The sequence below is a fragment of the Streptomyces sp. PTY087I2 genome (assembly GCF_001687325.1).
Classification (GTDB): Bacteria; Actinomycetota; Actinomycetes; order Streptomycetales; family Streptomycetaceae; genus Streptomyces.
Genome location: NZ_LZRD01000003.1, coordinates 1 through 55,776, shown reverse-complemented (window position 1 = coordinate 55,776; position 55,776 = coordinate 1). Strand labels below are relative to the sequence as shown.

Annotated in this window: 54 protein-coding genes and 2 pseudogenes (1 of these 56 only partly in view); 39 read left to right on the top strand and 17 right to left on the bottom strand. The window is 71.8% G+C overall.

The features are described 5' to 3' along the window. From pucL to A3Q37_RS03740, 5 genes are all read left to right on the top strand, one after another. Positions 1-574, top strand: the 3' portion of a protein-coding gene (gene pucL / locus A3Q37_RS03760; protein ID WP_065477464.1) for a factor-independent urate hydroxylase. Its footprint begins 350 nt before the window's first position; the window shows 574 of its 924 coding nt (coding positions 351-924); its start codon lies beyond the left edge, outside the window; the stop codon is at positions 572-574. A gap of 68 nt (positions 575-642) precedes the next feature. After that, positions 643-2,046, top strand: coding sequence for a nucleobase:cation symporter-2 family protein (locus tag A3Q37_RS03755; RefSeq protein WP_065477463.1), 1,404 nt, complete (start codon positions 643-645; stop codon positions 2,044-2,046). A 45-nt stretch (positions 2,047-2,091) separates the two neighbouring features. After that, complete coding sequence (locus tag A3Q37_RS03750) at positions 2,092-3,480, top strand: 8-oxoguanine deaminase (RefSeq protein ID WP_065477460.1); 1,389 nt, start codon at positions 2,092-2,094, stop codon at positions 3,478-3,480. Positions 3,481-3,789: 309 nt separating this feature from the next. Then, positions 3,790-5,247: a nucleobase:cation symporter-2 family protein gene (locus tag A3Q37_RS03745; protein ID WP_065477456.1), complete on the top strand. Its 1,458-nt coding sequence runs from the start codon at positions 3,790-3,792 to the stop codon at positions 5,245-5,247. Between the two features lie 57 nt (positions 5,248-5,304). After that, a complete protein-coding gene (locus A3Q37_RS03740; protein ID WP_065477455.1) occupies positions 5,305-5,988 on the top strand; it encodes an alpha/beta fold hydrolase in 684 nt (227 codons plus the stop codon). A gap of 78 nt (positions 5,989-6,066) precedes the next feature. On the opposite strand, the gene A3Q37_RS03735 is transcribed toward A3Q37_RS03740, so the two are convergent. Then, on the bottom strand, positions 6,067-6,756 hold the full coding sequence (locus tag A3Q37_RS03735; RefSeq protein ID WP_255311724.1) for a TIGR03086 family metal-binding protein: 690 nt from the start codon (positions 6,754-6,756) through the stop codon (positions 6,067-6,069). A 160-nt stretch (positions 6,757-6,916) separates the two neighbouring features. Between A3Q37_RS03735 and A3Q37_RS03730 the strand changes: the two genes are divergently transcribed. The 3 genes and pseudogenes from A3Q37_RS03730 to A3Q37_RS38280 all read left to right on the top strand — a co-directional run bounded on the left by A3Q37_RS03730 (position 6,917) and on the right by A3Q37_RS38280 (position 8,527). Continuing rightward, entirely contained in the window at positions 6,917-7,909 is a 993-nt protein-coding gene (locus tag A3Q37_RS03730) for a fibronectin type III domain-containing protein (RefSeq protein ID WP_065477451.1), read from the top strand. A gap of 124 nt (positions 7,910-8,033) precedes the next feature. After that, positions 8,034-8,225, top strand: a pseudogene (locus A3Q37_RS35340) (hypothetical protein); the annotation flags it as partial. A 41-nt stretch (positions 8,226-8,266) separates the two neighbouring features. Further along, positions 8,267-8,527: a hypothetical protein gene (locus A3Q37_RS38280; RefSeq protein ID WP_369691440.1), complete on the top strand. Its 261-nt coding sequence runs from the start codon at positions 8,267-8,269 to the stop codon at positions 8,525-8,527. Here the strand turns inward: A3Q37_RS38280 and A3Q37_RS03720 are convergent. From A3Q37_RS03720 to A3Q37_RS03710, 4 genes are all read right to left on the bottom strand, one after another. Next, positions 8,413-10,329, bottom strand: coding sequence for a DUF2075 domain-containing protein (locus A3Q37_RS03720; protein ID WP_065477447.1), 1,917 nt, complete (start codon positions 10,327-10,329; stop codon positions 8,413-8,415). The genes A3Q37_RS38280 and A3Q37_RS03720 overlap by 115 nt on opposite strands. A gap of 172 nt (positions 10,330-10,501) precedes the next feature. Next, entirely contained in the window at positions 10,502-10,678 is a 177-nt protein-coding gene (locus A3Q37_RS37105; protein ID WP_176711337.1) for a hypothetical protein, read from the bottom strand. A gap of 433 nt (positions 10,679-11,111) precedes the next feature. Next, positions 11,112-12,731, bottom strand: coding sequence for a malate synthase A (aceB, locus tag A3Q37_RS03715; RefSeq protein WP_065477445.1), 1,620 nt, complete (start codon positions 12,729-12,731; stop codon positions 11,112-11,114). 296 nt (positions 12,732-13,027) lie between these two features. Continuing rightward, complete coding sequence (locus A3Q37_RS03710) at positions 13,028-13,645, bottom strand: NTP transferase domain-containing protein (protein WP_255311723.1); 618 nt, start codon at positions 13,643-13,645, stop codon at positions 13,028-13,030. Positions 13,646-13,859: 214 nt separating this feature from the next. On the opposite strand from A3Q37_RS03710, the gene A3Q37_RS03705 reads away from it, so the two are divergent. Continuing rightward, complete coding sequence (locus tag A3Q37_RS03705; RefSeq protein WP_010072627.1) at positions 13,860-14,162, top strand: DUF5955 family protein; 303 nt, start codon at positions 13,860-13,862, stop codon at positions 14,160-14,162. Between the two features lie 30 nt (positions 14,163-14,192). Here A3Q37_RS03705 and A3Q37_RS03700 read toward each other — a convergent pair whose 3' ends face one another. Together A3Q37_RS03700 and A3Q37_RS03695 are read right to left on the bottom strand one after the other, a co-directional pair. After that, the gene (locus tag A3Q37_RS03700; RefSeq protein ID WP_065477442.1) at positions 14,193-14,846 is read right to left on the bottom strand and encodes a response regulator transcription factor; all 654 of its coding nucleotides are present in this window, start codon (positions 14,844-14,846) and stop codon (positions 14,193-14,195) included. Continuing rightward, on the bottom strand, positions 14,843-16,153 hold the full coding sequence (locus A3Q37_RS03695; RefSeq protein ID WP_065477440.1) for a sensor histidine kinase: 1,311 nt from the start codon (positions 16,151-16,153) through the stop codon (positions 14,843-14,845). Before A3Q37_RS03695 ends, A3Q37_RS03700 begins: the two co-directional genes overlap by 4 nt. A 110-nt stretch (positions 16,154-16,263) precedes the next feature. On the opposite strand from A3Q37_RS03695, the gene A3Q37_RS03690 reads away from it, so the two are divergent. Together A3Q37_RS03690 and A3Q37_RS03685 are read left to right on the top strand one after the other, a co-directional pair. Next, positions 16,264-17,343, top strand: coding sequence for an ABC transporter permease (locus A3Q37_RS03690; protein ID WP_065477437.1), 1,080 nt, complete (start codon positions 16,264-16,266; stop codon positions 17,341-17,343). Continuing rightward, complete coding sequence (locus A3Q37_RS03685) at positions 17,340-18,020, top strand: ABC transporter ATP-binding protein (protein WP_065477435.1); 681 nt, start codon at positions 17,340-17,342, stop codon at positions 18,018-18,020. The genes A3Q37_RS03690 and A3Q37_RS03685 overlap by 4 nt, the downstream gene beginning before the upstream one ends. 27 nt (positions 18,021-18,047) lie before the next feature. On the opposite strand, the gene A3Q37_RS03680 is transcribed toward A3Q37_RS03685, so the two are convergent. Continuing rightward, positions 18,048-18,851 carry an IclR family transcriptional regulator gene (locus A3Q37_RS03680; protein WP_065477433.1) on the bottom strand — a complete coding sequence of 268 codons (804 nt, stop codon included), beginning with the start codon at positions 18,849-18,851 and terminating at the stop codon, positions 18,048-18,050. Between the two features lie 350 nt (positions 18,852-19,201). Here A3Q37_RS03680 and allB point away from each other — a divergent pair, with 350 nt between their 5' ends. Then, complete coding sequence (gene allB / locus A3Q37_RS03675; protein ID WP_065477431.1) at positions 19,202-20,545, top strand: allantoinase AllB; 1,344 nt, start codon at positions 19,202-19,204, stop codon at positions 20,543-20,545. A 151-nt stretch (positions 20,546-20,696) separates the two neighbouring features. Beyond that, positions 20,697-21,818, top strand: coding sequence for an allantoicase (gene alc, locus A3Q37_RS03670; RefSeq protein ID WP_065477428.1), 1,122 nt, complete (start codon positions 20,697-20,699; stop codon positions 21,816-21,818). Positions 21,819-21,926: 108 nt separating this feature from the next. Here the strand turns inward: alc and A3Q37_RS03665 are convergent, their stop codons facing one another. Together A3Q37_RS03665 and A3Q37_RS03660 are read right to left on the bottom strand one after the other, a co-directional pair. Next, positions 21,927-22,757, bottom strand: a complete 831-nt coding sequence (locus A3Q37_RS03665) for an aldo/keto reductase (protein WP_065477425.1) — start codon at positions 22,755-22,757, stop codon at positions 21,927-21,929. Between the two features lie 86 nt (positions 22,758-22,843). Then, positions 22,844-23,488 (bottom strand): TetR/AcrR family transcriptional regulator, encoded by a 645-nt coding sequence (locus A3Q37_RS03660; protein WP_065477423.1) that lies wholly within the window; start codon positions 23,486-23,488, stop codon positions 22,844-22,846. Positions 23,489-23,673: 185 nt separating this feature from the next. On the opposite strand from A3Q37_RS03660, the gene A3Q37_RS03655 reads away from it, so the two are divergent. Beyond that, positions 23,674-24,600: a DMT family transporter gene (locus A3Q37_RS03655; RefSeq protein ID WP_065477420.1), complete on the top strand. Its 927-nt coding sequence runs from the start codon at positions 23,674-23,676 to the stop codon at positions 24,598-24,600. Here the strand turns inward: A3Q37_RS03655 and A3Q37_RS03650 are convergent. Then, complete coding sequence (locus tag A3Q37_RS03650) at positions 24,590-24,793, bottom strand: hypothetical protein (RefSeq protein WP_065477418.1); 204 nt, start codon at positions 24,791-24,793, stop codon at positions 24,590-24,592. The genes A3Q37_RS03655 and A3Q37_RS03650 overlap by 11 nt on opposite strands. A gap of 145 nt (positions 24,794-24,938) precedes the next feature. Between A3Q37_RS03650 and A3Q37_RS03645 the strand changes: the two genes are divergently transcribed. From A3Q37_RS03645 to A3Q37_RS03630, 4 genes are all read left to right on the top strand, one after another. Beyond that, the gene (locus A3Q37_RS03645; RefSeq protein ID WP_065477415.1) at positions 24,939-26,159 is read left to right on the top strand and encodes a sensor histidine kinase; all 1,221 of its coding nucleotides are present in this window, start codon (positions 24,939-24,941) and stop codon (positions 26,157-26,159) included. A gap of 115 nt (positions 26,160-26,274) precedes the next feature. Further along, complete coding sequence (locus A3Q37_RS03640) at positions 26,275-27,021, top strand: response regulator transcription factor (RefSeq protein ID WP_065477413.1); 747 nt, start codon at positions 26,275-26,277, stop codon at positions 27,019-27,021. A gap of 48 nt (positions 27,022-27,069) precedes the next feature. Continuing rightward, entirely contained in the window at positions 27,070-28,242 is a 1,173-nt protein-coding gene (locus A3Q37_RS03635) for a cytochrome P450 (protein ID WP_065477410.1), read from the top strand. Between the two features lie 61 nt (positions 28,243-28,303). Continuing rightward, on the top strand, positions 28,304-29,500 hold the full coding sequence (locus A3Q37_RS03630; protein ID WP_065477408.1) for a cytochrome P450: 1,197 nt from the start codon (positions 28,304-28,306) through the stop codon (positions 29,498-29,500). Between the two features lie 18 nt (positions 29,501-29,518). Here A3Q37_RS03630 and A3Q37_RS03625 read toward each other — a convergent pair whose 3' ends face one another. Then, the gene (locus tag A3Q37_RS03625; RefSeq protein WP_065477405.1) at positions 29,519-30,538 is read right to left on the bottom strand and encodes a Gfo/Idh/MocA family oxidoreductase; all 1,020 of its coding nucleotides are present in this window, start codon (positions 30,536-30,538) and stop codon (positions 29,519-29,521) included. A gap of 98 nt (positions 30,539-30,636) precedes the next feature. Here A3Q37_RS03625 and A3Q37_RS03620 point away from each other — a divergent pair, with 98 nt between their 5' ends. From A3Q37_RS03620 to A3Q37_RS03575, 10 genes are all read left to right on the top strand, one after another. Next, positions 30,637-31,395, top strand: a complete 759-nt coding sequence (locus A3Q37_RS03620; RefSeq protein WP_107471489.1) for a GntR family transcriptional regulator — start codon at positions 30,637-30,639, stop codon at positions 31,393-31,395. 574 nt (positions 31,396-31,969) lie between these two features. Beyond that, positions 31,970-32,944 carry a sugar ABC transporter substrate-binding protein gene (locus tag A3Q37_RS03615; protein ID WP_065477951.1) on the top strand — a complete coding sequence of 325 codons (975 nt, stop codon included), beginning with the start codon at positions 31,970-31,972 and terminating at the stop codon, positions 32,942-32,944. Further along, a complete protein-coding gene (locus tag A3Q37_RS03610; protein ID WP_065477401.1) occupies positions 32,941-33,996 on the top strand; it encodes an ABC transporter permease in 1,056 nt (351 codons plus the stop codon). Before A3Q37_RS03615 ends, A3Q37_RS03610 begins: the two co-directional genes overlap by 4 nt. Beyond that, the gene (locus A3Q37_RS03605) at positions 33,993-34,838 is read left to right on the top strand and encodes an ATP-binding cassette domain-containing protein (protein WP_065477399.1); all 846 of its coding nucleotides are present in this window, start codon (positions 33,993-33,995) and stop codon (positions 34,836-34,838) included. Before A3Q37_RS03610 ends, A3Q37_RS03605 begins: the two co-directional genes overlap by 4 nt. Before the next feature lie 136 nt (positions 34,839-34,974). Continuing rightward, a complete protein-coding gene (locus A3Q37_RS03600) occupies positions 34,975-36,141 on the top strand; it encodes an ROK family glucokinase (RefSeq protein ID WP_006128622.1) in 1,167 nt (388 codons plus the stop codon). 77 nt (positions 36,142-36,218) lie between these two features. Next, positions 36,219-36,815, top strand: coding sequence for a hypothetical protein (locus A3Q37_RS03595; protein ID WP_065477397.1), 597 nt, complete (start codon positions 36,219-36,221; stop codon positions 36,813-36,815). 585 nt (positions 36,816-37,400) lie between these two features. Then, on the top strand, positions 37,401-38,717 hold the full coding sequence (locus tag A3Q37_RS03590; RefSeq protein ID WP_065477395.1) for an alpha/beta fold hydrolase: 1,317 nt from the start codon (positions 37,401-37,403) through the stop codon (positions 38,715-38,717). A gap of 13 nt (positions 38,718-38,730) precedes the next feature. After that, a complete protein-coding gene (locus tag A3Q37_RS03585) occupies positions 38,731-39,384 on the top strand; it encodes an MBL fold metallo-hydrolase (protein WP_065477393.1) in 654 nt (217 codons plus the stop codon). Positions 39,385-39,426: 42 nt separating this feature from the next. Then, positions 39,427-40,206 (top strand): exodeoxyribonuclease III, encoded by a 780-nt coding sequence (locus A3Q37_RS03580; RefSeq protein WP_065477391.1) that lies wholly within the window; start codon positions 39,427-39,429, stop codon positions 40,204-40,206. A 75-nt stretch (positions 40,207-40,281) separates the two neighbouring features. Further along, positions 40,282-41,028 carry a Clp protease N-terminal domain-containing protein gene (locus A3Q37_RS03575; RefSeq protein WP_065477389.1) on the top strand — a complete coding sequence of 249 codons (747 nt, stop codon included), beginning with the start codon at positions 40,282-40,284 and terminating at the stop codon, positions 41,026-41,028. A 36-nt stretch (positions 41,029-41,064) separates the two neighbouring features. On the opposite strand, the gene A3Q37_RS03570 is transcribed toward A3Q37_RS03575, so the two are convergent. After that, positions 41,065-41,844, bottom strand: coding sequence for an SDR family NAD(P)-dependent oxidoreductase (locus tag A3Q37_RS03570; RefSeq protein WP_065477387.1), 780 nt, complete (start codon positions 41,842-41,844; stop codon positions 41,065-41,067). Between the two features lie 109 nt (positions 41,845-41,953). On the opposite strand from A3Q37_RS03570, the gene A3Q37_RS03565 reads away from it, so the two are divergent. The 5 genes from A3Q37_RS03565 (at position 41,954) to A3Q37_RS03545 (ending at position 45,780) form a co-directional block, all read left to right on the top strand. Further along, positions 41,954-42,394 carry a DUF6278 family protein gene (locus tag A3Q37_RS03565; protein WP_065477385.1) on the top strand — a complete coding sequence of 147 codons (441 nt, stop codon included), beginning with the start codon at positions 41,954-41,956 and terminating at the stop codon, positions 42,392-42,394. A 147-nt stretch (positions 42,395-42,541) separates the two neighbouring features. Continuing rightward, the gene (locus A3Q37_RS03560) at positions 42,542-43,285 is read left to right on the top strand and encodes an amino acid ABC transporter ATP-binding protein (RefSeq protein ID WP_065477383.1); all 744 of its coding nucleotides are present in this window, start codon (positions 42,542-42,544) and stop codon (positions 43,283-43,285) included. A gap of 11 nt (positions 43,286-43,296) precedes the next feature. Further along, positions 43,297-44,226: a glutamate ABC transporter substrate-binding protein gene (locus tag A3Q37_RS03555; protein ID WP_065477381.1), complete on the top strand. Its 930-nt coding sequence runs from the start codon at positions 43,297-43,299 to the stop codon at positions 44,224-44,226. A gap of 16 nt (positions 44,227-44,242) precedes the next feature. Then, on the top strand, positions 44,243-44,887 hold the full coding sequence (locus tag A3Q37_RS03550) for an amino acid ABC transporter permease (protein ID WP_065477378.1): 645 nt from the start codon (positions 44,243-44,245) through the stop codon (positions 44,885-44,887). After that, positions 44,884-45,780 (top strand): amino acid ABC transporter permease, encoded by an 897-nt coding sequence (locus A3Q37_RS03545; protein ID WP_065477373.1) that lies wholly within the window; start codon positions 44,884-44,886, stop codon positions 45,778-45,780. The genes A3Q37_RS03550 and A3Q37_RS03545 overlap by 4 nt, the downstream gene beginning before the upstream one ends. A 32-nt stretch (positions 45,781-45,812) precedes the next feature. Here the strand turns inward: A3Q37_RS03545 and A3Q37_RS35335 are convergent. Together A3Q37_RS35335 and A3Q37_RS03540 are read right to left on the bottom strand one after the other, a co-directional pair. Then, a pseudogene (locus A3Q37_RS35335) lies at positions 45,813-46,010 on the bottom strand (CocE/NonD family hydrolase C-terminal non-catalytic domain-containing protein); the annotation flags it as partial. 56 nt (positions 46,011-46,066) lie between these two features. After that, positions 46,067-47,275 carry an Ig-like domain-containing protein gene (locus tag A3Q37_RS03540; RefSeq protein ID WP_065477372.1) on the bottom strand — a complete coding sequence of 403 codons (1,209 nt, stop codon included), beginning with the start codon at positions 47,273-47,275 and terminating at the stop codon, positions 46,067-46,069. A gap of 142 nt (positions 47,276-47,417) precedes the next feature. Between A3Q37_RS03540 and murJ the strand changes: the two genes are divergently transcribed. Then, positions 47,418-49,067, top strand: coding sequence for a murein biosynthesis integral membrane protein MurJ (gene murJ, locus A3Q37_RS03535; RefSeq protein WP_065477370.1), 1,650 nt, complete (start codon positions 47,418-47,420; stop codon positions 49,065-49,067). A gap of 11 nt (positions 49,068-49,078) precedes the next feature. Here the strand turns inward: murJ and A3Q37_RS03530 are convergent, their stop codons facing one another. Further along, positions 49,079-49,822, bottom strand: coding sequence for a hypothetical protein (locus A3Q37_RS03530; RefSeq protein ID WP_065477368.1), 744 nt, complete (start codon positions 49,820-49,822; stop codon positions 49,079-49,081). Between the two features lie 105 nt (positions 49,823-49,927). Here A3Q37_RS03530 and ggt point away from each other — a divergent pair, with 105 nt between their 5' ends. Together ggt and A3Q37_RS03520 are read left to right on the top strand one after the other, a co-directional pair. Beyond that, positions 49,928-51,751 carry a gamma-glutamyltransferase gene (ggt, locus tag A3Q37_RS03525; protein ID WP_065477366.1) on the top strand — a complete coding sequence of 608 codons (1,824 nt, stop codon included), beginning with the start codon at positions 49,928-49,930 and terminating at the stop codon, positions 51,749-51,751. Between the two features lie 78 nt (positions 51,752-51,829). Then, entirely contained in the window at positions 51,830-52,549 is a 720-nt protein-coding gene (locus A3Q37_RS03520) for a glycoside hydrolase family 75 protein (protein WP_065477364.1), read from the top strand. Between the two features lie 30 nt (positions 52,550-52,579). On the opposite strand, the gene map is transcribed toward A3Q37_RS03520, so the two are convergent. Next, positions 52,580-53,347, bottom strand: a complete 768-nt coding sequence (gene map, locus A3Q37_RS03515; protein WP_065477948.1) for a type I methionyl aminopeptidase — start codon at positions 53,345-53,347, stop codon at positions 52,580-52,582. A gap of 73 nt (positions 53,348-53,420) precedes the next feature. Here map and A3Q37_RS03510 point away from each other — a divergent pair, with 73 nt between their 5' ends. From A3Q37_RS03510 to A3Q37_RS37605, 3 genes are all read left to right on the top strand, one after another. Beyond that, complete coding sequence (locus A3Q37_RS03510; RefSeq protein ID WP_065477362.1) at positions 53,421-53,726, top strand: helix-turn-helix domain-containing protein; 306 nt, start codon at positions 53,421-53,423, stop codon at positions 53,724-53,726. A gap of 41 nt (positions 53,727-53,767) precedes the next feature. Next, entirely contained in the window at positions 53,768-54,148 is a 381-nt protein-coding gene (locus A3Q37_RS03505; protein WP_065477360.1) for a PPOX class F420-dependent oxidoreductase, read from the top strand. A gap of 172 nt (positions 54,149-54,320) precedes the next feature. Then, positions 54,321-55,776 (top strand): hypothetical protein (locus A3Q37_RS37605; RefSeq protein ID WP_065477358.1); only part of this gene is annotated, 1,456 nt, incomplete at its 3' end.

The window sequence follows — 55,776 nt, the reverse complement described above, 5'->3', positions numbered from 1 at the left end:
GTTCATCGGCGCCGACGAGGTCAAGCACTCCTTCGCCCGCAAGGGCCAGGAGACCCGGGTCACCCAGATCACCTACGACGGGGAGAACTGGGAGGTCATCTCGGGCCTCAAGGACCTCACCGTGATGAACTCGACCAACTCCGAGTTCTGGGGCTACGTCAAGGACAAGTACACGACGCTGAAGGAGGCGTACGACCGCATCCTGGCGACCGACGTCTCCGCCCGCTGGCGGTACAACTGGACCAGCGACGAGCAGCGCATGCCGAACTGGGAGAAGTCCTACGAGCAGGCGCGCAAGCACATGCTTCAGGCCTTCGCCGAGACGTACTCCCTCTCGCTCCAGCAGACCCTGTACCAGATGGGTTCGCGGATCATCAACAGCCGCAGCGAGATCGACGAGATCCGCTTCTCGCTGCCGAACAACCACCACTTCCTGGTGGACCTCGAACCGTTCGGCCTCAAGAACGACAATGAGGTCTACTTCGCGGCGGACCGTCCCTACGGTCTGATCGAGGCCACCGTGCTCCGGGACGGCGTCGAGCCGAAGATCCCGGTCGACATGACCAACCTCTGACGCGGCACTGAACCGGCCGCCGTCCGCCCGCAGACGGGCGGCGGCCGGTCATCCCGGAGGGAACACCCATGGCAAAGCCTGCAACGGGGCCGGCCGAAAGCCCAGGCAAAGACCCCTCGAAAACCCTCGCCGGCCCGGCGGTTCACCCGGTCGACGAAAAGCTTCCCCCCGCGCGGCTCGTCCCCGCCGCGCTCCAGCACATCGCCGCCATGTACGCGGGCGTCGTCACCCCTCCGCTGATCATCGGCCAGGCCGTCGGCCTGGACACCGCCGGTATGACCCGGCTCATCGCGGCGAGCCTCCTGATCGCCGGTCTCGCCACCATCCTCCAGACCATCGGCATCGGCGCGTTCGCCGGAAACCGGCTGCCGTTCGTCAACGCCGCCTCCTCCGCCGGGATCGCGCCGATGCTCGCCATCGCCGAGACCAGCGCCCCTGGCCATCAACTCCCCGCGATCTACGGGGCGGTGCTCGTCGCCGGAGGGTTCTGCCTGGCCGTGGGCCCCTTCTTCGGCCGGCTGCTGCGCTTCTTCCCGCCGCTCGTCACCGGTGTGGTCATCACCCTCATCGGCGTCACTCTCATGCCCGTGCCCGTCGCCTGGGCCCAGGGCGGCGACGCCACCGCCGACGACTTCGGCGCCATGAAGTATCTGGCGCTGGCCGCCTTCACCCTCGTCGTCATCCTGCTCGTCCAACGCTTCGGACGCGGCTTCCTCAAGCAAGTCGCCCTGCTGGTGGGCATGTTCGTCGGCACACTGGCCGCGATCCCGTTCGGACTCGCCGACTTCTCCGCGCTGAGGTCCGCGCCGCTCGCCGCCCTGCCGACCCCCTTCGCCTTCGGCGCCCCGGAGTTCCAGCCCGCCGCGATCCTCTCGCTCTGCATCGTCACGCTCGTCCTGATGACGGAGTCCTCCGCCGGGATGCTCGCCCTCGGCGAGATCTGCGAACGCCGCACCGACGGGCGTACGATCACCCGCGGCCTGCGTACCGACGGCATCGCCACCCTCCTCGGCCCGGTCTTCGGCGGCTTTCCCACCAGCGCCTTCGCCCAGAACGTCGGCGTCGTCTCGCTGACCCGCGTCCGCAGCCGGTACGTCGTCGCGGCGGCCGGCGGGGCCCTGCTGATCCTCGGCGCCTTCCCGGTGCTCGGCGCGGTCGTCTCGCTCGTGCCCATGCCCGTCCTCGGCGGCGCCGGCATCGTCCTCTTCGGCTCCATCGCCGTCAGCGGCATCCGTACGCTCTCCGAAGCGGGCCTGGACGACAGCTCCAACATCATTTTGGTGGCCGTCGCGCTCGGCGCGGGCATCATCCCGCTCGCCGCGCCCACCTTCTACGCCGGATTCCCGGCCTGGGCGCAGACCGTCCTCGGCTCCGGAATCAGCGCGGGAGCACTGGCCGCGGTCGTGCTCAACCTGTTCTTCCACCATCTCGGCACCCACAGCCGCACCGCTGTGGCACTCAAATCCTCCTAGGGTCCTGCCGTGCCCACATCGCCACAGAGAGAAGAAGGAAGCGCCATGGCAGCTTCGGCAGACCCTCAGCGCATCGTCATCGAGAACTGTTCGATCGCCACCGTCGACGCCCACGACACGGAGTACGCCTCCGGGTACATCGTCGTGGCGGACAACCGCATCGAGTCCGTCGGCGCGGGCAAGGCCCCGGAGGGCCTGACCGGCGTCGTCCGGCGCATCGACGCCACCGGGCACCTCGCCACCCCCGGCCTGGTCAACACCCACCACCACTTCTACCAGTGGATCACCCGGGGGCTGGCCACCGATCACAACCTGTTCAACTGGCTGGTCGCCCTCTACCCGACCTGGGCGCGCATCGACGAGCCGATGGCCCGCGCCGCCGCGCAGGGCTCGCTCGCCATGCTGGCCCGCGGCGGCGTCACCACCGCCATGGACCACCACTACGTCTTCCCGCGGGGCTCCGGCGATCTGTCCGGCGCCATCATCGGGGCCGCCCGCGAGATGGGCGTACGGTTCACCCTCGCCCGGGGCTCCATGGACCGCAGTGAGAAGGACGGCGGCCTGCCCCCGGACTTCGCCGTCGAGACCCTGGAAGGTGCGCTCGCCGCCACCGAGGCGACGATCGACACCCACCACGACGCCTCCTTCGACGCGATGACCCAGATCGCCGTCGCCCCCTGCTCGCCGTTCTCGGTCTCCACCGAACTGATGCGCCAGGGCGCCGAATTGGCCCGCCGCAAGGGCGTACGGCTGCACACCCACGGCTCGGAGACCGTCGAGGAGGAGCAGTTCTGCAAGGAGCTGTTCGGGATGGGCCCGACCGAGTACTTCGAGTCGACCGGCTGGCTCGGCAGCGATGTGTGGATGGCCCACTGCGTCCACATGAACGACTCGGACATCGCCGCCTTCGCCCGTACGGGAACCGGCGTCGCCCACTGCCCGTCCTCCAACGCCCGCCTCGCCGCCGGCATCGCCCGGGTCCCCGACATGCTCGCCGCCGGTGTGCCCGTCGGCCTCGGCGTGGACGGCACCGCCTCCAACGAGTCCGGCGAACTCCACACCGAGCTGCGCAACGCGCTCCTCATCAACCGCCTCGGCGCCCACCGCGAGGCCGCCCTGAACGCCCGACAGGCCCTGCGCCTCGGGACCTTCGGCGGGGCCCAGGTGCTGGGCCGCGCCGACCAGATCGGCTCCCTGGAGGTCGGCAAGCTCGCCGACCTCGTCCTGTGGAAGCTGGACACCCTGGCCCACTCCTCGATCGCCGACCCGGTGACCGCGCTCATCTTCGGCGCGGCCGCCCCGGTGACCCTCTCCCTCGTCGACGGCAAGCCGGTCGTCGAGGGCAACCACCTCACCACGGTGGACGAGGACGCCATCGCCCGCGTCACCCGCGACGAGGCCCGCCGCCTCGCGCAGATCGCCGCCGGGGCCTGACCCCGGGCGGTATCCCCGACCGGCCGGTCGAGGGGGACGGCCCGAGACCGGCCGCCGTGGACCCGAGCGGGGCCCACGGCAGCCGGTCCGGCGGACGCGCGCCCCATGGTGCGCGCCCGCCGGACCGGTGATGAACGCTGCCCGCACACACCCCGGTGCGCGCCCCTTTCCGCACCCCCCTCTGTACGACCTGCACCACCTGCATGACCTGCACCACCTGAGAGAGCCGCAAGCACCGCCGCACCACTTACGCATCACCTCCCTGACACCCGCGTCGCCGACGACGCGTAACCGACCGGAGGAACCGCCGTGGCAGCCAAGCCCAGGTTTCGCAAAGACGCAGATGCAGCCGCCCCCGACGCCACGGCCGATACCGCCGTGGACACGGGAGACGACCGGAAACACCCGGTCGACGAAACCCTCCCCCCGCTGAAGATGTTCACCAGCGGCCTCCAGCACGTGGCCGCCATGTACGCGGGCGTGGTGGCCCCGCCGCTCATCGTGGGGCCGGCCGTCGGCCTCACCGCCAAGGAGACCGCCTTCCTGATGGGGGCGAGCCTCTTCACCGCGGGGATCGCCACCCTGCTCCAGACCATCGGCTTCTGGAAGGTCGGCGCCCGGCTGCCCTTCGTCAACGGCGTCTCGTTCGCCGGGGTCGCCCCGATGATCGCGATAGGCAAGGACCGGGGGCACGACGGGATAGCCGTCATCTTCGGCGCGATCATCGTCGCGAGCCTGCTCGGGTTCCTCCTCGCCCCGTACTTCTGCAAACTGGTCCGGTTCTTCCCGCCGGTCGTCACCGGCACCGTCATCACCCTGATCGGCGTCTCGCTCCTCCCGGTCGCCTTCAACTGGTCCCAGGGCGGCAACGCCACGGCCGACGACTACGGTTCGATGACCAACATCACCATGGCCGCCGTGACCCTGGTCGTCGTGCTGGCCCTGCGCAAGCTGCTGCGCGGCTTCCTCCAGCAGATCGCGATCCTGCTCGGCCTGGTCATCGGCACGCTCATCGCCATCCCGGCCGGCATCACCGACTTCGGCGCCATCAAGAACGCGGACGTCGTGGGCTTCCCGACGCCGTTCGCCTTCGGCGCCCCGCAGTTCGAGATCGCGGCCATCGTCTCCATGTGCATCGTGATGCTCGTCTGCATGACCGAGTCCACCGCCGACATGCTGGCCCTCGGGAAGATCGTCGGCCGCCCGGCGGACGAGAAGATCATCGAGGGCGGGCTGCGCGCCGACACCCTCGGCAGCGCCATCAGCCCGATCTTCAACGGCTTCATGTGCAGCGCCTTCGCGCAGAACGTCGGCCTGGTCGCCATGACCAAGATCCGCAGCCGCTTCGTCGTCGCGGCGGGCGGCGTGATCCTGATCGTCCTCGGCCTCGTCCCGGTCGCCGCCTCGGTCATCGCGCTCGTACCGCTGCCGGTGCTCGGCGGCGCGGGCATCGTCCTGTTCGGTACGGTCGCGGCCAGCGGCATCCAGACCCTGGCCACCGCCGCCCTGGAGAAGGGCGAGAACGCCCTGATCGTGGCGGCGGCCGTCGGCATCGGCCTGATCCCGATCGCCGCGCCGGACTTCTATCACGCCTTCCCCGAGGACCTGCTCGTCGTCCTCGACTCGGGCATCTCCACCGGCTGTGTGGTGGCGATCGTGCTGAACCTCGCCTTCAACCACATCGGCCGCAAGCCGGACGCGGCGGGCGAGGAGCCTGCGAACGGCGAACACGTGGTGCCGGCGGCCGCCGGGGTGGGCGTGCACTGACCCCTTGCCCCGACAGCGGGGCGCGGGCGCCCGCCCGTCGGCTGTAGCGTCAGCGGCATGGAAGATCAGTCTGTTGTGGATGTCGGCGATGTGCGCCTCGCGTACCGGGCCTGGGGCGACGCGTTCGGCTCGCCCGTCGTGCTGCTGCACGGCCTCGGCGGTTCGGCCGGGCAGTGGGAGGCGGCCGGCGCCCTGCTGGGCCAGGAGTGGCGGGTGTACGCCCTGGACCTGCGCGGTCACGGCGAGAGCGACTGGCCCGACGGCTACGGCCTGGAGCTGATGGCCGAGGACGTCGTGGGCTTCCTCGACGAACTGGAGCTGGACCGGGTCGGCCTCGTCGGCCACGGCATGGGCGGCGTCGTCGCCCGGCTGGTGGCCCAGGAGCACTCCGACCGGGTGGAGCGGCTGGTGCTGGTGGAGACCCCGGCCCCGTTCCCCGGCGACCCGGGCCCGGCCGGTCGCGCCGATGGCCCGGTGGACTACGACGAGAACGCGGTGCCCGCCGTACGGGACCAGCTCGCCGACCCCGGCCCGGATGCGGCCGATGGCCTCGGCGACATCGTCTCCCCGACGCTGATCATCACCGGGGGCCCGGAGAGCGGGATGGAACAGCACCGCCAGGCGGACGTGGCCTCCCTCGTCCCGGACTGCCGGCTGATCACGGTCCCGGGCGGCCACCGCCCGCACGAGACCCGGGCGGACCTGGTGGCCGCGCACATCACGGAGTTCTTCACCAGCTGACGGGCTCCCGCGCCTGTGCGGTGGCGGCCGCGTCGAACATCTTGTTGCGGGCGGACGGCGAAGGGCTCCCGCCCCCGTCTATCGGTCGCCCGGCCGCCAGTCCGGGCTTCGGCCGCTGAGGGCGATCACCCGGTCCAGCAGCGGGGCGTCGGCCGGCACCGGGACGGGCGGCCCGAAGATGCCCCCGCGGTCCGGGTCGTCCTCGTCCGGGGCGAGCAGCGCCGCGCAGGACCGCAGCTCGGCCTCGCCCGCCGCGTACGGCTGCCCGGTCGAGCGGGCCAGGTCCCAGCCGTGGATCACGAGTTCGTCGAGCGCGACGGCCCCGGCCACCTCGCCGGGCAGCTCGATGCCGCCCGCCCGGGTCATGCCCGTCCAGGCGTCGGGCGCGCGCCAGGCAGCCGCCATCTCCTCAAGCCGCCGGGGCAGCGCCTCGCGCCAGTCGTCGTCGAGGACGGGGAGAGCCGCGTCGGGGGAGGTGGCCGTGCTCGGCCCGAAATCCTTGCGGGCGGCGTCACGGAAGGCGGTGGCGAGCCCGGTGAGATGGCCGAGCAGCTCCCGTACGGCGTAGTCGGGGCAGGGGGTGGGGCCGTCCAGCGCGCTGTCGTCGACCGCCCCGAGCAGCGCGGCGATCCGCCGGGCGGCCGGCTCCAGGTCGGGCAGGGCGTCGGCCGACGAGCCGGTCCCGGGCGTGGCCGACACGGGGGTCTCGTGCGCGGGCGACGCAGGGATCTCGTCCGTAGCCGACGCGGGGCTCTCATGCGTATCCATACAGGGAAGACCCCTCCGCCACCGGAAACTCATCGGTCGACGGGCTCCCCGGACCGGCGGGGCGGCCGGCGCAACCCGGCATATAGCGGAAGGTTCCCGGCCGGACTCTTGTCGGAGGGCACCCCGTCATGTCATACAGGTCTGGACCATTGCTGTCCGGATGGAAGGCACCACCGTGCAACGCCCCCACATATCTGCCGCGTTGGCCTGTTCCGCCCTGCTTCTCGCCCCCCTTCTCTCCGCCTGCGGTGGTTCCGCCGAAGCCGACACCCAGCCGCCCGGCACCCCGGAGAACGTGACCGCCCAGGCCAGCAGTTCCACCTCGGTGCACGTCATGTGGAAGGCCGCAGCCGATGACGAGAAGGTCGCCGGCTACGAGGTCTACCGGGGAAAGAGCAAGGTCAAGAGCGTCCCGGCGACAAAGACCATGATCGACGTCAACGGTCTGACGGCCTCGACGGACTACACCTTCAGCGTCCGGGCCAAGGACGCCGCCGGGAACCTCTCCGCGCCCAGCAAGGCCATCCCCGTCACCACCCAGGCCACCCCGCCGAAGGACGACACACCCCCCACCGCCCCGGCGAAGCTGACGGGTCGCGCCGACGGAAGCCGTGGGGCCACGCTGACCTGGGGCGCGGCCAAGGACGACGTCGGCGTCACCTCGTACGACATCTACCAGGAGGACTCCCGGATCCACAGCGTCCCCGCCTCCGAGACCACGGCGAAGCTCACGGGGCTGCGCCCGGGGACCGTCTACACCTTCACGGTCCGGGCCCGGGACGCCTCCGACAAGTCCTCGGCCGACAGCAACACCCTCGACCTCACCACCGCCTCCGCCCCCGGCGCCCCCGCGAGCACCGCCCCCACCGGGCTGCGGACCGAAGTCGGCAAGGAGGGCGGCCTGTTCACCCTGGACCTGTCCTGGGACCAGCCCGACACGGGCGGCACCATCCCCGCCTACGAGCTCCACATGAACGGCAAGCTGACCACCACCATCGTCTGGGGCGGTACGCCTCCCAAGGGCCGCGCCACCTACCGGCTCGACCTCCCCGACCCGGCGGGCACCCGCTACTCGGTGAAGCTCCGGGCCAAGCTCCCGGACGGCAAGTGGGGCGACTTCTCGGCCCAGCGAACGGTGGTCCTGACGGACTGACACCTTCCGGGGCGCTCCGGGGCCTGGAGGGCTTGGGTGGGCCGGGGTTCCGTACCCTCGCCGAATCCCGGCACAGCGTCGAATTCGGCGGCGCGGCTCCGATGCCCTGCTCACCCTCCTCGAGCCGGACCTGGCCGGCGAACTGTCCGGCAGCGCGGGTGTGTTCTTCTTCGTGCCGGCCATCGGCGCGTTCATCACCGTGGTGGTCGCCACCGGAGTCGTGTCCTCAGCCGCCGACATCTCGCTCGGCGACGGCATCGTGCTGCGCGCGATCATGTGGGTGGTCCTGACGGCGGTGACGATCGCCGACGTCGTCGGTACCTCATCCCCTCCAGCTCCGGCCACGCCCGCCTGGCGATGCCGATCCTGGCCCGGCTCGCCGACTTCGCAGGAGTCTCCCGCGCCGCTGCCGGCCGTGCTGTTCGCCCTGATCTGCAGGTTCGTGGCGCTGGGGCTGCGTGGAGGTGGGGGCCCCTCTTCGTCCGCTGCCGGGGCTCGGCGACTTACACGTCGGTGAGTGTCTCTGAGCGGGAGAACAGAGCTTCCGGTTCCGATGTGAGCTGCCCGCTCGAGACGAGTTCGTGGAGCCTGTTCCTGGTCTCGGCGTCCGTCGAGTAGATCACCGTTCCGATCATTCCGCGGGTCAGCAGCACCTTGTACGTATTGCGAATCAGCAGGTCCACCTCGTGGTCCGGGGTGGACCTCTTGAACACGGGATCCTTCGACTGGGTCCGGTCCGTCTTCCACTCGCCGTCCCGCCAGACCAGGTCCGGTCCGATGATGACGCCGCTCCAGTCGTACTCGAAGCCCTGTGCTGTGTACACGCAGCCGACCTGGCCGAACCCGGCCGGATCCGTCGCCCAGAGGGCGGAGGGCGGCGCACCCGCGACACCGCGGTCGCCGAACACGTTCCATGGCCGCTCCCAGTCGCCGATGACCACATCGTTGGGCAATGCCTCGCCGGGGGGCGTCTTCTTGGTCCACGGCCAGCAGTACCCCGCGGACATGCGCGCCCCGTAGCCGAGTTCGCGCTTGTGGTCGAGGAAGGCCTCCATTTCCGCGGGGCTCTCGGCCACCATGAGCTGCATGCGGTCGTCGGGCCGCCATTCGGTGGGACCACCGGGCTTCAGCCTCAGCAGGCGCAGAACCCAGTTCAGATACGCGTCGCTTCCACCGCAGCGGAACTGACTGTCCAGATGAATGACCGTGCACTCCAGCCCCTTGGCCGCGGCGGCTCGGCGGATCTGCTCCACGTCGCCCATCTCGCCCGGTCGTACTATCTGGTGCTCGTCGAGCAGAAACACCGGCACCCGTGCGGCGTCGATCAGTTCATCGACCTGAGGCCGGTCACTGCGCTGCGCGGCAGGCGTGTAGCGGTTGGCGGACGTCTTCCGCATGCGGTGGGCTTCATCACAGATGATGACGTCGAGGGCGTTGCGCTCAGCGGTCATGAAGCTGTTGAAGTACTTGAAGAGCTCTTGGACCTCTTTCTTGCGCGCGCCTGCGACCTTCCGCATCGTCTTGGTGAACGACTGCGATCCCGTCGCGTGCAGCGCGGAACGGCCCTGCCGGTAGAGCTCGCCGAGCAACGACAGCGCAATGACGCTCTTTCCCGTTCCCGGGCCCCCTTCGACCACGAGCACTTCTTTGCGGTCCGCCTGAGTGGCTCGCCTGACGGCTCCCATCACGGACTCGTAGGCGACGCGTTGTTCGTCGAGCAGCACGAACTGCTCCCGATTACGCACTTCTTCGGCTGCCACGGCCATGAGCTGCTTCGACGGCCCGACCTTACCGGCCAGCAAAGCGTCTGCGGCCGCCGCTCCGTTGACCGGGGCGAGTCGTTCTTTGAGGAAGCGGATGAACTCCCCGCGGGTCTCCTCGCTGAAGATCCGGCCTCTCTCGCTCAGGCCCACCTCGGCCAGACCTGCGATGCCGAACTGCGTAGCGTTGTGCAGGTACGCAGCGCCGGAGACTCGCTCAGGGTGGTCACCCAGCGCCCCGTTGAATGCCACGAGGTAGTCACAGTAGCCACGAACCTGCTCGATCGGATTGAGGACCGGGCGGCCGTACGCGTCGATCCAGCACAGCGAGGGCTCACCCTCCTCCGGCGTCGCCTGGCTCCACTGCTTCAGTTCGACGACTACATAGGACGGCTCACCGGTCCTGGGGTGAACCCCGGCCAGGACGGCATCAGCCCGCTTGCTCGTCAGCGGCAGTCCGTACTCCAGCAGTACGGTGACCTCGTCAAGGCCTGCTTCGACCAGCACGTTCATGAGGGCCGGGAGACTGCGCTCCCAGGATCGGGCCTCGGCCCTGCTCGGCTGGTACCCGTGCTCCTGGACGAACCGCTCGGTGAGCCGCAGGAAGAGGCTGCCGCCCAGGGCCTGTGCGGCGGCCGCGGAGACGGAATCACGAATCAAGGCGGGCTCCCGAGCAGCACGATATGTGGTGTGCGGGTGGGGGCGTGTCCTGATGGGGAAGCCTGGCGGGCCGCGAAGTCGACAGGCAGAACACTATCTCTTTCGGCATGAGCGGACCTTTCGGAATGTGCGCGGGGGAACTGCGTCTTGCCCCTGGAGCGCAGCGACGGACCTACTTACGACGCAGAGAGAAGGCGAAGAGCGCGCGCAGCACAACCGCGTACTGCTTGAGGATTTCGGGCCGATCGGCCGAACTGGTCTTGGCGAACGCTCGTTTGGCGATGCGGCAGGCGGTGACGCAGGCCACGGCGAAGCAGGCCGTGAACGAGATGGACGCCGCGATGGCCACGACGGATCCGACGGACCCTAGGGAGGAAAACAGCACAAAGACATCCTTGAGAGAGAGGGATGCCGGAATACCTCAGGGGAGGAACGTTTCTCCTGATTCCGGTCACAGCGTGTGGGGCTGACTGTGGCTGGTCAGGTGAGGGTGGGGGTGCTGAGTTCCCAGGCGTTCGTCAGGAACGTGTTGGGCGAGAGGTGGAGGGGAGAGCGCGTCCGCATCGGGGCGCGAGGGGCCGAGGCCCGAGGCGCAGTCATGCGCATCCTTACGGTTTGGAGGGCGTGGTCAGAATTCGACAGCCCGGTGGGTTCCGTAAAATAGCTCGCCCATTATAGCGCACAGGGTGAGGCTTTGGCTAGAGGATTGGGCATAGTAATGCCACTGCCCCCGGCGCTGTGCGGTGCCGGGGGCAGTGGGGCGTCCGTCGTGACGGAGTGGGTCAGCGCAGCTGCTCGTACGCGGGCAGGGTCAGGAAGTCCGCGTAGTCCTGGTCCAGGGAGACCTGGAGCAGGAGGTCGTGGGCCTGCTGCCACTTGCCGGCGGCGAAGGTCTCCTCGCCGATCTCCGTGCGGATCGCGGCCAGTTCCTCGGCGGCGACCTTGCGGGCCAGGTCCGCGGTGGCGTGCTCGCCGTTCTCGAAGACCACGTCCGCGTTGATCCACTGCCAGATCTGGGAGCGGGAGATCTCGGCGGTGGCCGCGTCCTCCATCAGGTTGAAGATGGCGACCGCGCCCAGGCCGCGCAGCCAGGCCTCGATGTAGCGGATGCCGACCGCGACGGCGTTGCGCAGACCCTCGTACGTGGGCTTGGCGTCGAGGGTGTCGATGGCGATCAGGTCGCCCGCCGCCACCGAGACGTCCTCGCGCAGCCGGTCCTTCTGGTTGGGCTTCTCGCCGAGGACCGCGTCGAAGGAGGCCAGGGCGATCGGGACCAGGTCGGGGTGGGCGACCCAGGAGCCGTCGAAGCCGTCGTTCGCCTCGCGGTCCTTGTCGGCCTTGACCTTCTCGAAGGCCACCTTGTTGACCTCGGCGTCGCGGCGCGAGGGGATGAACGCCGCCATGCCGCCGATCGCGTGCGCGCCGCGCTTGTGGCAGGTGCGGACCAGGAGTTCGGTGTACGCCCGCATGAACGGGGCGGTCATCGTCACCGCGTTGCGGTCCGGCAGCACGAACTTGGCGCCGCCGTCACGGAAGTTCTTGACGATGGAGAAGAGGTAGTCCCAGCGGCCCGCGTTCAGCCCGGCCGCGTGGTCGCGCAGCTCGTAGAGGATCTCCTCCATCTCGTACGCGGCGGTGATCGTCTCGATCAGGACGGTCGCGCGGACTGTGCCCTGCGGGATGCCGACGTAGTCCTGAGCGAAGACGAAGATGTCGTTCCAGAGGCGGGCCTCCAGGTGCGACTCCGTCTTCGGCAGGTAGAAGTACGGGCCCTTGCCGAGGTCGATCAGGCGCTGCGCGTTGTGGAAGAAGTAGAGGCCGAAGTCGACCAGCGCGCCGGGCACGGAGACGCCGTCCAGCTGGAGGTGGCGCTCCTCCAGGTGCCAGCCGCGCGGGCGCATGACCACCGTGGCCAGCTCGTCGGCGGACTTCAGCGCGTACGCCTTGCCGGACTTCGGGTCGGTGAAGTCGATGCGGCGCTCGTAGGCGTCGGTGAGGTTGAGCTGGCCGAGGACGACGTTCTCCCACGTCGGGGCGGACGCGTCCTCGAAGTCGGCGAGCCAGACCTTCGCGCCCGAGTTCAGGGCGTTGATGGTCATCTTGCGGTCGGTCGGACCGGTGATCTCCACCCGGCGGTCGTTCAGCGCCGCCGGGGCGGGCGCGACCTTCCAGGAGTCGTCCGCGCGGACCGCCGCCGTCTCCGGCAGGAAGTCCAGCGTGGAGGTGCGGGCGATCTCGGCGCGGCGCTCACCGCGCCGGGCGAGCAGCTCATTGCGGCGCGGCGTGAACTGCCGGTGCAGCTCGGCCACGAACGCGAGGGCCGCGTCGGTCAGGACCTCATCCTGCCGGGGCAGGGGCTCGGCATCGACGATGGCCAGCGTGGACGGCGCTGGTGCGGACATGAGCTGTCACTCCTTCAGCGGGCGGCGGCGTCTCGACGGCCGCCGGGTCGCCTGAGACGGGCACGGCGTGCCATGGCTCCGAGATACGGCCGTGGGTGCCGTCTGAGGTTCAGAGGGCTTCTGACCAGTGGATAGTAGTTTCCTCATAGTGGAAGTTCAATGGTTTGTTGATGTCGAGATTCTCCGGGTCGACAGAAACGGGCCGCCGACGGCGCAGCGTGCCAGCGCGGCCACGGACTGTTGACGGGCGGACGGCGGGCCACGCGCCGGGGGCGGCCGCTCCAGGTGCTTTCCGGTCATTCCAGATGCTTGAGGTCCTGCGAGGTGTCGATGTCGTACGCCTCGGCCACATCCGAACACTCCACGAGCGTGATCGCATCGCGGTGCTCCCGCAGATAGCTCCGCGCCCCCTGGTCGCCGACGGCCGCCGCCGCGATGTCCGCCCACCGGTCCGCCCCGAACAGCACCGGATGGCTCCGCTCCCCGCCGTACGAGGCCGCCACCAGGCTCATGCGCGAGCGGTACGCGAACCGCACCCGCGCCACCGCCTCCGCACCGATCCCCGGCTGATCGACCAGGAGGACCAGCGCCGCGTCCGCGTCCGTCGCGCTCAGGGCCGCCAGACCCAGCCGGAGCGAGGAGCCCATGCCCTCCTCCCAGCCCGGGTTCACGCTCACCGCGCACCCCGTGAGATCCGCCCGGGCCCGCACCTCGTCGGCCGCCGCGCCCAGCACCACGTGCAGCGGGCCGCAGCCGCCGTTGCGCAGGGAGCGCACCGCGTGCTCGATCAGCGGGCGGCCCCGGTGCTCCAACAGCGCCTTCGGGCGGCCGCCGAGCCGTCGGCCCCCTCCGGCGGCCAGCAGCACCCCCGCGACCTCGGGGTTCTTCGCCCTGCCCGGCCTGTCCGTCGCCATGTCCTCAACCATGAGGTCTGGATACCACTGAGTCCTTCGCACACGCGACACGCATGTCACCCTCAGGGGTAACCCCGATTTCTTTCCGTGGGCTGGCGCGCACTGCCTGTTATGGCGTTAACTTGCGGGCGAGCCCGGGGACTTGGCCACCACCCCGGATGCGGGGGAGACACCGGCACAAGGACGTGCGAGGGGGAGTGCTGTGTTGCGAAGCGTGGGACAGAAGCGGCTGACCGGCAGCGGCGAGGACCCGAGGGTGGCCGAGCTGCGGATGGCCGTCTCGCGGCTGCGCCGGGAGCTGGCCGGGCTCCGGATCGACTTCCCCGACCGGCCGATCGCCGAGGACGAGCTCGCTGCCCTGGACGCCATGGCCGTCAGCGGTGTCCCCGAGATCCCCCGCATGCGCCGGTCCCTGCTGCTGATCGCGGGGGCGATCGGCTCGGTGAGCGCGGTGGCTGCGGCCCTGCGCGAGGTGCGCAACGCGGTCGACCTCTTCGGAGAGCCCCCGCGCGGGTGAACGCCCCGTGCGGTGCCCGGGCGTGTCGCGTCAGCGGCGGATGAGCCTGCGGGCCGTGGCCGCCGCGACCGCCGCCGTACGGGAGTCGACGCCCAGCTTGGCGTAGATGTGCACCAGATGGGACTTCACCGTGGCCTGGCTCAGGAACAGCCGCTTGCTGATCCGCAGGTTCGACAACCCCTCCCCGAGCAGTTGCAGCACCTCCAGCTCCCGCCGCGTCAGCGCCTCGGCCGGGGTGCGCATCCGGTCCATCAGCCGGTGCGCCACCGAGGGCGCCAGCGCCGAGCGGCCCGCCGCTGCCGTGCGCACCGCGGCCGCCAGCTCCTGCGGCGGCGCGTCCTTCAGCAGATAGCCGCTCGCCCCGGCCTCGACCGCCGCCAGGATGTCCGCGTCGGAGTCGTACGTGGTGAGGATCAGGACCCGGGGGCCGTCCGGCGCGGCGGTGATCGTCGCCGTGGCCTCCGCCCCGTGCATCCCCGCACCGAACTGGAGGTCCATCAGGACCACGTCGAAGCCGCCTCCCGCCGCCAGGGCCACGGCCTCCTCCGCGGTGGCGGCCTCACCGGCGACCCGGAAACCCGGCTCGGTGTCCAGGACCGCACGCAGCCCCGCCCGGACCACCGGATGGTCGTCCGCGAGCAGTAGCCGGATCGCTTCCCCGCCCGGGCCCTCGCCCCCGGTCATGCCGCACGCTCCGCTTCCGCGACGGGCAGCGGCAGCGTGAGGGCCACCGCCGTGCCCTGGCCGGGCGCCGACTCCACGCTCAGCACGCCGCCGAGCGATCCGGCGCGCGCCCGCATCGCCGGCAGCCCGAAGCCGCCGTCGCCGCGGCCGTCATCTCCGCGCCCGCCCCGCTCGTGGGCCGGAGCTCCCGACGGGTCGAAGCCCCGCCCGTCGTCCACGACGTCCAGCGCCACCGAGGTGTCCATGAAGCTCAGGGTGATCTCCGCCCGACGGGCCTCCGCGTGGCGCACGGTGTTGGCCAGCGCCGACTGGGCGGTCCGCAACAGCGCCACCTCGTACGGGGTCGGCAGCTCCACCGGGGTGCCGCTGACCGCGAACCGTACGGTCAGCTCCGGTGCGGTCGTCCGCGCGCAGAGCCGTTCCAGCGCGGCGGCCAGCGACCCGTGCTCCAGGTCCGGCGGGGTCAGCGCCCGTACGAAGGAGCGGGCCTCCGCCAGATTGGCCTGCGCCGCCTCGCGGGCGGCCCGGACGTGCGGGGCGGCCGGGGCGTTCTCGGGCAGCGAGCGTTCGGCGGCGCGCAGCAGCAGCTGGATGCTGGACAGCCCCTGGGCCAGCGTGTCGTGGATCTCCCGGGCCAGGCGCTCGCGCTCGGCGAGCGTCCCGGCGGTACGTTCCGCCTCGGCGAGTTCCGCCCGGGTGGCGACCAGCTCCACGATCAGCTCGCGGCGCCGTTCGCTCTCCCGGAAGAGGGCGTCGTACCCGAGGACCGTGGCGACGGCGACCGCCGCGCCGATCAGCGGCCCGATGAACGCGCCGGGCCCGATCTCCTGCCCGTGCCCGACGAAGCCGGCGATCGCGGCGGCCGCGGTGACCGCGACGGCGGGCAGGGCCCAGCGCATCGGCAGGAAGTGGAGCTGGAGGAAGTAGAGCGGGAACGCGATCCACAGGGCGTCCGGAGACAGCACCAGCAGCACCGCCCACAGCACCCACAACCCGCCCAGCCACCACGCCCCGGCCCGCGTTCCCGGCCGTACGGCGTTCCCCGGCCGCGCCGAGGAGGACTCTCCCGGCCGTACGGCGTCTCCTGGCGGCACGGACGAGGACTCTCCCGGCCGTACGGAGGAGGAGCGCGCCGCCCCCGCCGCGTACAGCGCCGCCATCAGCAGCGTCACCGACACGACCGCCGCCGTGTCCGGCGCTTCCTCGCCCACCGCGCGCACCATCACCAGGGCCAGCAGCCCCGCCAGCAGCGCGTGCAGACAGAGCCGCAGGGCGGCTGTGACGTGGGTGTGCGATCGCGAATCCATGGTCCGTCCAGCGTAGCCGCGGGGTCCTGGGGCCCGGTCAATCGAAAGGTTGATCCCTGGCCCGTCCGCCGCGCGATGTTTTCCCGTCCGCGCCGGACGACGCTGGGGCCATGTTCGTCGCATGGAGAGACCTTCGCTTCGCCAAGGGCCGGTTCGCGCTCATGGGTTCGGTCGTCGTACTGATCACGCTGCTCGTGGGCCTGTTGTCCGGTCTCACCGCCGGGCTGGCCCGGGAGAACACCTCGGCCGTCACCGGGCTCGACGCCGACCATCTGGCCTTCGCCGCGCCCCCGGACGGGCAGTCCGAGTCGTTCGCAGAATCGACCGTCCGGGAGGACGCCTGGCGGGCCTGGGCCGGACGGCCCGGGGTCGCGGCCGCGCAGCCGGTCGGCATCCGCACCCTGAACGCCACCGCAGGTGAGCGGAGCGCCGCCGTGTCGGCCTTCGGCGTCGAACCGGACGGCACGCTCGGGCCGGACGGGATCGGCCCCGGACGCATCGTGCTCTCCGAGCAGGCGGCCGAGGAACTGGGGGCCGCCCCCGGTGACCGGATCGCGCTCGGCCGGGCCGAACGCGAGGTCGCCGCCGTCGCCACCGACGCCTCGTACAGTCACACCCCCGTCGTCTGGACCAGCCTCGACGACTGGCAGGAGATCGGCCACGACGGCGCCGGGCCCGCCGAACAGGCGACCGTGATCGCCCTGACCACCACCGGCGGTGTGGACCTCGCGGCGGGGGACGAGGCGGCGGGCACCAGCACGCTCACCCTCGACGACTCCCTCACCGCGATCGGCTCCTACCGGGCGGAGAACGGCTCGCTGCAACTGATGCGCGGCTTCCTCTTCGCCATCTCCGCGCTCGTCATCGGGGCGTTCTTCACCGTCTGGACGATCCAGCGCAGCGGCGACGTCGCCGTACTGAAGGCGCTCGGCGCGTCGACCCCGTACCTCCTGCGCGACGCGCTGGGGCAGGCCGTGGTGCTGCTCGTCCTCGGTACGGGACTGGGCGCCGCCCTCGCCGCCGGGGCCGGGGCCCTGATCGGCGGGGGAGCCGTGCCGTTCGTCCTGGACCCGGCGACCGTCCTCGTCCCGGCCGCCGTGATGATCGCCCTCGGCGCGCTCGGGGCCGCCCTGTCCGTCCGGCGGATCACCGCCGTCGACCCGCTCACCGCACTCGGGAGTGCCCGATGACGCTCACCCTGACCGATGTCACCCTCACCTACCCGGACGGCGAGGGGCGGCTCACCGCCCTGGACCGGGTCTCGCTGGACGTCCCTCCGGGCGCGCTGACCGCCGTCGTCGGGCCGTCCGGCTCGGGCAAGTCGAGCCTGCTCGCGGCCGCCGCCACCCTGGTAACCCCGGACTCCGGCGAGGTCGTGGTGGCCGGGACGCCGACCGCCGGGCTGAGCCGCGCGGGGCGGGCGGTCCTGCGCCGGGACCGCATCGGCATCGTCTTCCAGCAGCCCAGCCTGCTGCCCTCGCTGACCGCCGCCGAACAGCTCCAGGCCATGCGCCACCTGTCCGGGGGATCCGCCCGTGGTGCCCGGCGCCGGGCGCTGGAACTGCTCGACGCCGTCGGGCTCGCCGACCGTGCCGACCGGCGGCCGCACCAGCTCTCGGGCGGTCAGCGCCAGCGCGTCAACATCGCCCGGGCCCTGATGAACGAACCGGCGGTCCTGCTCGTCGACGAGCCGACCAGCGCGCTCGACCACGAACGCGGCGCGGCCGTGCTCGACCTGCTGGTCGCCCTGACCCGGGAGCGCGCCACCGCCACGGTGCTGGTCACGCACGACCTGGCGCACCTGGACCGGGCGGACCGCACGGTGACGATGGACGACGGCCGGCTGACGGCCCCGGCCGGGGTCTGAAACGCCGGAGTGTCAGCCGCCAGGGTGTCAGGCCCCGTTCGTCCCGCTGCTCGCCAGCGCCTCAGACAGCTCGCCCGCGACCTGCTGGAGGATCGGCACGATCCGTTCCGTGGCCGCCTCGGTCACCCGGCCCGCCGGGCCCGAGATGGAGATCGCGGCCGAGGTGGGGGAGTTCGGTACGGAGACCGCGAGGCACCGCACCCCGATCTCCTGCTCGTTGTCGTCCACCGCGTATCCGGCGCGGCGCACCTGCTCCAGGGCGTCGAGGAACCCCTCCGGCGTGGTGATCGTCTTCTCGGTGGCGGCGGGCATGCCCGTACGGGCCAGGAGCGCCCGGACCTCGTCGGCGGGGGTGTGCGCGAGGAGCGCCTTGCCCACGCCGGTGGAGTGGGGCAGCACGCGCCGGCCGACCTCGGTGAACATCCGCATCGAGTGCTTGGACGGCACCTGGGCGACGTACACGATCTCGTCCCCGTCCAGCAGCGCCATGTTCGCCGTCTCACCGGTCTCCTCGACCAGCCGGCTGAGGTAGGGCCTCGCCCAGGTGCCCAGCAGCCGGGACGCGGACTCGCCGAGCCGGATCAGCCGGGGGCCCAGCGCGTACCGGCGGTTGGGCTGCTGGCGTACGTAACCGCAGACGACCAGGGTGCGCATCAGCCGGTGGATGGTCGGCAGGGGCAGACCGCTGCTCGCGGACAGCTCGCTCAGCCCGACCTCGCCCCCGGCGTCGGCCATCCGCTCCAGCAGATCGAAGGCGCGCTCAAGGGACTGCACCCCACCGCTGGAACCGGAGGGCTTGGAGTCGGCTGTGCTGGCGTGGGACGGCGGCACGTCAACGGTCCTTTCGAAGCGGAAGGCAAGGCAGCAGCCTACCGGGCGGTTCCGGAACGGCCCACAGCTCCCCGGTCGGCGTCCGTGCCGGTCAGGGGCTGTTTTGTCCGGGTGCCGCCGGTCGGTGCGGACGGCTCGGCGCCGCCCCTCCTGGCCCATGCTACGTTCCGCAGTTCGAAATCGGACTTTTACTTTGTGGAAATCTCCAGTAGGGGCGACAGGGCTGGCCCGTCGGCCCTCCGTGCCGGAAGGTAGGTCTTGACGAGGGCGTTTCCCGAGTGAAGACTCCATCGAAGCTTCAACAGTTCGTTGAATTCCTGTTGTGATCATCCTGGAGTGAAGGAGCACGGGTGTCCGGATCGGACGTGAACCTGGTACTGCGCTCGACGCGCGTCGTGACCCCCGAGGGCACCCGCCCGGCGGCGGTCGCCGTCGCGGGCGGCACGATCGACGCGGTCCTGCCGTACGACGCCGATGTGCCCGCGGGCGCCCGCCTGGAGGACTTCGGCGACGACGTCCTGCTGCCCGGCCTGGTCGACACCCACGTCCATGTGAACGACCCCGGCCGCACCGAGTGGGAGGGCTTCTGGACCGCCACCCGCGCGGCCGCCGCCGGCGGCATCACCACGCTCCTGGACATGCCGCTCAACTCCCTCCCGCCGACCACCAACGTCGACCATCTGCGGACCAAGCAGCAGGTCGCCGCCCACAAGGCGCATGTGGACACGGGCTTCTGGGGCGGGGCGATCCCCTCCAACGTCAAGGATCTGCGCCCGCTGTACGAGGCCGGGGTCTTCGGTTTCAAGTGCTTCCTGTCGCCCTCCGGGGTCGAGGAGTTCCCGGAGCTGGACCAGGAGCAACTGGCCCGCTCCATGGCGGAGATCGCCGGATTCGGCGGACTGCTCATCGTCCACGCCGAGGACCCGCACCACCTGGCCGACGCCCCGCAGCGCCCCGGCCCCGCCTACGCCGACTTCCTGGCCTCCCGCCCGCGCGACGCCGAGAACACCGCGATCGAAGGGCTCATCGCCCACGCCAAGCGGCTGAACGCCCGCGTCCACGTCCTGCACCTCTCCTCCAGCGACGCCCTGCCGCTGATCGCCGCAGCGAAGCGTGAGGGCGTCCGCGTCACCGTCGAGTCCTGCCCGCACTTCCTCACCCTCACCGCCGAGGAAGTCCCCGACGGGGCCACCGAGTTCAAGTGCTGCCCGCCGATCCGCGAGGCCGCCAACCAGGACGCCCTGTGGGTCGGGCTCGCCGACGGCACCATCGACTGCATCGTCAGCGACCACTCCCCGTGCACCACGGACCTCAAGACCCCGGACTTCGCCTCCGCCTGGGGCGGCATCTCCTCCCTCCAGCTCGGCCTGCCCGCCATCTGGACCGAGGCCCGCCGTCGCGGCCACTCCCTCGACGACGTGGCCCGCTGGATGTCCGCCGCCCCCGCCGAGCTCGCGGGCCTCAGCAAGAAGGGCGCCATCGAGGCCGGCCGCGACGCCGACTTCGCGGTCCTCGCCCCCGAAGCGACCTTCACCGTCGACCCCGCCGAGCTCTTCCACCGCAACCAGGTCACCGCCTACGCCGGGAAGACCCTGCACGGCGTGGTCCGCTCCAGCTGGCTGCGCGGCGTCCGCATCGCCTCCGACGGCGTCCTCGCCGAGCCCACCGGCCGCCTCCTGGAACGGGACCGCTGAACCGGCCCCCTCTGCCGCCTCCTCGAACGGGACCGCCGACCGAGCCGCACCGGCCCCTCCGGCCGCCTCCCCGACCGGGACTGCCGACAGCGCCCCACCGGCCCCTCCGCGAACGCGACCCCCGACCGTGCCCGAAAGGACCTCCCCGACCATGACGGACGCCTCGATACCCCGCTTCACCGGCGACGCCAGCCCCTACGCGGGCGGCGACCCGTACGCCGACCACCGCACCGCCGACTTCCCCTTCACCCACCTCGTCGACCTCGCCGACCGCCGCCTCGGCGCGGGCGTCATCGCGGCCAACGACGAGTTCTTCGCCGAGCGCGAGAACCTCCTCAAGCCCGAGCCCGCCGTCTTCGACCCGGAGCACTTCGGCCACAAGGGCAAGATCATGGACGGCTGGGAGACCCGCCGTCGCCGGGGCGTCAGCGCCGCCGAACCCCACCCCACCGCCGACGACCACGACTGGGCCCTCGTCCGGCTCGGCGCGCCCGGCGTCATCCGGGGCATCGTCCTGGACACCGCCCACTTCCGCGGCAACTACCCGCAGGCGGTTTCCGTCGAGGCCGTCGCCCTGCCCGGCTCCCCGTCCCCCGAGGACCTCCTCGCCCCCGACGTGAAGTGGACGACGCTCGTCCCCCGTACGGCGGTCGGCGGCCACGCGGCCAACGGGTTCGCCGTCGACGCCGAGCAGCGCTTCACCCATCTGCGGGTCAACCAGCACCCGGACGGCGGGATCGCCCGGCTGCGCGTGTACGGAGAGGTCGCCCCGGACCCCGCGTGGCTCGCCGCCCTCGGTACGTTCGACCTCGCGGCCCTGGAGAACGGCGGCCAGGTCGAGGACGCCTCCGACCGCTTCTACTCCCCGGCCACCAACACCATCCAGCCCGGCCGCTCCCGCAAGATGGACGACGGCTGGGAGACCCGCCGCCGACGCGACCAGGGCAACGACTGGATCAGCTACCGGCTCGCCGCGCAGTCCGGGATCCGGGCCGTCGAGATCGACACCGCCTACCTCAAGGGCAACTCGGCGGGCTGGGCGAGCCTTTCGGTACGGGACGGCGAGGCCGGCGACTGGACGGAGATCCTGCCCCGGACCCGGCTCCAGCCCGACACCAACCACCGCTTCGTGCTCGACGGGACCGTCCGGGCCACCCACGTACGGATCGACATCTTCCCGGACGGCGGCATCTCCCGCCTCCGGCTGTACGGATCGCTCACCGACGAGGGCGCGACCGCCCTGGCGGCCCGTCACCGGGAGCTCGGCGGCTAGAGGGTGTCTGACCCCGAACGGCGGACACGGCCCGGGCGCACCGCGATCGCAGGGGGATCGCGGAGCGCCCGGGCCGTTCGTCGCGCGAGGACGGGTTTCGTAGCCCGCTCAGAACTCCTCGTGGGACTCCGGGTCGCCGCCGAACCGCCGCTGCCGCCCGGACGCGATGGTCGTCAACTCCTGCGCGGTCAGCTCGAACCCGAACAGATCGAGGTTCTCGCGCTGCCGTCCCGGGTCCGCCGACTTCGGGATCGGCACCGCGCCCAGCTGGGTGTGCCAGCGCAGCACCACCTGGCCGGGCGTCACCCCGTGGTCGTCCGCGATCGCCACGATCGAGGGGTCCTCCAGCACCTCCCGGCCCCGGGCCAGCGGGCTCCAGCTCTCCGTGACGACGCCCTTCGCCGCGTGCACCGCCCGCAACTCCTCCTGCGGCAGCAGCGGATGCATCTCGATCTGGTTCACCGAGGGCAGCACCCCCGTCTCCCGCTCCAGCCGCTCCAGATGCGCGGCGGTGAAGTTGGAGACGCCGATGGAGCGGACGAGACCGTCCTCGCGGAGCCGGATCATCGCCTTCCAGGTGTCCACGTACCTGTCGACGCGGGGGAGCGGCCAGTGGATCAGATACAGGTCGACGTACTCGACGCCCAGGCGGGCCCGTGACTCCTCGAACGAGGCGAGCGTCTCCTCGTACCCGTGGTGGCGGCCGGGCACCTTCGTGGTGACGACGACCTCCTCGCGGGGGACGCCGCTGCGGGCGATGCCCCGTCCCGTACCGGTCTCGTTGCCGTAGTTGAGGGCCGTGTCGACCAGCCGGTAGCCCAGCTCCAGGGCCCCGGCGACGGCCTCCTCGGCCGCCGCGTCGTCCAGCGGATAGGTGCCGAGCCCCACCGCGGGGAGCCGTGTGCCGTCGTTGAGCGTCTGAACCGGTGTGCCGGACATGTGCTGGGTCCCGTCCTTCCCGTCGCTGCGCCGTCCCGGCCAGCGTAGGGGCGCGGCCGGGCCGGAGCAGCCGGGGGACACGGCGCTCACCGTAAGGGCGGCAGCGGCCCCGGATCCGTCGCCGCCGACCGCAGCCGGGCCAGGATGGCGCGGGCGGCCTTGTCGTAGCCGAGGTTGTTGTTCTGGAGCACCGACTCGGCGTTGGCCAGCTCCAGCAGGGCGATCACCTCGAACGCCAGCTGGCACACATCGGTGTCCCCGGCCAGCTCCCCGGCGGCCCTGGCCTCCTCGATCGTCTCCTCCACGAAGGTGACCCAGCCCGTCTGCGCGGACGCCAGGGCGTCGTGCACCCGGCCGCTGCGGGCGTCGAACTCGGCGGTGGCGGCGTAGAAGAAGCAGCCGCCCCGGAACACCCGGTCGCGGGAGTACGCGATCCACGCCTCGCACATCCGCCAGACCCGCCCGAGCCCCGGCGGCACCGACCGGGTGGGGCGCAGCACATGGTCGACGAAGACGGCCACCGCCCCTCGCACGGTGGCCAGCTGAAGCCCCTCCTTCGAGCCGAACAGCGCGAACACCCCGCTCTTGCTCAGCCCCAGCTCGGTGGCCAGCCGCCCCAGCGACAGACCCTCAAGCCCTTCCACCGAGGCGATCTGCACCGCCCGCCCCAGGACCAGCTGGCGGGTCTGGTTCCCCCGCTCGACCCGCCCGTCCGCTCTTACCGACACCATGTGACCACTCCGTGCCTCAGCGTTACCGAGGCGTCAGTCTAGGGAGGCGGGGCAGGCGCTCGGGAGCGATCCGACCGCTGAGACAGGTGTTCCCTTCCCGGGAGCCCGGCGGGTAGCGTGATCATTCCGCGTGCGAGCCGGTGAGGTCTCCACATCACGTTCCGTGGAGAATCCGGGAGAACCGAGTGTCCGCTGCCGCCGTGCCCGCCGTGGGGACCGTCTCCCCGCGCCGCGCCTGGGTCACCGACCTGCCCGTGCTGGCGGTCGCCGCCGTCTGGGGCGCGAGCTATCTCGCCGCCAAGGGCATCACCACCACCCACACCGTCGTCGCCGTCCTCGTCCTGCGCTTCGCGATCGTGCTGCCGGTGCTCGTGGCGACCGGCTGGCGCAAGCTGCGGGCGCTGACCGGTGCGCAGTGGCGCGGCGCCGGAGTGCTGGGTCTGGTGCTGAGCGGGATCTTCCTGCTGGAGACGTACGGGGTGGTGCACACCTCCGCCACCAACGCCGGGCTGATCATCAGCCTCACCATGATCTTCACACCGCTGGCCGAGGCCGCCGTGACCCGCGTCCGCCCGTCGGCCGGATTCGTCGCCGCGGCCGGGCTCTCTGTCGCCGGGGTCGTCCTGCTGACCCAGGGCGGCGGATTCACCAGCCCCTCGGCCGGCGATCTCCTGATGCTCCTGGCCGCCCTCGCCCGTACGGTCCATGTCCTGGCCATGGCCCGGATCAAGGCGGTACGGGACGCCGACTCGCTCTCCCTGACCACCGTCCAGCTCGGCGGCGCGGTCGCCGTCTTCGCGGTCCTGGCCGCCGTCCCCGGAACCGGGGCCTCGCCGTGGAGCACGGCCGCGGGCTTCGGTGCGCGGGAGTGGGCGGGCCTGGTCTTCCTCTCGGTGTTCTGCACGCTGCTCGCGTTCTTCGTGCAGATGTGGTCCGTACGCCGCACCTCGCCGTCCCGGGTCAGCCTGCTGCTCGGTACGGAACCGCTGTGGGCCGCCGCCGTCGGCATCGGCCTCGGCGGGGAACACCTCGGCGTCCCGGGGGTGGCCGGGGCCGTGCTCGTACTGGCGGGCACCGCGTGGGGGCGGCGCGCCGCGACCGTCAGGTCTTGATCGAATCCGCCGCGATCATCACGGCCGCCCCCGCCACCACCAGCACGATGTTGACGAACAGCATGCGGTCGCTGAGGAAATCGATGTGACGCACCAGCGTCCAGAACCGGAACCAGCCCGTCCACTCGTACAGCAGTCCGCCCACACCCTGGACGAAGACGAGGAACCCGACCGTCTCGACGATTTTCTTCATGGGCCGAGCCTTCCGCCCGCACCGCGCCCGCCGCGTCGGCCACCGGTCCCGTCCGCCGCGCCGAAAGTAGCGCGGGGTGCGACTTTGGTAGCTGCCGCGCCGCTCGGAGCCCTTCCCGGCCGCCCGGCTGCGTAACTTTGTCGATATGACGCGCACCGAGTACCGCTGGCTGCTCCCGTCGGCGATGGCCGACCCCGGCCTGCCGGACGACCGGGTCCGGACGCGGCGGACCGTACGGGACTGGGCCGTCGACCTCACGGCCTTCCTCGTCGCCGCGGGCATCGGCATGCTGGCCCTCGGCGCGATCGAGGCCGACGGCACCACTGCCGACATCGTCGTCTTCGTCGACTCCGTGGTCGGCGCGGTGGCCTGCTGCGCCCTCTGGCTCCGGCGGCGCTGGCCCGTCGGGCTCGCCGTCGCCCTGACCCTCGTGTCCGTCGTCGAGCCCGTGGCCGCCGGGGCCCTGCTGGTCGCCCTCTTCAGCCTGGCCGTCCACCGCCCGTTCAAGCCGGTCGCGATCGTCGGGGCGCTCGCGCTGGCCCTGGTCCCCGTGCAACCGTTCCTGCGCCCCGACCCCACGACGTCCTTCCTCGTCTCGCTGCTCTTCGGCATCCTGCTGATCCTCCTGGTGATCAGCTGGGGCATGGCCGTACGCTCCCGGCGCCAGCTCGTCGTCACCCTCCGCGAACGGGCCCGCCGCGCCGAGGCCGAGGCGGAGCTGCGCGCCGAACAGGCCCAGCGCCTCGCCCGGGAGGCCATCGCCCGAGAGATGCACGATGTCCTGGCCCACCGGCTCACCCTCCTCAGCGTGCACGCCGGGGCCCTGGAGTTCCGGCCCGACGCCCCCGCCGCCGAGATCGGCCGAGCGGCCGGTGTCATCCGGGACAGCGCCCACGAGGCCCTCCAGGACCTCCGCGAGATCATCGGCGTCCTGCGCGGCCCCGGCGACACGGACGAGGCCCACCGGCCGCAGCCCACCCTCGCCACCCTGGACGCCCTCGTCGCGGAATCCCGGCTCGCGGGCATGAAGGTCGCCGTCGACAACCGGGTCACCGAACCCCACGACGCCCCCGCCGCCACCGGCCGCACGGTCTACCGCATCGCGCAGGAGGCCCTGACCAACGCCCGTAAGCACGCGCCCGGCACCGAGGTCTCCCTCACCGTGACCGGCGGCCCCGGCGAAGGCCTCACCGTCGAGGTGGTGAACCCGGCCCCCACCGAACCCTTCGAACGGGTCCCCGGCTCCGGCCAGGGGCTCATCGGCCTCACCGAACGCGCCACGCTCGCCGGGGGCGAACTGGAACACGGCCCGACGAAGGACGGCGGCTTCGCGGTCCGGGCCCGACTGCCGTGGCCCGCCGCATGAACGCCGCCGTACGGGAAGTGACACCGGCCGTACGGGAACGAGGGAAGCGGTCCGTACGGGAACGAGCGACGCCCGCCGTACGGGCGCCGCGCCCCGGCTGGCTACGGTGGCCGTCATGAACACCCCGGCGTCCCCGGCCTCCCCGACACCACCCCCGGCCTCCTCCGCGCCCGTCCGGCTGCTGATCGTCGACGACGACCCGCTGGTCCGGGCGGGACTGACCCTGATGCTCGGCGGCGACCAGGGCATCGACATCGTCGGGGAGGGCGCGGACGGCAGCGAGGCCGAGGAGCTGGTCGAACGGCTGCGCCCCGATATCGTCCTGATGGACATCCGGATGCCGGTCATGGACGGACTCACCGCGACCGAACGGCTGCGCCGCCGGCCCGACGCCCCCGAGGTCGTCGTCCTCACCACCTTCCACGCCGATGAACAGGTGCTCCGGGCCATCCGCGCCGGAGCGGCGGGATTCGTCCTGAAAGACACCCCGCCTGCTCGGATCGTCGACTCGGTCCGCCGGGTCGCCGCCGGTGACCCGGTCCTCTCGCCCGCCGTCACCCGCCAGTTGATGGCCCGCGCCGCCGGTGGCGGACACGACGACCGGGCCGAGCGAACCCGGCGCGCACGCAGGCGTTTCGGTCAACTCGCCGAACGGGAGCAGGAGGTCGCCGTCGCCGTCGGGCGCGGCGGCTCCAACGCGGAGATCGCGTCCTCCCTCTATCTCAGCGTCGCGACCGTCAAGACCCACGTCTCACGCATTCTCGCCAAACTCGAACTCAACAACCGTGTCCAGATCGCGCTGTTGGTCCACGACGCGGGGCTCCTCGACCCGGACGACGAGGGCGGGGGCCACCTAGGCTGAACCGAGACGGCCCGGACCGGAGCGGGCCGCGACGGGAGGGCGCCCACCATGGCCGAGCTCGATCTGCGCGAACTGCCGGACTTCTTCGTCGACCCGTACCCGTACTACGCCAAGCTCCGCGCCGAGGGTCCGGTGCACGCCGTGCGCACCGAGGAGATGGAGCGGATCTGGCTGATCGTCGGATACGAGGAGGGCCGCGCCGCCCTCACCGACCAGCGGCTCGGCAAGGACTGGCGCACCACCGGGCGTTGGAGCGACTCCGAGGCTCAGCTCAGCGCCAACATGCTGGAGCTGGACGCCCCGCACCACACCCGGCTGCGCCGTCTCGTCGCCCGCGAGTTCACCGCCCGGCGCATCGAGGCGCTGCGGCCGCGCGTCACCGAGATCACCGGCCGGCTCCTCGACGCGATGGTGCCGCAGGGCTCCGCCGACCTGGTCGATGCGCTCGCCTTCCCGCTGCCGATGACCGTGATCTGCGAACTCCTCGGCGTCCCCGACATCGACCGGGACGCCTTCCGGGTGCTCTCGAACGGCATCGTCACGCCCACCCGGGAGCAGCGGGACGCCGACCCGGCCGGCGCGATGGGCGCCTACCTCGTCGACCTCATAGCGGACAAACGCCGTTCGCCCGGCGACGACCTGCTGAGCGCGCTGATCCGGACCACGGACGAGGGCGGCGACAGCCTCTCCTCCGCCGAACTGGTCGGCATGGCCTTCCTGTTGCTCGTCGCGGGCCACGAGACCACCGTCAACCTGATCGCCAACGGGGTCCGGGCCCTGCTCGACCACCCCGACCAACTCGCCCTGCTGCGCGCCGAACCGGGGCTGATCGACGGCGCGGTGGAGGAGATGCTGCGCTACGACGGGCCCGTGGAGACCTCCACCTACCGGTTCGCCCGGGGGCCGGTGACCATCGGCGACACCGTGATCCCGGGCGACTCCGTGGTGCTCGTCGCCCTGGCCTCCGTCGACCGCGACCCCGCCCGCTTCCCGGCCCCGGACACCTTCGACATCCGCCGCGAGCCCCAGGGGCACCTGGCGTTCGGCCACGGTGCGCACTACTGCCTGGGCGCACCGCTCGCCCGGATGGAGGCCCGCATCGCGATCGGCGCCCTGCTGGAACGCTGCCCCGGCCTCGCCCGCGACCCGTCCGGCGGCGAGCTGGACTGGCTGCCGGGCCTGCTGATGCGCGGCACGCGGGGCCTGCCGGTGCGCTGGTGAGGAGCGCGCCGACGCGGAACGCCGTGAAGAGCCGCCGTAACTCCTCCTGAAGGGAATCGTGTTGACCACCGAACCCCTGGTCGATCTCGCCGCGCTCGGCGAGCAGTTCACCCGCGATCCCTACCCCGCCTACGCCGCCCTGCGCGCCAAGGGCCCGGTCCACCGGGTCCGGATCCCCGAGGGCGCCGACGCCTGGCTCGTCGTCGGGTACGAGGCGGGCCGCGCCCTCCTCGCCGATCAGCGGCTCTCCAAACACTGGAGCCGTGCCTCGCCCACGCTCGGGGTCAGCAAGGTCTCCGCGGGCTCCTCGATGCTCGGCTCCGACGCCCCCGACCACACCCGGCTACGCAAGCTGGTCGCCCGTGAGTTCACCCCGCGCCGCATGGAGCAACTGGCGCCGCGGATAAAGGAGATGACCGACGAACTGCTGGACGCGATGCTCGCGGCGCCGGACCGTTCGGCCGATCTCGTCGAGGCACTGTCCTTCCCGCTGCCCATGTCGGTGATCTGCGATCTGCTCGGTGTGCCGTTCCTGGACCGCGAGGACTTCCGTACGTGGTCGGGCCAGGCGGTCTCCTCCATCGACCCGTCCGTGCGCGCCTCCTCCACCCAGGCGATGACCGCGTACATCGCCGGGCTGCTGGCCGACAAGCGCGAGAAGCCCGGCGACGACCTGCTGAGCGCGCTGATCCACACCGCCGACGAGGACGGCGACCGGCTGTCCGGCGAGGAACTGATCGGCATGGCGTGGCTGTTGCTCGTCGCCGGGCACGAGACCACCGTCAACCTGATCACCAACGGAGTCCATAACCTCCTCGCCCACCCGGACCAACTGGCGGCCCTGCGCGCGGACTTCTCGCTGATCGACAACGCCGTCGAGGAGATCCTGCGCTTCGAGGGGCCGGTGGAGACCCCCACGTACCGCTTCACCACCGAGCCGATCGAGGTGGGCGGCACGGTGATCCCCGGCGGCGGCGAACTCGTCCTGGTCGCGATGTCGGACGCCAACCGGGACCCCGCCCGCTACCCCGGCGGGGACCGCTTCGACATCACCCGGGACGCCCGGGGCCATATCGCCTTCGGGCACGGCATCCACTACTGCCTGGGCGCGCCGTTGGCCCGCATCGAGGCCCGGATCGCCATCCGCTCGCTGCTGGAGCGCTGCCCGGACCTGCGGCTGACCGCCGACCCGGCGACGCTGACCTGGCGGGCCGGGATGCTGATGCGGGGCCCGCTGAGCCTGCCGGTCGCCTGGTAGCGCCCGGTCCGCGAGGGCTCAGCCGCCGGGGATCTCACCCATCGCCACCGGCCGGCGTTCGCGGCGGGAGACCTCGCACGCCTCGGCGATCCGCAGGGCGTGCAGGGCCTCCCGCCCGTCGCACGGATTGGCCAGCTCGCCGCGGACCACGCGCAGGAACGCGTCCAGCTCCGCCTCGTACGCCGGGGCGAACCGTTCCAGGAAGCCCGGCCAGGGCTTCGCCGGGGCGCCGGGGCCGGCCGGTTCGGCCGAGGTCAGCGGCGTACGGTCGTCCAGGCCTACGGCGATCTGGTCCAGCTCGCCGGCCAGCTCCATCCGTACGTCGTACCCGGCGCCGTTGCACCGGGTCGCGGTGGCGGTGGCGAGCGTCCCGTCGTCGAGGGTGAGCAGGGCAGCGGCCGTGTCCACGTCCCCGGCCTCCCGGAACATCGGAGGCCCGGCGTCCGATCCGGTGGCGTACACCTCGCTCACCTCGCGGCCCGTCACCCAGCGCAGGATGTCGAAGTCGTGGACCAGGCAGTCGCGGTACAGCCCGCCGGAGAGCGGGAGGTACGCGGCGGGCGGCGGCGCGGGATCGGAGGTGACCGCCCGCACGGTGTGCAGCCGGCCGAGCCTGCCGTCCCGCACGGCGGCCCTGGCCTCGCCGTACCCGGCGTCGAAGCGCCGCATGAAGCCGAGCTGGAGCGGGCTCCCCGCCGCCTCGACCTCGGCCAGTGCGGCGAGCGTGCCGGGCAGGTCCAGGGCGATCGGCTTCTCGCAGAAGACCGGCAGCCCGGCGCGGGCGGCCCGCGCGATGAGCCCGGCGTGGGCGGCGGTCGCCGAACAGATCACCACGGCGTCGGGCGCGCCCCGGGCCTCGCCCGCACCTGTGAACAGGTCGTCCACGGAGACGGCCGTGGCCCCGGTCCGCCCGGCCGCGACTGCCGCCCGCTCGGGGTCCGCGTCCGCCAGCAGCAGGGCGTCCACGGCGGGGTGACGGCTCAGCACCTCCGCATGGAATGTGCCGATCCGTCCCGTTCCGATCAGTCCGATGCGCATGGGCCCCAAGGTGGCTTCGCCCGGTCGTCATGTCAAGCGTTTGTCCTGACAAACGCCATGCCATGGCTATGTCCGGACAAGCGAACTACGCTCGCCCCGTGACCGCACATGGAACCGACCGGCCGCTGCCGCTGAGCGTGGACCGCACCAGCCCGGTGCCGCTCTACTTCCAGCTGGCGCAGCAGCTGGAGGCGGCCGTGGAGCAGGGCCGGCTGGCCCCCGGTGCCCTGCTCGGGAACGAGATCGACCTCGCCGCGCGGCTCGGCCTGTCCCGGCCGACCGTCCGCCAGGCCATCCAGACGCTCGTCGACAAGGGGCTGATGGTGCGGCGGAGGGGGGTCGGCACGCAGGTCGTCCACAGCCAGGTCCGCCGCCCGCTGGAGCTCAGCTCGCTCTACGACGACCTGGAGGCGGCGGGTCAGCGCCCCGCCACCACGGTCCTGTGCAACACGACGGAACCGGCGTCGGCGGAGGTCGCCGCCGCGCTCGGGGTCGCCGAGGGAAGCGAGGTCCACCGTGTGGAGCGGCTGCGCAGCGCGCACGGCGAACCGATGGCGCTCCTGCGCAACCATCTGCCGCCGGGGCTGGTGCCCCTGCGCACGGAGGAGCTGGAGGCGACCGGCCTCTACCGGCTGATGCGTGCTTCCGGGATCACCCTGCACAGTGCCCGCCAGTCGGTGGGGGCGCGCGCCGCGACGGAGGGGGAGGCGGGGGTCCTGGAGGAGGAGGCGGGGGCGCCGCTGCTGACGATGGAGCGGGTGACGTACGACGACACGGGGCGGGTGGTGGAGTTCGGCTCACACGTCTACCGCGCGGCGCGCTACGCATTCGATTTCCAACTCCTGGCCCGCCCGTAGCCGCGCCAAATCCAGCCCGTTCCTGGGCGCCCATTCCAGCCCGGCGTGCCTTCCGGTCCGTTCCGGGGTGCCCCATTCAAGCCCGTCCGGCGTTTGAGGACGGAACCCTCGGGCGGGTGGGCCCGCACCATTCCAGCCCGTCCGGCGTTTGAGGACGGAACCGTCCGGTGCGTGGGCCCGCACCATTCCAGCCCGTCCGGCGATTGAGGACGGAACCCTCGCGTGGGTGGGCCGCAGATCACGGGGCCCTGGCGCACAGGAACCTCACAGGCGCGGCCGACACCACCGCAACGGTTCCGTCCTCAATCGCCGGACGGGCTTGAAAGGGCGCGGGCCCCACCCAGGCGCGGGGGGGCTTAATTCGTGCGGGCACACGGGTTGCGTTCAGGGGCCACGTGGCCCAGGCTCCGTGTCCGGCGGGCGCACCCCGTCAGGCCCCCGCCCGCCGCACGGCCGGGCCTCGGGGATACTGGGCTGCCGGCCCGGGACCGTACACCCCCGGCCCGGTCGAGCGAAGCGCACAGCAGAAGAAGGGCACGGTGTCGTGGCAAGGGTTCGGACAGGGGCACGCGCACTGGGCGCCGTCCTGGCAGTGGTGCTGGCAGCCGCGGGATGCAGCAGCACCGGCGGCAAGCGGGCGGAAGAACGCGCGGCCGAGGCCGCCGAGGGACGGGCCGCGGTGAACACGCCCCGCTGGACCTTCGCCATGGTCACCCACTCGGGAGACGGCGACACCTTCTGGGACATCGTCCAGAAGGGCGCCGAGCAGGCGGCCCTCAAGGACAACATCAACTTCCTCTACTCGCACAACGACGAGGGCAACCAGCAGGCCCAGCTCGTCCAGACCGCGATCGACAAGAAGGTCGACGGCCTGATCGTCTCGCTGGCCAAGCCGGACGCCATGAAGGCCGTGGTCGCCAAGGCCGTCAAGGCCGGCATCCCGGTCGTCACCGTGAACTCCGGCTCCGCCGAGTCGAAGGAGTTCGGGGCGCTCACCCACATCGGCCAGGACGAGACGATCGCCGGCGAGGCCGTCGGCGACGAGCTGAACGAACGCGGCCGCAAGAAGGCGCTCTGCGTCCTGCACGAGCAGGGCAACGTGGGCCACGAGCAGCGCTGCGCCGGGGCGAAGAAGACCTTCGACGGCACGATGCAGAACCTGTACGTCGACGGCACCAACATGCCCGACGTCACCGCGTCCATCGAGGCCAAGCTCCAGTCCGACAAGAGCATCGACGCGGTCGTCACCCTCGGCGCCCCCTTCGCCGACGCCGCCGTCCAGGCCAAGCAGACGGCGGGCAGCAAGGCCGAGATCGACACCTTCGACCTCAACGCCAAGGTCGCCACCGGCCTCCAGACCGACAAGCTCGGTTTCGCCGTCGATCAGCAGCCCTACCTCCAGGGGTACGAGGCCGTCGACCTGCTCTGGCTCTACCGTTACAACCGCAACGTGCTCGGCGGCGGCCAGCCCGTTCTGACCGGCCCGCAGATCATCACGAAGGACGACGCCGACGCCCTCGCCGACTACACCAAGCGGGGCACCCGATGAGCGGCTCCACCGCCGCCCCGGAGAAGCCCGCGCAGGTCGACGAGCGCCTGGTCCACACCTCACCGCTGCGCAAGCTGCTCGGCCGCCCCGAGCTGGGCTCGGTCGTCGGCGCGGCAGCCGTCTTCCTGTTCTTCGCGATCGTCGCCGACAGCTTCCTCCAGGCCTCCAGCTTCGGCACCGTGCTGTACGCGGCCTCGGTCCTCGGCATCATGGCCGCCCCCGTCGCCCTGCTGATGATCGGCGGCGAGTTCGACCTTTCCGCGGGCGTCCTGGTGACCAGCTCCGCGCTGATCTCGTCGATGTTCAGCTACCAGATGACGGCCAACGTCTGGGTCGGCGTCTTCGTGTCGCTGCTGGTCACCCTCGCCATCGGTGCGTTCAACGGCTTCATGCTGACCCGCACCAAACTGCCGAGCTTCATCATCACGCTCGGCACGTTCCTGATGCTGACCGGTCTGAACCTCGGCTTCACCAAGCTCATCAGCGGCACCGTCTCCACCAAGGCCATCGGCGACATGGAGGGCTTCGACTCGGCCCACGCCCTGTTCGCCTCGACGCTGACGATCGGCAGCGTCGAGTTCAAGGTGACCATCTTGTGGTGGATCGCGCTGGTCGCCGTCGCCACCTGGATTCTGCTCCGTACCCGCTTCGGCAACTGGATCTTCGCCGTCGGCGGCGAGGCCGACGCGGCCCGCGCGGTCGGCGTCCCCGTCATCCGCACCAAGATCGGGCTCTACCTCGGCGTCGCCTTCGCCGCCTGGATCTCCGGCCAGCACCTGCTGTTCAGCTACGACGTCGTCCAGTCCGGCGAGGGCGTCGGCAACGAGCTGACGTACATCATCGCGGCCGTCATCGGCGGCTGTCTGATCACCGGCGGCTACGGCTCCGCGATCGGCTCGGCGGTCGGCGCCTTCATCTTCGGCATGACCAGCAAGGGCATCGTCTACGCCGAGTGGAACCCGGACTGGTTCAAATTCTTCCTGGGAGCGATGCTGCTCCTGGCCACCCTGCTCAACGCGTGGGTGCGCAAGCGCGCGGAGGCGACGACATGACGGCCACGTCCGAGAAGAGCACGGGCCCGCTCGTCGAGCTGGACGACGTGTCCAAGTTCTACGGCAACATCAAGGCCCTGGAACACGTCTCGCTGGAGGTCCACGCGGGCGAGATCACCTGCGTCCTCGGCGACAACGGCGCCGGCAAGTCCACCCTCATCAAGATCATCGCAGGGCTGCACGGACACGACGCCGGACGCTTCCTCATCGAGGGCGAGGAGACCGCTCTCGCCAACCCGCGCGACGCGCTCGACCGGGGCATCGCCACCGTCTACCAGGACCTCGCCGTCGTCCCGCTCATGCCGGTCTGGCGGAACTTCTTCCTCGGCTCCGAGCCCACCACCGGCGTCGGCCCCTTCAAGCGCCTCGACGTCCGCAAGATGCGCGAGACGACCCGTACCGAACTGCTCCGCATGGGCATCGACCTGCGCGACGTCGACCAGCCCATCGGCACGCTCTCCGGCGGCGAACGCCAGTGCGTGGCCATCGCCCGCGCCGTCTACTTCGGCGCTAAGGTCCTCGTACTCGACGAGCCGACCGCAGCGCTCGGCGTCAAGCAGTCCGGTGTGGTGCTCAAGTACGTGGCCGCCGCCCGCGACGCCGGCCTCGGCGTGGTCCTCATCACGCACAACCCGCACCACGCCCACCTCGTCGGCGACCGGTTCGTCCTCCTCAAGCGCGGAGTGATGTCCGGCAGCCACACCAAGGACGACATCACGCTCGACGAGCTGACCCGGCAGATGGCGGGCGGCAGCGAGCTGGAGGAGCTCAGCCACGAGCTGGAGCGCACCCCGACGCCCACCCTCCCGGGCACGTCCGCGGCGACCGAAGAAGATTCCTGACCGGTGACCCGCCCCGGCGCGGCCGACCCCGGGCGAGCGCTCCCGGGGTCCGGCAGTGGCAGAATCGAGCCCGGCGGGCGCCGTCCGCCGCCGGGCGCGAGAGCCGGCCGGCCCCTTCCCAGACCCCGCAGGGACGATGAGCACGTACCGCGACTTCGCCCACCGCGGCTCCGCCCGCGCCACCGTCCTCAAGACGGTCGGCACCAAGGAACGCCGCTCGCACCTGTCCGCGCCCCGCGTCCCCACGGTCGGGATCGACATCGGCGGTACGAAGGTGATGGCGGGCGTCGTCGACGCCGACGGCAACATCCTGGAGAAGGTCCGCACCGAGACCCCCGACAAGTCCAAGAGCCCCAAGGTCGTCGAGGACACCATCGTCGAACTGGTCCTGGACCTCTCCGACCGCCACGACGTCCACGCGGTCGGCATCGGCGCGGCGGGCTGGGTGGACGCCGACCGCTCCAAGGTCCTCTTCGCCCCCCACCTCGCCTGGCGCGACGAACCCCTGCGCGACGCCATCGCCTCCCGCCTCGTCGTCCCCGTCATGGTCGACAACGACGCCAACACCGCCGCCTGGGCGGAGTGGCGCTTCGGCGCGGGCCGCGGCGAGGACCACCTCGTCATGATCACGCTCGGTACGGGCATCGGCGGCGCGATCCTGGAGGACGGCCAGGTCAAGCGCGGCAAGTACGGGGTCGCCGGTGAGTTCGGCCACATGCAGGTCGTGCCCTCGGGCCACCGCTGCCCCTGCGGCAACCGGGGCTGCTGGGAGCAGTACAGCTCCGGCAACGCCCTCGTCCGCGAGGCCAAGGAGCTGGCCGCCGCCGACTCCCCGGTCGCCCACTATCTGCTGGACCGGGTGAAGGGGAACGTCTCCGACATCACCGGGCCGCTCATCACCGAACTGGCCCGCGAGGGCGATGCGATGTGCATCGAACTCCTCCAGGACATCGGCCAGTGGCTCGGCATCGGCATCGCCAATCTGGCCGCCGCGCTCGACCCCTCCTGCTTCGTGATCGGAGGCGGTGTCAGCGCCGCCGACGACCTCCTGATCAACCCCGCCCGGGACGCCTTCAAGCGCCATCTCACCGGTCGCGGCTACCGCCCGGAGGCGAGGATCGCCAAGGCCCAGCTGGGCCCCGAGGCGGGTATGGTCGGCGCCGCGGACCTGGCGCGGCTGGTCGCCCGCCGCTTCCGTCGGACCAACCGGCGGCGCGTCGAGCGGTACGAGCGGTACGCCCAGATCTACGACCAGGCGGCGAGCACCATCCGCAACACGCGGTCCACCCGTACCGCCGACTGAACCGCGACCGCCCTCCCCGGCGTCCACCCTTCCGTACGCCTCGTCACGTCGCCGCAGCACCTAGGGACCACCTGATCATGATCGCAGCCGAGCACCCCGTGGTGCCGCACCAGTCGGAGTCGCCGGGCGACGGCGAGGGCAGACCGCCCGAGGACCGCCGGCGCGTGTTCAAGCGGCGCTTCATCACCGCCACGATCATCGTCCTGCTGATCGGCGTCCCGGCCGGCTATCTGCTGATCTCGGCCGGGCAGAGCCGCCGCTCGGGCATGGACAAGGAGACCGAGGCGGCCGCCCAGGGGCTGCGCGAGGGCTGGCCCTCCAAGATGCAGCGCCGGATCTTCGAGGTCCCGATCCCCGGCAACGGACAGGGCGTCCAGTACTACGAGACGAACAACTGGAAAGCTAGCCGGCTGTACGCGAAGTTCCGTACCACCTCCGCCGGTCTCGACCGCTTCCTGACCCAGATGGGCACCGGACGTGCGGCGCTGGAGCCGGACAAGATCTCCATCAGCCCGCGGGACATCAAGATCACCGGCTGGTCCTTCGGCCCGGGGGAGCACTGGGCCGGCACCACGCACAGCAACAAGAAGCCGCGCCCCACCCAGAACATCACGGTCAACATGACCGATCCGGCCAGTCCTGTCGTGTATGTCGTATCGGCGGCGACCCCCTGACCGGGGGCCGGAGGGGCGCTCAGTAACCTGGAGCGAGTGAGCGAAGTGAGCGAGACGACCCCGCAGCCCGTGCAGGCCCCCCACTCCGGTGGGCCCGCCCCGCATCCCGGAGCGCCTCAGCAGGCGGTTCCGTCCCCGCACCAGGGACCGGACGCCGTGCCCCTGTCGGCCGCCGCCGCACCGGAGCCCTTCCCGGATCCGGTGTCGTCCTTCCCGCCTCCCGGCGGCCACGGGACGCCCGGATTCCCGCAGGCCCCGGCGACCGCACAGCCGGATCCGACCCCGTTCGCCCCGCCGGCCTCGTCGGCTCCAGAGGGCCCGTTCGTCCCGCAGCCGCCCCAGGGCCCGTTCACCCCGCAGGCCCCGCTCGGCTCGCAGGCCACTCCCGTACCGCAGGCCGCTTCGGCTGCTCCGGGCTCGCAGGCCACTCCCGTACCGCAGGCCGCTTCGGCTGCTCCGGGCCCGCAGGCCACTCCCGTACCGCAGGCCGCTTCGGCTGCTCCGGGCCCGCAGGCCACCCCCGTACCCCAGGTCGCTTCGGCAGCCCCCGGCCCGCACGCCGCCACCCCCGGGGCCGGTCCGCAGGTGCCGCCCGCCCCGCAGGGAGCGCACGCGCCCACCGGCTCCCCGCGCACGCTTCAGTACCGCTTCGACGGCCCCGAGGACGCCCCGGTCCTCGTCATCGGGCCCTCGCTCGGGACGACGTGGCACATGTGGGACCGCCAGATCCCCGAGCTGTCCCAGCACTGGCGGGTCTTCCGCTACGACCTGCCCGGCCACGGCGGCGCGCCCGCCCACGCCGCCGCGTCCGTCGCCGAGCTGGGCGACCGGCTGCTCGCGACCCTGGACGGGCTCGGTGTCCAGCGCTTCGGCTACGCGGGCTGCTCCATCGGCGGGGCGGTCGGCGCGGACCTGGCCCTGCGGCATCCGCACCGGGTCGCCTCGCTGGCGCTCGTCGCCTCCTCGCCCCGGTTCGGCACGGCCGACGAGTTCCGTCAGCGCGGGGTGATCGTCCGCACCAACGGGCTGGAGCCGATGGCCCGCACCGCGCCCGAGCGCTGGTTCACCCCCGGGTTCGCCGCCGCGCAGCCCGCCATCGTGGAGTGGGCCGTGCAGATGGTCCGCACCACCGACCCCGGCTGCTACATCGCCGCCTGCGAGGCGCTCGCGGCGTTCGACATCCGGGGCGCGCTGGGCCGGATCGGCGTCCCCACCCTCGTGCTGGTCGGGGCGGAGGACCAGGTCACCGGGCCCGCCGAGGCCCGCACGCTGGTCGCCGGGATACCGGACGCCCGCCTCGCGCTCGTCCCCGGCGCGTCCCACCTCGCGCCCGTCGAGCAGCCCGCCGCCGTCAGCGACCTGCTGCTGATGCACTTCTCCACGGCCTGGCAGCAGGACACCTCGGCCGCGATCCCCGTACTGCCCCACGTCACCGCGCCCGCCGCCCCCAGCGTGCCGTTCGTCCCGGTGGCCGAGATCGCCCCGGCCGGCGCCGCGCCGGACGCCGTCGCACCGACCCCGGACGACCGGCACGCGCAGGGCACGAAGGTCCGCCGCGAAGTGCTGGGCGACGCCCATGTCGACGCGGTGAACGCCTCGGCCGACGCCTTCACCGAGGACTTCCAGGAGCTGGTCACCCGGTACGCCTGGGGTGAGGTCTGGAGCCGGGACGGCCTCGACCGCCGCACCCGCAGCGTCATCACGCTCACCGCGCTCGTCGCCTCCGGCCACCTTGAGGGGCTGGCCGCGCACACCCGGGCCGCCCTGCGCAACGGTCTGACGCCCGCCGAGATCAAGGAAGTTCTGCTCCAGAGTGCCGTCTACTGCGGCATCCCGGCCGCCGGAGCCGCCTTCGCCGTGGCGCAGAAGGTGATCCAGGAGGAAACCACGCCGCCCGCGTAGCAGGATGGGGGCCATGAACGCATCGCCGGGGGCACTCACCCTGACCAAGAAGACCCACTCCTGCGTCCGGATCGAGAAGGAGGGGCGCGTCCTGGTCATCGACCCCGGAGGCTTCTCCGAGGACGACGCGGCGCTCGGCGCGGACGTCATGCTGGTGACGCACGAGCACCCGGACCACTTCAACGAGGCGCGGCTGCGCGCGGGCCTGGAGGCCAACCCGGCGGCCGAGATCTGGACGCTGCGCAGCGTCGCCGAGCAGCTCTCGGCCGCCTTCCCGGGCCGGGTGCACACCGTGGGCGACGGGGACGCGTTCTCCGCCGCCGGATTCGACGTCACCGTCCACGGCGAGCTGCACGCGGTGATCCACCCGGACATCCCGAGGATCACCAACGTCGGCTTCCTGGTGGACGGTTCGGTCTTCCACCCCGGCGACGCGCTCACCGTCCCCGAGCGCCCCGTGGACACGCTGCTGCTGCCGGTGATGGCCCCCTGGAGCAAGATCTCCGAGGTCATCGACTACGTACGCGAGGTGAAGCCGCGGCGCGCCATCGACGTCCACGACGCCCTGCTGACCGATCTGGCCCGCCCGATCTACGACAACCAGATCGGCGCCCTGGGCGGCGCGGACCACGGCCGGCTGGCCCCGGGCGGCACCACCGAGCTGTGAGCCCGGCGGCCGCTGTCAGTGGGAGCCGCTAGGTTGGCTGCCATGCGCATCGCCACCTATAACGTCAATTCGATCACCGCCCGGCTGCCGAGGCTCCTGGCCTGGCTGGAGAGCAGCGGCACCGATGTGCTGTGCGTCCAGGAGACCAAGTGCACGGCGGAGCAGTTCCCCGCCGAGGCCCTGCGCGAGGCGGGGTATGAATCCGCGGTCAACGCGACGGGCCGGTGGAACGGGGTCGCGCTGCTCTCCCGCGTCGGCCTCACCGACGTCGTCTCCGGGCTGCCCGGCGGCCCGGAGTACGACGGCGTGCAGGAGCCCCGCGCGATCTCGGCGACCTGCGGCCCGCTGCGCCTCTGGTCGGTGTACGTGCCCAACGGCCGCGAGGTCGAGCACGAGCACTACGCGTACAAGCTGCGCTGGCTGGAGGCGCTGCGGAAGGCCGTGGCGGCGGACGCGGCCGGAGCCCTGCCCTTCGCGGTCCTGGGCGACTTCAACGTGGCCCCGACCGACGAGGACGTCTGGGACCCGGCGCTGTTCGAGGGCGCCACGCATGTGACGCCCGCCGAGCGCGCCGCCCTCGCGGCCCTGGAGGCGGAGGGCCTGAGCGAGGTCCACCCCCGCCCCCTCAAGTACGACCGCGCCTACACCTTCTGGGACTACCGCGAGCTGCGGTTCCCGAAGAACAAGGGCATGCGGATCGACCTGACCTTCGGCAACGCCCCGTTCACCGCCGCCGTCAAGGACAGTTACGTCGACCGTGAGGAGCGCAAGGGGAAGGGCGCGTCCGACCACGCTCCCGTGGTGGTCGACCTCGACCTCTGAGCGGGCGGGCGAGAGACCGCGGGCATGCGACAACCCAAGGTTGACACTCCGGAGGTGTCAACCTACGGTTGTCACATGACGCAGCCTCTTCCCGTCACCCCTTCCGTACGCCTCGACGATCTGATCGAGGCCATCAAGAAGACCAACGACGACGCCCTGGAACAGCTCTCCGGCGCGGTCCTCGCCGCCGACCACCTCGGCGACGTGGCCGACCACCTCATCGGCCACTTCGTGGACCAGGCCCGCCGCTCCGGCGCCTCCTGGACCGACATCGGCCGGAGCATGGGGGTCACCCGCCAGGCCGCCCAGAAGCGCTTCGTGCCCAAGAAGGCCGAAGGCTCCTCGGACCTGGATCCCAACGAGGGCTTCAACCGCTTCACCCCGCGCGCCCGCAACGTGGTGGTCGCCTCGCACAACGAGGCCCAGGCCGCCCGGCACGCCGAGATCGTCCCCGCCCACCTGCTCCTCGGCCTGCTCGCCGAGCCCGAGGCCATCGCCGCCCGCGTCCTCGTCGGCCAGGGCGTGGAGCCGGAGGCGCTGCGGGCGGCGGCGACGGCGGCGCTGCCCGCCCCGGTCGACGAGGCGCCCGAGCTCATCCCGTACGACCCGGACTCCCGCAAGGTCCTGGAGCTGACCTTCCGCGAGGCCCTGCGGCTCGGCCACAACTACGTGGGCACCGAGCACATCCTGCTGGCCCTGCTGGAGTTCGAGGACGGCTCCGGCGTCCTGACCGGCCTCGGCCTGGACAAGGAAGCCGTGTCCGCCGCGGTGGAGCGTGCGGTGGGCGAGGCGGCCCAGGCCCTCCGGCAGCAGAAGCCCTGAGCCCCGGGGCAACCCCCGTGTGCGTGGACGGCGGCCTCAGTGCACCGAGAACCCACCGTCCACGAACACCGACTGCCCGGTGACGTACGCCGACGAGCGCCCTGCCAGGAACACCACGGCCCCGGCGAAGTCCTCCGCGAGGCCGTTCCGGCCGACCAGGGTCCGGGCGGCCAGCGACGCCACCTTCTCCGGGTCCTCCTGGAGGCGCGCGTTCAGCGGGGTCAGCACGAACCCGGGCACCAGGCTGTTCACGGTGACGCCGTGCGGCGACCACGCCTCGGCCTGTGAGCGGGTCAGCGACTCCAGGCCGCCCTTGGACACCCCGTAGGCGCCGCTGCTCACGAAGGCCCGGTGCGCCTGCTGCGACGTGATGTGGATGATCCGCCCGTACCCCCGCTCCGCCATGCCCGGCCCGAACCGCTGCCCCAGCAGGAACGGCGCCTTCAGGTTCACCGCCATCGTGGTGTCCCAGATGTCCTCGCCGAGCTCGGTCATCGGCGGGCGGAGATTGATCCCGGCGCAGTTCACCAGGATGTCCGGCTCGCCGAACGCCGCCGCGGCCTCCTCCGCTCCCGCGCGCACGCCCTCGGCGGTGCTCAGGTCCGCGCTCACCCAGGCCGCCCGGCAGCCCTCGGCGGTCAGCTCGTCCACGGTCGCCCGCAGCTCCGCCTCCCGGCGGGCCACCACGACGACGCTCGCGCCGGCCCGGGCCAGGGCGCCGGTGATCGCCCGGCCGATGCCGGAGCTGCCGCCGGTGACCACCGCCACCCGGCCTTCCAGCGAGAACAGTTCCGAGATGTAGGTCTGTGTACTCATGTACGCACCTTAGATATCCGCTCGCATCTCCGGCGGGGGCGGGGTGGGGGACCGGTGAACGCCGCGCGCCCTGTGGTGCGGAACCTGGCCGGGATGGGACCCTAGTGGTATGAACATCCCTTTCTTGGACAACTGGCGTAAGCGTCAGGGTGGTACGCAGTCCGGCGCACTCGCCGCCGCCGTCGAGACGGACCCCGACGGTGTGGCCGAGCTGCTCGCCGAATGCGAACTGCTGCGCGTCCGGGCGGGGCAGCAAGGACTCGAACTCGACGACACCCCCGCCTCGTTGGCCGCCCTCGACCAGCTGCCGCCCCGCTGGCGCGACGACGCCGAGGAACTGCCCTGGCTCGGCAACGACGCCGGTCTCTACCTCGGCACGGTGATCGTACGGACGGTGCCGGGCGCCGCGTGGGACATCTGGCCGAGCGGCCGGCCCGTGGTGCGGCTGGAGTCCGGGCGGGAGATCGATGTCGTCTCGGCCGGGCTCGACTGGGCGATGGCGGGCAGCCCGGAGCTTTCCCAGGTGTACGCGGAGTCCGCCGAGAACTGAGCGGAGGGCCGGCGGGCGGCCCGCTCGCCCCGGCTAATCCAGTTAAAAAGCCTTTTGCGCCATTTACGCGTGTCGGGTGCGAAGTCCCTTTTCGCGATGGATAGTTTGCGCTGACCTCGACACAGCGACAAGTGGGTAGGGCAGCGCATGGCCGTCGATCCTTTGATCGAACTGAGGGACGTCAACAAACACTTCGGGGAGTTGCACGTACTTCAGGACATCAACCTCACCGTCGGCCGCGGGGAGGTGGTGGTGGTCATCGGCCCCTCCGGCTCAGGGAAATCCACCCTGTGCCGGGCGATCAACCGGCTGGAGACGATCGAGTCCGGCAGCATCACGATCGACGGCAGACCTCTTCCCGCAGAGGGCAAGGGCCTGGCCCAGCTCCGCGCCGAAGTCGGCATGGTCTTCCAGTCGTTCAACCTCTTCGCCCACAAGACCGTGCTGGACAACGTCTCGCTGGCGCAGCTCAAGGTCCGCAAGCGCAAGAAGGACGAGGCCGACCGGCGCTCCCGGGAACTGCTGGAGCGGGTCGGGCTCGCCGCCCACGCCGACAAGTTCCCCGCCCAGCTCTCCGGCGGCCAGCAGCAGCGCGTGGCCATCGCCCGCGCCCTGGCCATGGACCCCAAGGCACTCCTGTTCGACGAGCCCACCTCGGCGCTCGACCCGGAGATGATCAACGAGGTCCTTGAAGTCATGCAGCAACTGGCCCGGGACGGCATGACGATGATCGTCGTCACCCACGAGATGGGCTTCGCCCGCTCCGCCGCCAACCGCGTCGTGTTCATGGCCGACGGCTGCGTCGTCGAGGACCGCGTCCCGGAGGACTTCTTCACGTCCCCGTCGAGCGACCGCGCCAAGGACTTCCTGTCCAAGATCCTCAAGCACTGAGGGGGGATTCCGTGTTGCGTACGAGGAACACGCGTACGGGCAGGGCCGCCGCCCTCGTGGCCGGCCTCCTGCTCGCCGCACTCGCCGCGGGCTGCGGCAAGGACGGCAGCCCGCCGGTCAAGGGTCCCAAGGCCGAGGCCCTGCCGGTGTACCAGGTCGACACCGGCTTCGAACTGCCCGACTCCCGCACCTGGTCCAAGGCGAAGCGGCGCGGCTATCTGATCGTCGGTGCCAAGGAGGACCAGCCCTACCTGGGGGAGAAGGACCCGGCGAGCGGGATCTACTCCGGGTTCGACATCGAGATCGCCCGCATGATGGCGGCCTCGCTCGGCTTCGAACCCAAGACGATCCGCTTCCGCACGATCGCCTCCGCCAACCGCGAGACGGCCCTTCAGAACGGCCAGATCGACTACTACGTCGGCACCTACACCATCAACGACATGCGCAAGAAGCTCGTCGGCTTCGCCGGCCCCTACTACATGGCCGGCCAGGGGCTGCTGGTGCGTACCGACGAGGACGACATCAAAGGCCCCCAGGACCTGGCGGGCAAGACCGTCTGCTCGGCGGCCGGCTCCACGCCCTACCAGCGGATCGCCGCCGACTACCCCAAGGCGACGCTCGTCGCGTACGACACGTACTCGATCTGCGTCGACAACCTCCTCACCTACCAGGTCGACGCCGTCACCACCGACGACGCGATCCTGCTCGGCTTCGCGGCCAAGGCGCCCGACGAGATGAAGGTCGTCGGCAAACCCTTCTCCGAGGAGCCGTACGGCATCGGCGTACCGCGCGGCGACAACGCCCTGCGCAACGCGCTCAACGACGCGCTGGAGGCCAACGAGAAGAACGGCAACTGGAAGAAGGCGTACGAAGCGACGCTGGGGCTCTCCGGAGCGCCCGCGCCGACCCCGCCGCCCATCGACCGCTACCCGGCGACGTGAGGGGACGGCCCCACCCATGGATGTACTGACAGAGAACTTCTCCCTCTACGGCAAGGGCTTCCTCGGCACCGTCGAACTGACCGTCTACGCCTCGGCACTGGCGCTCGTCCTCGGCTTCCTGATGGCGTCCTTCCGGGTCGCGCCCGTCGGCTCCTTCCGGGTGCTCGGCACGGTCTGGGTCACCGTGCTCCGCAACACCCCGCTGACGCTGCTGTTCTTCGCGGTCCTGCTCGGCCTGCCCCGCTTCGGGCTCGTCCTGCCGTTCCAGGTCTTCGCCGTCATCGCGCTCGGCTGCTACACCTCGGCGTTCATCTGCGAGGTGCTGCGCTCCGGCATCAACACCGTGCCCAAGGGCCAGGGCGAGGCCGCCCGCAGCCTCGGCATGACCTTCGGCCAGACCCTGAGCACCGTCGCCCTGCCACAGGCGTTCCGGTCGGTGATCCCGCCGGTCGGCTCGACCCTGATCGCGCTGGCGAAGAACTCCGCGATCGCCGGGGCGTTCAGCGTCACCGAACTCCTCGGCACCTACAAGACGCTCAACGAACTGGGCTACAGCATCATCTGGTCCTTCATCTGGATCGCCGTCGGCTATCTGATCATCACCCTGACCATCAGCGCGGTGTTCAACGTGATGGAGAAGCGCTGGGGAGTCGCACGATGACCAAGACCCTCACCCGCAAGCCGTCCAGGGCTTCGGCGCCCGAGGCCACCGCCCTCTACGACATCCCGGGCCCGGTGACCCGCAAGCGGCACCTGATGTACGGGATCGCCTCGACGGTCCTGATCGTCGCCCTGTTCGGCTGGATCGTCTATCTGCTCTTCGACACCGACCAGTTCACCGCGCAGAAGTGGACACCCTTCGAGTACAAGGGCATTCAGGAACTGCTGCTGCGCGGCCTCGGCAACACCCTCAAGGCGTTCGCGTACGCGGCGGTCCTCTCGCTCGCGCTCGGCGCGGTCCTCGCCGTCGGCAGGCTCTCCGAACACCGGGTGCTGCGCTGGATCTCCACCCTGCTCGTCGAGTTCTTCCGGGCCATGCCCGTGCTCGTGATGATCTTCTTCATCTTCGTGGCGCTGAAGGTCCAGCCGCTGCCCGCCCTCGTCGCCGGGCTGACCCTCTACAACGGCTCCGTCCTCGCGGAGGTGTTCCGCACCGGGATCAACGCCGTGGACCGGGGCCAGCGCGAGGCGGCGTACGCGCTCGGGATGCGCAAGACCCAGGTCACCACGTACGTCCTGGCCCCCCAGGCCGTACGCGCGATGCTGCCGACCATCATCAGCCAGCTGGTGGTCGCGCTGAAGGACACCTCACTGGGCTATCTGATCACCTACGAGGAATTCCTCCACGCCGGAAAGCTGATCGCGTCGAATCTCGACTACGATCTTCCCTTCATCCCCGTCGTGATGGTGATCTCACCGATCTACATCGGGATGTGCATGCTGCTCTCGTGGTTCGCCACCTGGGTGGCCAAGCGGCAGCGGCGCAACCTGAAGACCAGAGCGGTCGGGGTCGCCCCGGCCGAACCGGGGACGCTGCTGCCAGGAGGGCAGTAGCCGGGCAGTGCCCGCCCGGCAGCAGCCGGTGATCACTTCTCGCGCAGCGGGACCGGGAGTTGACTCGGGTCCGTGCCGGGCGAGGAGAAGGTCAGCTGCGCGCCGGTCGGGTCGTGCCCGATGTACAGCGGATCGACAGTGTCGATCACCAGGGCGAGCCGGTGACCGGCCGGGACGTCGTAGGCCGTGGAGCCCAGCTCCAGGCCCACGGGGAACGGCCGGCCCGGCGTCGTGCCGGTGACCGTGGTGCACAGCTCGTCCGAGGTTTCGAACGGGCACTACCGGGTCACTTCAGGGCGCTCTTGGCCTGCCAGTCCGCCCACGAGAGGTTCCACGCGCCGTAGCCGTTGCCCTCGGCGACCGTGCCCTTGGCCTCCGCGCCGGTCATCTCGAACGGGTCGCCCACCCGCACCTGCCCGTACAGCGCCGCGGCGTTGGCGTCGCTCATCCCGAGGCAGCCGGAGCTCCGGTTGGCCTGGCCGAAATACGGCGCGTTCCACGGGGCGGCGTGGGCGTACATCCCCGACCAGGTCAGCCGCATCGAGTAGTCGACCATCTTGTCGTAGGCGTCGCCGAGGCCCACCGTCTCGGAGCGCATGTTGATCGTGCCCTCCTTCGACATCAGGACCGCCGTGCCCCGCCAGGAAGCCTTCTCGCCACCCGGGGTGCCCGCCGACATCGGCAGGTCCAGCACCTGCTTGCCGTCCCGGTGCAGGGCGAGGCGGTGCCCGTCGAGGTCGACCTTGACCACCTGGGCCGCGCCGACGGTGAACGTCGTCGCGTAGTCGCGGACGAACCAGCCGCCGTCCGCCCCCGTGTCGACGCCGTTCAGCCGCGCGTCCAGGGTGACCTTCGTGCCGGGCTTCCAGTACTCCTTGGGCCGCCAGTCGACGCGGTCCTTGCCCGAGTAGTCCTGGAGCCAGCCCCAGGAACCCTCGGTGCCGTTGGAGGTGGACACCTTCAGGGCCTTCTCCACGGCCGCCTTGTTCTTCACCGGGTGGTCGAAGACGACGGACAGCGGCTGCGCGATGCCCACGGTCGTGTTCTTGCCCGGCGCGAGCGACAGCTTGTTGACCTTCTCGGCCTCGGCGGTGGCGAACGTCGCCCGGTCGCTGCCGCCGTCCGCGTCCGTCGCCTCGACGGTGTACGCGGTGCCCGGCGCGGCGACCCGGTCGGACGTCCAGGTCCGGCCGTCGGCGGCTATCTTCCCGGCCAGCGGGCCGCCCTCGCCCGCCTTCACCGACACGGCCTTCAGCTTCCCGTGCGCCAGCGTCACCTTCACCGGCCCACCCGGCGCCGCCGCCTTGCCCCGGAGGTTCACCGTGATGCTGGTGCCGGGCGCCTTGGCGTCCCCGCCCGCCTCGGCGGAGCCCGAACCGCCGCCCGAGCACGCGGTCAGCGCGGCGGCGAGCAGCGCCGCGGGCCCGGCCAGGGCGAGCCGGGCCCTCCGGCCGGACGGGGCGGAACGACGGATGCGCGGGCGTGCGGAACTCACGGAAAGACCTCCAGGGCTGGGTGCTCAGCAGGGGAGAGGTATTTCCCCCAGGCCGGGTTCCTTCCGCGCACCGGAAAATCCGGCCGCTTTCCCCGCGTTACGATCGCCCGTCGGCCGATCCGAGGAACGCGGGGGACCACCAGTGAGCGCGACCGCCACCAGCACCACCGGCCCACCGGCCCGGCCCGCATCCGTGCTGCGCAGCGGGGCCGTGATGGCGGCCGGATCCGTCGTCTCGCGCGCCACCGGCTTCGTCCGCTCGGCGGTCGTCGTCGCCGCGCTCGGCACCGGCCTGACCGCCGACGGCTACACGGTCGCCAACACCGTCCCCAACATCCTCTACATCCTCCTCATCGGCGGCGCGCTCAACGCCGTCTTCGTCCCCGAACTGGTCCGCGCCGCCAAGGAGCATGCCGACGGCGGAGCCGCGTACACCGACCGGCTGCTCACCCTGTGCACCGTCGGCCTCCTCGCCCTCACCGCGCTCGCCGTGGCGGCGGCGCCTCTCGTCGTCGGCCTCTACACCGACTACGAGGGCCGCCAGGCGGAGTTGACGATCGCGCTGGCCCGCTACTGTCTGCCGCAGATCCTCTTCTACGGGCTCTTCACGCTGCTCGGCCAAGTCCTCAACGCACGCGGCAGGTTCGGCGCGATGATGTGGACCCCGGTCCTCAACAACATCGTGATCATCGGGGTGTTCGGCCTCTACATCGGCGTCGCCGCGAACGCCGACGGCACCCTCACCGACACGCACGCCCACCTCCTCGGCTGGGGCACCACCGCGGGGATAGCCGTGCAGACGCTCGCCCTGATACCCGCGCTGCGCGCCGCGAAGTTCCGCTGGCGGCCCCGGTTCGACTGGCGCGGCAGCGGACTGACCCGGCCGATACGCGCCGCCGGCTGGCTGGTGCTGCTCGTGCTCACCAATCAGCTCGCGTACTGGGTCGTCACCCGGCTCTCCACCGCCAGCGGACTCCACGCCACCGAGCAGCACGTCGCGGGCGGCGCGGGCTACACCGCGTACAGCTACGCCTACCAGCTCTGGGTCGTCCCGCAGGGCATCGTCACGGTCTCGCTGGTCACCGCACTGATGCCCCGGATGAGCCGGGCCGCGGCCGACGGCGACCTCGCCGGGGTGCGGCGCGACGTCGCGTACGCCCTGCGTACCAGCGCCGCCGTCGTGGTGCCCGCCGCCACGGTCCTGCTGGTGCTCGCGCCGTGGGTGATCGGCTCGGTCCTCGGATACGGACGCACCACCGCCGCCGACGTCACGGTGATGGCCGGAATCATGATGGCCTTCGCCCCCGGACTGATCGCCTTCTCCGGGCAGTACGTCCTCTCGCGCGGCTTCTACGCGATGAGCGACACCCGCACCCCGTTTCTTCTCAACCTGGTGATCGCCGCCGTCCAGGCGGGCCTGACGGCCGTCGCCTATCTGCTGCTCCCGGCGCGCTGGGCGGTGACCGGGATGGCCGGGGCGAGCACGGTGGCCTTCTGCGCCGGGTTCGCCGTCACCGCGTACGTCCTGACCCGCCGGCTCTCGGGGCCCGGCGCCGGCTCCCTGCTGCGCTCACCGACCCTCGGCGCGCACGCCCGCCTCATCGCCGCCTGCCTGCCCGCCGGGGCCCTGGCGTACGGGGCTGCGCGCGCCGCGGAAGGGGTGGGCGACGTGGCGGCAGCCGGGGCCGGGACACTCACGCTTCTCCTCGGCGTGGTGCTGCTGGCCCGGCCGCTCGGGATAACGGAGATCACCGCGATGCTGACGGCCGGCCGGGCACGGCTGCGCCGCTGAGGCGGCTCCGGTCAGCTGCCCGCCCGGTGCGAGGCGGGCGTGCTCGGGGTGGGGGACTGGGCCTCGCGGGTCACATCGCCGACCAGCTCGACCACATCGGGGCCGTACGCCTGGGAGTTGACGACCTTCAGCAGCAGGCAGAACGACTTGTTCCCGTGCTTGCGGCGCAGCTTGTCGTAGTTGCGGGTGACGTAACGGGTGGCCGCCTGGTTGGTGATGGCCCGCTGACCGCAGAACAGGAAGACCGGGCGCGACTCCTGACCGCCCGTCAGCCGGGCGAGCAGGACGTACTCCGCGGTGCCCGGCTCCATCCGGTAGCGCTCCGAGCCGACCTGGAACGCCACCCGGTCCGGCCCCGGATCCTGCTCGACGTTGATCCGCACCCCGGGCAGCAGGGTCCGCAGATGCGCCGCCATCCGCTGGTTGGACGTCGGGCCGCCGACGCAGTACTCCGTACGCTCCCCGAACCCCTGCTGGGCCGTGTCATGGGTGACGATCTGCGCATGGGCACCGCAGTCCTTGATGAGCGCGGAGAGTTCCAGCAGGGCGAAGGCGTCGTGGCGGTGCACCGACCCCTCGGCGCCCGCGTAGCGGTTGACCACCAGCAGGCATTCGGAGTTCGTCGGCAGCCCGAAGAAGGCCTGTTTGCGGCGGAGTCCCCGCCGCCAGAGATAGGTTCGGGCCAGCCAGCCCAGCGAGGCACTGACCCCGGCGGCTATCACGCCCAGCACGATGTTGCGCACGTCGTCCGTCATGGGCGCGCATGGTATCGGTCATTCGGGTATCCGTTCGAGGCGGTCCTGACGATCCGGGTTTCCCGGGGCTACCCTGCGGCGGAGATCCGTTGACTGGAGGTACGTATGCGCCGTTCCGTCGGTCGGAACACGTCCCTGCTGGCCGTACTCGCCGTGGTCGCCTCGCTCGGAGCCGCCGCCCCGGCGACCTCGGCGGCGACCACCACTCCGCGCCCCGCGTCGCCCAAGTCCCCGGTGGCGGTGGGCCACGGGGGAGCGGTCTCCAGCGTCGACCCGGACGCGTCGGCCGTCGGGATCGAGGTGTTACGCCAGGGAGGCAACGCGGTGGACGCGGCCGTGGCCACCGCGGCCGCGCTCGGCGTGACGGAGCCCTATTCGGCGGGCATCGGCGGCGGTGGCTACTTCGTCCACTACGACGCGAAGACGCGCCGGGTGCAGACGATCGACGGCCGCGAGACCGCCCCGCGCAGCGCGGACGCCTCCCTGTTCCTGGAGAACGGCAAGCCGATCCCGTTCGAGGAGGGGGTGACCAGCGGGCTCGGCGTCGGTACGCCCGGCACCCCGGCCACCTGGGACCGGGCGCTGGACGCGTGGGGCAGCAAGTCCCTGCGTACGCTGCTGAAACCGGCCGAACGCCTGGCCCGGGACGGCTTCGTCGTCGACGACACGTTCCGCTCGCAGACGGCCGCCAACCAGGCCCGGTTCGCCGACTTCCCGGCCTCCGCGAAGCTCTTCCTGCCGGGCGGCGAACTCCCCGTCGTCGGCTCGGTGTTCAAGAACCCCGACCTGGCGCGTACGTACGAGAAGCTCGGCCGCGAAGGCGTCGACGAGCTGTACGGGGGCGCGTTGGCCGACGACATCGTCCGTACGGTCCGCAAGCCGCCCGTCGACCCGGACGCCACCCGGGTCGTCCGTCCCGGCGACCTCACCCGCAAGGACCTGGCCTCCTACCGCACCCTGCGCCAGGACCCGACCAGGGTGAACTACCGGGGCCTGGAGGTCTACGGCATGGCCCCCTCCTCGTCCGGCGGCACCAGCGTCGGTGAGGCCCTCAACATCCTGGAGTCCACCGACCTCTCCCGGGTCGACCGGACCCAGTACCTCCACCGGCTCATCGAGGCGAGCCGGATCGCGTTCGCCGACCGGGGCCGCTGGGTCGGCGACCCCGCCTTCGAGGACGTACCGACGAAGGAACTGCTGAGTCAGCGGTTCGCGGACACGCGGGAGTGCCTGATCCGGGACGACAGAGCGCTGACCAGCCCGCTGGCGCCGGGCGACCCACGAAACCCGGAGCGGTGCGGCAGTGGCGGCAGGGCCGCGCCGACGACGTACGAGGGCGAGAGCACCACCCATCTGACAACGGCCGACAAGTGGGGCAACGTCGTCGCCTACACCCTGACGATCGAGTCCACCGGCGGCAGCGCCATCACCGTGCCCGGGCGCGGCTTCCTGCTCAACAACGAGCTGACCGACTTCTCCTTCGCCCCCGCCGACCCGGCGGTGCACGACCCGAACCTGCCGGCACCGGGCAAGCGGCCGCGCTCGTCGATGGCGCCGACCATCGTGCTGAAGCACGGCAAGCCGGTGCTGGCCCTCGGCTCGCCGGGCGGGGCCACGATCATCACGACCGTGCTCCAGTCGCTCACCGGACACCTGGACCGGGGGCTTCCGCTGGTCGACGCGATCGCCGCGCCGCGCGCCAGCCAGCGCAACGCGCCGACGACCGAGATCGAGCCGGACCTGTGGAACAGCCCGGTCCGCGCGGAGCTGGAGAAGCGCGGTCACGCGTTCAAGCAGAACCCGGAGATCGGCGCCGCCACCGGGGTGCAGCGGCTGCCCGACGGCCGTTGGCTGGCGGCGGCGGAAAAGGTGCGCCGGGGCGGTGGCTCGGCCATGGTGGTGCATCCGGGTCCGGGCCGCGGGCACTGAGGCGGGGAGGGGCGGCGCCGGACGCCGCCGCCACGGGCCCGCAGGGGCCCTCGCCTACGGGAAGGGTCCTTCCGCACCATGCGCACCCGCATGCTCACCCTGACATCCGCCGCCTGCGGCGCCGCCCTCCTCGGAGCGACGGCGCTGCCCGCGTCAGCCTCCGCTTCCGCCTCCGGCCAGGAGACGGAAGCGGAGGCTGACGAGGTGACGGACGCGGTGACCGCCGCCGAACTGCTCGCCGAGGTCCGCGCCTGTTCCCGGATCTCGAAGGGCAAGTACCGCACGGACAGCGGTAGTGCGAAGGCCACGGTTCCGGTCTGCGGCACAGGGGACGCCGTGTTCTGGAAGGCGGACATGGACATCGACTGCGACGGCCGGAAGACGAAGGCCTGCAACCGGAAGACCGACCCGTACTTCCTGCCGGAGACCGCGTTCCAGAGTTCCCGAGGCGAACCCCTCGACTCGGCCGCACTGCCCCATGTGGTCGTACCGGGCCCGAGCAAGGTGTGGGACTACCGGAAGTCCGGGCTCACCGGGGGCAGCGTGGTGGCGGTCGTGTACCGGGACCGGGTGCGGTACGGAGTGATCGGCGACACCGGCCCCACGGGCATCATCGGGGAGGCGTCGTACGCCATGGCGAAGGCGCTGGGCATCGACCCCGACTCGTCGACCGGGGGCGCCGCGTCCGGCGTCACGTACATCGCGTTCAAGGACTCCCGCATCTCCCCGATCGAGAGCCGCGCGCGGGCGCAGAGCCGGGGAGCGGCCCTGGCGAGGGAGTTCGTCGGGCGCTCGTAGCCGGGGGTCCGGGGTTGCCTGGAGGGGCGCTCAGAGCGCGGTCAGGACGCGCGGGCCGTCGTTCGTGATCGCCACCGTGTGCTCGGCGTGCGAGGCCCGGCTGCCGTCCGTCGTCCGCAGCGTCCAGCCGTCGGGGTCGTGGCGGAACTCGTCGAGGCCCCCGGCGAGCAGCATCGGCTCGATCGCCAGGACCATTCCGTGCCGCAGCGTCATGCCGCGCCCCGGCCGTCCCTCGTTCGGCACGGAGGGGTCCTCGTGCATGGACCGGCCGATGCCGTGGCCGCCGTAGCCCTCCAGGATGCCGTAGCCCGCGTCGCGGCAGACCGTGCCGATCGCGTGGGCGATGTCGCCGATCCGGTTGCCGACCACGGCCGCGTCGATCCCCGCCGCCAGGGCCTCGTTCGCGGTGGCGATGAGCCGGGTGTCCTCCGGGCGGGCCTCGCCCACGGTGAAACTGATCGCCGAGTCGCCGGCCCAGCCGTCGAGGAGGGCGCCCGCGTCCACGCTGACCAGGTCCCCGTCCCGCAGCGGCTCGGCGGACGGGATGCCGTGGACGACCGCGTCGTTGACCGAGACGCAGATGACGGCGGGGAACGGGGTGGGCGCGAAGTGCGGCTTGTAGTTCAGGAAGGGGGAGGCGGCTTTGGCCTTGCTCAGCACCTCGCGGGCCGCCTCGTCCAGCTGTCGGGGCGTCACGCCGACCGCCGCGATCTCCCGCGCCCGGGTCAGGATCTGCGCGACGACCCGGCCGGCCTCGCGCATCGCGTTCATCTGTGTGTCCGTCTTGATGTGCACCATGCCCATTACTATACCGGTCGAATCGGTATAGTAATAACGGTATAGAAATCGCATCCCGTAGTAGGATGGGCCCATGGTCCGCACCCCACTCACCCCCGAAGAGCGCCTGCGCGGCGAACGGCTCGGCGCGCTACTCCGTGCGGCGCGCGGGGAGCGCAGCATGGCCGCCGTCGCCGCGAGCGCCGGAATCTCCGCGGAGACCCTCCGGAAGATCGAGACCGGCCGCGCCCCGACGCCCGCCTTCTTCACCGTGGCGGCCCTCGCCGGTGCGCTGGGCCTCTCGCTCGACGAGATCCTCGGCAGCTGCGCGGCGGAGCCGGCCGAGGTGCGGGCCGCGGTGCCGACTCCGGTGCCGGGCGCGGCGCCGCTGATCGCGTAGCGGCGCGGCGGGTGTAACGGGCAGGGCGTAGGGTCACGCCCGTGACTCTCCAGGACTTCGCGCGCAGCGAGTACGTCAGCCTGACCACGTACCGGAAGAACGGCACGCCCGTCGCGACGCCCGTCTGGGCCGCCGCCGAGGGGGATGTGCTGTACGTCTGGACCCGCTCCGACTCGTGGAAGGTGAAGCGGCTGCGCAACAACGGCAAGGTCGTGGTCACCGTCTGCGACGTACGCGGCAGGATCGCCGACGGCGCCCCCAGCGCCGAGGGCGAGGCCAGGCTCCTCGACGAGGACGGCACTCGCGCGGCGCGCAAACTGCTGGCCCGCAAGTACACGTGGAAGTTCTGGCTCGTCGACTGGCCCGCCACGATCGCCCGGCTCGGCAAGCGGCCGCACACCGGGATCGCCATCACTTTCTGAGCGTTCCGAGCCTTCCGGGCCTCCTCGTTCCGGGGGGGCGCGCGGCCCGGCGGCCGTGCTCCCGCCGCAGCGCGCCCGAAAGCTGCGCGTAGCCGCGCTGTAACACGGCTGCGGTCGAATGCCTCCGGACTGGAAGGCTCCAGTCGACGGTCGGCGGTCGGCGAGGGCGACGATGACGGTGCATCAGCAGGCGTACGAAGTAGGGGCGTTCGCGCAGTACCTGCGGGATCTGGTGGCGCGCCTCGACCCCGGGCGGGGCTGGTACGGGGTCTTCGCCCGGCGCGACCCGGCGGGCATGCGGTCCTGCCTCGACGGGGTGGAGATCCCGCCCTGGGACGTGGTGGAGTCGCTGCTCGCGGATCTCGCGGCCCTGCACGGCACGCGGTTCGCCGAGCAGGTCTCGGTCCGCGCCGCCGCGCTCTACTCCGCGTCCGCCGCCGCCCACGACCGGCGACCCGGCGGCCGCCAGGAGCTCGTCCACCGCCTGGAGTTGATGGTCCGCGAACAGCACCGGGCGGCGGAGCGCCTGCGCGCCCCGGCCCCGTCCGACCCGGACGCGCTGGCCTGGGCCCGCGACGACCACGAACGGGCCACCGCCCGCTGCACGGAGCTCCGCAAGCGGCTGGCGGCGGTGGCGGCCCCCGAGGGCTGGCTGCGCTCGGAGGACGGGGAGGGGCGGCGCGCGGGGGCGGGCGGGGCGGGGGCCTCTGGGCCCGCGGGGGCCACGGCCTCCGGGCCCGCCGGGTTCACGGAGGCTGCCGGGGGAGCTGGTTCCGCCGGAGCGGCCGGGTCCGCCGGGGCCGCGACCTCCGCCGCCAGGTCCGCCGGGGCGGGCAGAGTCCCGCAGCCGCGCGCGGAGGCCGAGGCCGGGGAGGCGGTGGCCGGGCACCCGTACGGCCGGGGTCCGGGGACGGAGGGCGAACCGGTGTGGACCGATGACACCGCTCGGGGCGGCCCCGCCGGGGCTTTCGCCCCGGAGGCCCCCGAGACCTGGGACCCCGAGGCTTCCGAGCCTCCGGCCGGCCTTGCCGCCGGGCCCTACGCGGACACTGCCCCCTCCGGGCCCGCCGAGCCTTCATGGGCCGCCGAGCCCCATGGGCCCGCCCAGCCCTACGGAGCCTTCGGGCCCACCGGGGCCGCCGCGTCCTATGGGTCCACCGGGCCTCTCGGGGCTGTCGGGGACCCCGAGGACTCCAGGCCCACCGAGCCCCACGGACCCACCGCCCCCTCCGGGCCCGCCGAGCCTCGCAGGGCCGTTGAGACCTCCAGCCCCACCGAGCCCCACCGAACGCCCCAGCCCTCCAGCGGCCCGCCCGCCCCCGCCCCCACCCCCCGGCGCAAGAAGCCCCGTGGCGCACGGTTCGCCGGGCTGGATGTCGATGATGAAGAGGCCGCCGCATACGCCCCCTCGCCCCTCCCCGGGCCGCCCGAACCCGAACGTTCCCGCGTGCCCGCCCCGCGCGGCGCCCGCTTCGGCGGTGCGGCGGCCGAGGGGGACCCAGGCCCGGCAAGCCGCGAAGGCCACGGCGGACGGGGCCGGGGGCGCTCCGGGCGGGACCGGGGTGCGGACGGGGTCGCGGAGCCGGTCGACCCGGATCCGGGCGCCGGGCAGGCCGTCGCCGGGGCCG

Excerpts from the sequence above, each read along its gene's own strand:
- A3Q37_RS03755 (WP_065477463.1), top strand. The coding sequence starts at position 643 with ATGGCAAAGCCTGCAACGGGGCCGGCCGAAAGCCCAGGCAAAGACCCC.
- A3Q37_RS03750 (WP_065477460.1), top strand. The coding sequence starts at position 2,092 with ATGGCAGCTTCGGCAGACCCTCAGCGCATCGTCATCGAGAACTGTTCG.
- A3Q37_RS03740 (WP_065477455.1), top strand. The coding sequence starts at position 5,305 with ATGGAAGATCAGTCTGTTGTGGATGTCGGCGATGTGCGCCTCGCGTAC.
- A3Q37_RS03735 (WP_255311724.1), bottom strand. The coding sequence starts at position 6,756 with ATGGATACGCATGAGAGCCCCGCGTCGGCTACGGACGAGATCCCTGCG.
- A3Q37_RS03730 (WP_065477451.1), top strand. The coding sequence starts at position 6,917 with ATGGAAGGCACCACCGTGCAACGCCCCCACATATCTGCCGCGTTGGCC.
- A3Q37_RS38280 (WP_369691440.1), top strand. The coding sequence starts at position 8,267 with ATGCCGATCCTGGCCCGGCTCGCCGACTTCGCAGGAGTCTCCCGCGCC.
- aceB (WP_065477445.1), bottom strand. The coding sequence starts at position 12,731 with ATGTCCGCACCAGCGCCGTCCACGCTGGCCATCGTCGATGCCGAGCCC.
- A3Q37_RS03710 (WP_255311723.1), bottom strand. The coding sequence starts at position 13,645 with ATGGCGACGGACAGGCCGGGCAGGGCGAAGAACCCCGAGGTCGCGGGG.
- A3Q37_RS03700 (WP_065477442.1), bottom strand. The coding sequence starts at position 14,846 with ATGACCGGGGGCGAGGGCCCGGGCGGGGAAGCGATCCGGCTACTGCTC.
- A3Q37_RS03695 (WP_065477440.1), bottom strand. The coding sequence starts at position 16,153 with ATGGATTCGCGATCGCACACCCACGTCACAGCCGCCCTGCGGCTCTGT.
- A3Q37_RS03690 (WP_065477437.1), top strand. The coding sequence starts at position 16,264 with ATGTTCGTCGCATGGAGAGACCTTCGCTTCGCCAAGGGCCGGTTCGCG.
- A3Q37_RS03685 (WP_065477435.1), top strand. The coding sequence starts at position 17,340 with ATGACGCTCACCCTGACCGATGTCACCCTCACCTACCCGGACGGCGAG.
- alc (WP_065477428.1), top strand. The coding sequence starts at position 20,697 with ATGACGGACGCCTCGATACCCCGCTTCACCGGCGACGCCAGCCCCTAC.
- A3Q37_RS03665 (WP_065477425.1), bottom strand. The coding sequence starts at position 22,757 with ATGTCCGGCACACCGGTTCAGACGCTCAACGACGGCACACGGCTCCCC.
- A3Q37_RS03660 (WP_065477423.1), bottom strand. The coding sequence starts at position 23,488 with ATGGTGTCGGTAAGAGCGGACGGGCGGGTCGAGCGGGGGAACCAGACC.
- A3Q37_RS03650 (WP_065477418.1), bottom strand. The coding sequence starts at position 24,793 with ATGAAGAAAATCGTCGAGACGGTCGGGTTCCTCGTCTTCGTCCAGGGT.
- A3Q37_RS03645 (WP_065477415.1), top strand. The coding sequence starts at position 24,939 with ATGACGCGCACCGAGTACCGCTGGCTGCTCCCGTCGGCGATGGCCGAC.
- A3Q37_RS03640 (WP_065477413.1), top strand. The coding sequence starts at position 26,275 with ATGAACACCCCGGCGTCCCCGGCCTCCCCGACACCACCCCCGGCCTCC.
- A3Q37_RS03635 (WP_065477410.1), top strand. The coding sequence starts at position 27,070 with ATGGCCGAGCTCGATCTGCGCGAACTGCCGGACTTCTTCGTCGACCCG.
- A3Q37_RS03625 (WP_065477405.1), bottom strand. The coding sequence starts at position 30,538 with ATGCGCATCGGACTGATCGGAACGGGACGGATCGGCACATTCCATGCG.
- A3Q37_RS03610 (WP_065477401.1), top strand. The coding sequence starts at position 32,941 with ATGAGCGGCTCCACCGCCGCCCCGGAGAAGCCCGCGCAGGTCGACGAG.
- A3Q37_RS03605 (WP_065477399.1), top strand. The coding sequence starts at position 33,993 with ATGACGGCCACGTCCGAGAAGAGCACGGGCCCGCTCGTCGAGCTGGAC.
- A3Q37_RS03600 (WP_006128622.1), top strand. The coding sequence starts at position 34,975 with ATGAGCACGTACCGCGACTTCGCCCACCGCGGCTCCGCCCGCGCCACC.
- A3Q37_RS03595 (WP_065477397.1), top strand. The coding sequence starts at position 36,219 with ATGATCGCAGCCGAGCACCCCGTGGTGCCGCACCAGTCGGAGTCGCCG.
- A3Q37_RS03585 (WP_065477393.1), top strand. The coding sequence starts at position 38,731 with ATGAACGCATCGCCGGGGGCACTCACCCTGACCAAGAAGACCCACTCC.
- A3Q37_RS03580 (WP_065477391.1), top strand. The coding sequence starts at position 39,427 with ATGCGCATCGCCACCTATAACGTCAATTCGATCACCGCCCGGCTGCCG.
- A3Q37_RS03575 (WP_065477389.1), top strand. The coding sequence starts at position 40,282 with ATGACGCAGCCTCTTCCCGTCACCCCTTCCGTACGCCTCGACGATCTG.
- A3Q37_RS03570 (WP_065477387.1), bottom strand. The coding sequence starts at position 41,844 with ATGAGTACACAGACCTACATCTCGGAACTGTTCTCGCTGGAAGGCCGG.
- A3Q37_RS03565 (WP_065477385.1), top strand. The coding sequence starts at position 41,954 with ATGAACATCCCTTTCTTGGACAACTGGCGTAAGCGTCAGGGTGGTACG.
- A3Q37_RS03560 (WP_065477383.1), top strand. The coding sequence starts at position 42,542 with ATGGCCGTCGATCCTTTGATCGAACTGAGGGACGTCAACAAACACTTC.
- A3Q37_RS03550 (WP_065477378.1), top strand. The coding sequence starts at position 44,243 with ATGGATGTACTGACAGAGAACTTCTCCCTCTACGGCAAGGGCTTCCTC.
- A3Q37_RS03545 (WP_065477373.1), top strand. The coding sequence starts at position 44,884 with ATGACCAAGACCCTCACCCGCAAGCCGTCCAGGGCTTCGGCGCCCGAG.
- A3Q37_RS03530 (WP_065477368.1), bottom strand. The coding sequence starts at position 49,822 with ATGACGGACGACGTGCGCAACATCGTGCTGGGCGTGATAGCCGCCGGG.
- ggt (WP_065477366.1), top strand. The coding sequence starts at position 49,928 with ATGCGCCGTTCCGTCGGTCGGAACACGTCCCTGCTGGCCGTACTCGCC.
- A3Q37_RS03520 (WP_065477364.1), top strand. The coding sequence starts at position 51,830 with ATGCGCACCCGCATGCTCACCCTGACATCCGCCGCCTGCGGCGCCGCC.
- map (WP_065477948.1), bottom strand. The coding sequence starts at position 53,347 with ATGGTGCACATCAAGACGGACACACAGATGAACGCGATGCGCGAGGCC.
- A3Q37_RS03510 (WP_065477362.1), top strand. The coding sequence starts at position 53,421 with ATGGTCCGCACCCCACTCACCCCCGAAGAGCGCCTGCGCGGCGAACGG.